This is a genomic window from Streptomyces sp. NBC_01508, from assembly GCF_045040315.1.
Classification (GTDB): Bacteria; Actinomycetota; Actinomycetes; order Streptomycetales; family Streptomycetaceae; genus Streptomyces.
In genome coordinates this window covers 4,232,359-4,290,029 of record NZ_CP109419.1, presented here as the reverse complement: position 1 = coordinate 4,290,029, position 57,671 = coordinate 4,232,359, and the positions used below count along the sequence as shown (strand labels likewise).

The following is a 57,671-nucleotide window of genomic DNA, read 5'->3' as shown; positions in this document are numbered from 1 at the left end:
TTCGGGCGTAGCCGTTGCTTGGACCTGTGCTGGCGTCATTGTCAGAAGCTGCTTGCAATCCGTGGATCTTGTTTGCGGTGCTCGATAGGTTGTCCGCATGGACGAACAGGTTGCCCTCACTGAGAACATCGTTGATGCCCGAGGGTGGTCCCGTACGCGTACGTGGGTGGAGACGCAGGTTGGCGACGGTCCTGTCGAGGCTGTCGAGCGGCTGAGAGGTGGATGGACATCGGAGATGCGCCGTCTGCGCGTTGCCGGAGCAGACGCGCCGCAGTGGTTGGTGTTGCGGTCGTTCGTCAAGCCCTTCTTTGTTCGCCACGCGGAAGGGCTCCTCACGCGGGAGGCGAACATATTGCGTCTCCTCGCGGAGACCGACGTGCCCGTGGCCGGATTCAAGGCTGTTGATGCGACCGCGCAGCACTGCGACCACCCGTCGTTGCTGATGTCGCTGCTGCCCGGCACTGTGCGTCTAGACGACGAGGAAGCGGGGCTGCGGACTGAGCTCCTGGCCCGCCAACTCGTCGACATCCACCACGTGCGTGTCCCGGGCGAAGCCCGGCCACGGAACTACCAGGCGTGGACCGCGCCTGACCGGGTGAACCTGCCCGCAACCACCGAGCGGATGGACCTGTGGCAGCGCGCGGTGGACGTCATCCGCCGTGATCCCCCTGACTTTCAGCCCTGCTTCCTTCACCGCGATTTCCACCCAGGCAACGTGCTCTTCGAGGGCCATGGCGCCGAGACGAGGATCACTGGAGTCGTCGACTGGGTCGAAACGTCCTGGGGGCCGGCCGACCTCGACGTGGCGCACTGCTCCACCGCTCTGGCTCTCCTGCACGGGACCGGGGAAGCGATGCGGCTGGCCGAACAGTACGTAGCTGCCGGGGGCCACTTGGACAGTGATCCTTCAGCTCACCTGTACTGGCGGCTTCTGGACGCCCTCGCCTTCGCGAATGTCGAGAAGGTAGCCCTGCCTTGGCAGGAGCTAGGACGCACCGACCTGACGTCAGTCCTGCTCACGAGCAGGCTGGAGGACTATCTCCATGCACTCTTTCGCCGATTCGGCTGACCCTCCCAAGTCGCCAGCTGTCACAAACTGCTGCGGCGGCTGCATGGGCGGTTCACGGAGCGCTGAGGGCTTTCGTGCGGGGTAGTCAGGCTGTCGACGTCTCGTATATGTACTTCGTGGGTGGCGGCTCGGCGGCCTTCCGGGGTGAGGGAGTAGAAGGTGCGGCGTCTGCCTGGGCCCCGGCCTGGAGTGGCTCTGCTCATCCAGGTGTCGTCGTCTTCGAGTCGGCTGGTGAGCCAGCCTGCTCGTTCGAGCCTCTTGAGCTGGGGATAGACGGTTCCTGGATCGAGCCCGGTGCGGTCGATCACCTCGGCGCCGTAGGACTCTTGCCGCGCTCGGGCGAGCAGGTCGCGCAGTAGGGCGAGCGTTGGCTTGGTGATGCGGACACGCTCGACCGCGATGTCGTTGAACGGGGTGGGCGGGCCGGGGCTGCGGCGAACCCGGAACTTGGCATGGGCTGCTTCCAGGACGCGGTCGTCGGGCGGGCCCGAGGTGTCGTCGTGCGGAAGTGAGGCGGTCATCAGAGCCTGGACGCGGTCGGTTTCGAGATGCCGTAGCAGGCGTCGGCCATGTGGCGTGGGCTGTTGAGGACGGCCGAAGGCTGCCCTTGCGAAGAGGGTTGCTCCGACGTCGCGTTCCAGTCGCTGGAACTGGGTGACCAGCGCATTGGGTTCGGCCTTCAAGTGGTGGGCGGCGCTGTCGAGGGACGGGAAGCGCATGGCGATCTGGAAGCGGTGGAGGCGGAGCCAGCCGTGGAGTGTGCCTTCGGCGGCGGACCGGACGTCGCGGGGGAGGCTGGTGTCGATCTTGGCCGTCATGACGGTGCGGCTGTGCACTCCTGGGGGTCGCAGGGGAACGTTCAGGTGCTTGAGGCGTCGGCGGACGGTCTCGTCTTCGGTGCTGAGTTCTTGGGCGATGTCGAGGGTTGAGCGCTTGTGGGTGAGGTATTGCTCGCGGAGCCATGTCTCGTCGATGGGGAAGGGCTTGCGGGTGCGGCGGATGGCGAACCCGAGGGTGCGGGCGTGGGCGACGGCGATGTGGCGGGGGATGCCGGTTTCCTGAGCGATGTGAGCTAGCGACTTGTCGCCGTCGACGTACTCGCGTTGCAGGAAGGTCCTGGTGAGGACCTTCCTGGCCTGCTGGTTGAGGCGCCAGGAGCCGCGGCTCGATGACCTGCCCCACTCGCGGGGCTCGCGGGGAACCTGTTCGAGTGCGAATCGGATGTGAGTGAGGGTGGTGTCCAGTTCTCGGGCCGTCTCGCGGGGGGCCTTCTGTTCGGTGATGACGATGCGGCGTACTTCTTCGAGGTCGATGTCATCGAGGTGCCGGCCGGGAAGGTCGAGTCCGTCGGCGCACTCTTGCGGTGGCTCTCAGGTCAGGGGCTCGTTGATGTTCAGGTCGTGCAGGGTGCCGATTGCGTGCTGGTGGAGGGCGTCTCGCTGGTCGAGGGTCAGGGAGGGTGGGAAGGCGAAGTACCGGGAGCGGTCGGGTGCCGATCGCAGGACGAGGGGGTGGCGTGGGTCGGTGAGGTCGGCGCCGGTGAGGAGCTGGTTGAGGTAGCGCTGCGCGTTGAGGTAGCGGGGGGCCTGGGTGGTCTTGGCGCTGAGCTGTTCACCGGGCTGGCTGCCGGTGCGGAAACAGAGTTCGCGCCACTGGTCGGGCTGATGGGGATCGCGGGGATGAGGCGCCGTCGGCGTTCGTAGTCGATGGGGCTGCCGTGGTCGTCGAGGTGGTGGGCGAGGTTGCAGAGCGCGGTGAGCACGTCCGGGTGTCCGGACTTGAGGGCTCGCTGCAAGGTGACGGTCATGGCGTTCGGCAGGTGCGGTCCCAGCCGGTTGGTGACTCCGCGTGCTCGCAGGACCGGTTCCCCGGGCAGGAGCAGGAGTGCGGCGGCGATGCCTCGGAAGAGGGTCTCCTTCGTTCCCTCGCGGGGCATGAGCCGCACTGTCCAGCCGGGCCAGAGAGCCGGCGGGACGTGTCGGATGCGTGTGTTCCCGCTGTGCTCGCTGGGTTTGGGGACGCGGGCGCGTGGGGTGGAGGAGGAGAAGCGGATGCGGTCCAGGGCGCCCATGGTCTGATCGCCGGCGTGCAGGAACCGGCGCTGTGTTCCGGGTGAGAGCTGGGACCACTGTTCGGTGGTCATGCCCCGGGATATCACCTTGTTCGGGGTGTCGCGCCGGGCCCGTAGTCCATGGACAACGCGGATGGCGACAGAGTCGTTGGAGGTGTCGAGGAAGGGCAGAGCCGCGTGGGCGATGACGCCGTTGACCGCGGCGCTGAGCGGCTTGACCCGGTCGGCGGGAGTCCGTGTGGCCAGCGGCCTGCGATGCCAGCGGTCTCGGACCGTCTGGCCCATCGACTGGATGTCGTTGTCGTTGATCGTGTGCATCAGCCATGGGGTGCACTGGTTCAGGTCGGTCAGGACCGTGCAGGCCGTGGAGGGGTCGGCAAGCAGGGAGTCGACGCGGTGCTGGGCGGTGAGCAACGGATGGTCGGAGGCCAACGGCAGTAGCTCGGCGCTGTTGAGGTCGGCGCCGCAGACCGACGCGATGCGGGAGCCGAGTGTGCAGGTTCCCGCCGGGAACCGCAGGGTGTGTCCGGGGAACCTGACGCGTGCCCCTTCGCCGCAGCCGGGGCAGGTGTCGTGCAGCAGGGCTTGGTGGGTGGTGCAGGCGAAGGTCCAGGGCAGCCACCACTTCAGCAGCCATCGTCCTTCCCGTTCGGTCAGGCACTGGGGACAGAATCGGCATCGTCGCTGCCGCCGGGGGCTGAAGGGGAAGTCGCTGTCGATCACCGCAGAGTCGAGGCGCCCGGCCGGAAGGCCGGTGCGGATCTCCAGCTCGCGCAGCACCGTGGCGGGCAGGTCGCAGACCAGCGAGCGGGTGAGGTAGTTCCGGGGCAGGCCCAGGACGCGCAGGAACGCGGAAAAGGTCAAGCCGTTGCGGCGGCCCAGTGCCTCCAGCCAGCTGTCCAGACCCTCGCCGGGAAGGACGGTCATCCGCAGGGGCAGCACTCGCGTCTCGGTCACGAGGCATCACCGAGCGCAGAGGTGATCTTTCCGTGTGCCATGGCGACGGCCAGCTGCTGACGTGCCTGTTCGGATGCCTCATCCAGGCGGACCCCGTCGAGCACCTCCCGGGTGACTGCTTCTGTGCCGATGCGGATCGCGCGGTAGCAGGCCCGCATGAGCAGAGTGAAGTACGACCCAATGTGCCCGCTGGTGCGTTCGAAGAAGTAGTCCGCGTTGCGCAGCAGCATCCCGGGACGGTGATCTGTGAGGACGAGCCGGTGTTCGCTGGTCTTGAGCAAGCTCCGCCAGTGCCGGCGGCCTTCGTCGGTGTCGAGACGGAACGGCTCGACACCGAGCCGGGTCCAGCGGCGGGCGGTCTGGGCCAGGGCCACGTTCTTGCCAGTCAGGCCGTCGGCGAAGAACCGCCGCTCAGCCAGGCCGACGTCGACATAGATGAACGTGACCGGCAGCTCGTTGGCGAGCCACTTGAGGTGGTTGGACACTGCCAGGCCATCGCGGCGGTCCAGGTCGATGAAGTGGATGTCGTCGACTTTACCGACCGCAGGAGCTCGGACATCGGCTCTGAACTGCGACGATCCATAGAGTACATGTTCGCGACGATGGCTCAATGCTCTTTGCTGTTCACTTCGTCTTGGCGATGTCCTGGCCCCGCGTTTCCGGCCTTGCTGGTCCATGTGAATGATGGCGCGGTGACGAACATCAGCGACGCCCACGTGAAGGTCCACTTCCGGATGGACGTGGACGAGGACGGCTGGCCGCCTGCGAGCGTCGAGAGTCTGTGGGCCGTGGACCTCGGCGACGGAACGGTGCGGCTTGATAACACTCCCTGGTTCGTGCGTGGAGTCGCCAGCGGCGACGTCATCCGGGTGGAGGTCGATGACGACGGCCTGCGCTGGGCCGGGGAGACCGTTGATGCCTCGGAGAACTGCACCATCCGGTTGATCGTGCTGAAGGACGGAGGCTCAGCTGCGGCTAGGAAGACCGTGCTGGAGACCTTTCATCGGCTCGGCACGACGGGCGAGGGCATCGAGCAGTTCCGGATGGTCGCGCTGGATATCCCACCGGAGGCTGACATCCCGCGGATCCGCAAGCTGTTGGAACATGGTGACGCGAAAGGCTGGTGGCACTGGGAGGAAGGGTGTGTCACTGCCGCCTGGGACGCGAGTGCAGTCACCGAGGACGACTGAGCGCCAGAGACCATGGCTGCCTCATGGGTGGGAACTGGCTGACCGTCGACAGCGCGGGAGCCCGGCCGCCGGGAGGCGGCCGGGCTCCCGGACTGAGTCGGTGCCGGTCAGATGTGCCGGGTCGGAACTGTCGATGTCACTGCTGAGCTCCCGCTGAGGGGTCAGCGATCTGGGCTTCGAGGTCGGCGACGCGGCGGTCCTGGAAGCGGAGGTTGGATCGGGCGGCCTTGAGGCGTTCGTCGAGGGTGCGGTTGTCGGTGGTGAGTTGGCGGACGCGCTGTTTGAGGGTGGTGTTCTCGGTGGTGATCCGCTGGACAGCTTCCTGGGTCCATTCGGCCTCCAAGTCGCGGACCTGGCCGAGGAGTTCACCGATTCGATTGCGCTGGGTGAGGATCTCGGTGTGGGCGGCCTTGAGGGCTTCCTCGGCGTTGAGAGCCCGTTCGCGCCAGGTCGCCTCACGGGCGTCGTCCTGGTCGGCGAGCATCTGGGTCCGGCGTTCGCCGGCATCGGCAATCGCCGCGGCGAACGCGGCTCTGGCCTCGGTGTTGTTGTAGAGGAAGGTGCGCGAGACGTCTGCTCGGCGGGCGACGGCGGCGACGCTGACCTGGGCCTTCTCGCGCCGGAGTCGGGCGATGGCCTGGTGGACGCGTTGGAGGGCGGTCTCGGTCTTGTGGCGGCGGGCGGCCAGGGCCGCTGCGGTGCGGGGCTCGGGAACGGTCGGGGTGTTCATGAGGCGTCCTGTTCGGGATCGTCGCCGTCGGCTGTGCACGTATCGCTGTACTCGTCCGGCTCGTCGCTGCCCGCGTCGGCGAGGTCGGTGGCGCGGAAGGCGGTGGACCAGACGCGGTGGAAGTAGTCCTGGGGTTTGCGCAGGTCCAGGGCGAGTGCGTCGTCGAGGAGGCCGAGGCCGGCCAGGGCCTTCTCCAGGCCGTCGATGGCGCGGGCGGTGGGCTCGAAGTAGCGGTGGAGGTAGTCGGCGGTGGCATCGTCGGGGGCGCCCTCGGCCAGCAGTTGCCACTGCTCGCGTTTGCGGCGCCAGTAGAGGAGGTCGGCGCCGGAGAGTACGAACTTGTCACAGTTGTGGCAGTCGAGGTTCCAGGGGCAGGCGCCGCCGTCGACGACGGGCTGGAAGGTGCAGAACCCGCCCTCGGCCGGGGTGCTGCGGCGTGACAGGTCGATCGCCAGAGCTTGAGCCTGCTGGCGAGTAAGCGGGGTGCTCTCCCCGGCCAGAAGCTCGCCGGGCTGGGCGGCGCCGGGGCCGGCGACCCAGACCTGCTGGAGTACGTTTTCCAGATCGGTGCTGGTCAGATGGACGTAGTGCTCTGCCATCCGGTCGCTGACCTGTCCCAGATACCGGCGGATGTGGGTGAGCGTCGCCCCGTGGCGCAACAGGCTGGTGGCCAGAGTATGGCGGGCCTGGTGGGGGACGTAGTGGCCGAGGTCCATGGCGTCCACCCAGGGCCGGAACCGGCTGTAGAACCACTGGTGGGTAAGCGACACCGTCCCGTCCTGGCTGCGGTAGACCGTGGGAAACAGGGCCAGTCCGGTGCGTTGGGCACCGGTCGGCCGGTAGCCGTAGCGGGCGGTGAAACGGTCCAGGGTCTTGCGCTGGCGTTCGGCGAGCATCTCGTAGAGGCGTTCAGGTATGCGGATCGCGACGTCGTAGTTGCCGACCTTGGTCTGGTCGTGCCAGAACATCGCCAAGCCGCCGTAGCGGCCGATGCAGTCCCACCGAACCTTGATCACCTCGCTGATGCGGCGGCCGGTGGTGACGGCGGTCTCCCAGATGTCGCGGGCACCGTTGTCGTTGACGTCGTAGGTAGCGGCGAGATCAGCCAGGTTCGCCTCGTCGGCCAGAGCCCGGGCAACTTCGTCAGGGAAGGGGCGACGCGCGGTCCGGCCGGTGGTGGCGCCAGCTGCCGGGAACACGGTGATGAACTCCCGTTCCAGACCGAGCACTTCGGCGGCACCGGTGTCCAGCGCGTCGCGCATCAGTTTGCGAACGGCGTTGAACACGACCGACCGTGTGGTGGTGGTGACGATGCCCGCGGTCCCGTCCGGCCGTTTCACGGCCAGCGAGGGGAGCCCTTCACGTTCTCGATGACGCTGGTCGGCGACGAATTGCTGGGCGTGTTCTTCCGGCAGAACCGCAGGGTCGTGGCCACCGCCAGGAGCCTCCACCTCCAGGAAGGCCCCCAGTTCGACGGCCGCTCGGCGCAGACCATCGATCGGGCCGGCCGAGCGAGGACAGCGCGGCGACCGCAGCAGGTCCGCCAAGTAGTCCCAGGTCAGATCCCGCAACCAACGCTGAGGGATGCCGGTCAGGTCGAGGTGGCTCATCCGATGCGGGAACAGCACCCCGAAATGCTCGGTCTCCAGGAAGCCGGCGTCCTTGGCTTCCTGCGGGGTGAAGTAGATCAACCGCAGCTCATGCAGGATCTCCTTGGCGATCGCCCCGGTGAACGCGGCAGTGCCACCGGCCCCGAACTCGAAGTCGACCAGCGAGTTCACTTCCAACATGCGGCACGTGGTCACCAGCGACCGGATCCAGCCCAGATCCCACCGGCTGGGCCGGGCCCGGCGGGTGTGGACGAACAGCCACCACTGGATCTCGGCCCGCACCAGGGGACGCAGACCGCGCAGATTGATCTGCCCCGGCCATGGATGTGCGGGAACGGCAGCGCACCAGCGCCGGAACGCCGCTTGGTCGCCGTACTCGATCGGGACCGTTCTCCCGAACTTCTCGTATCGCTGCCACCAGCTGTGCGGCATCGCGGCGTCACCGGGCCTGCCGTCACGGAGGTAGCGGCTGCCGTGCCACGAGCACAGTCCCAGCGGGGAGTCAGCCAAATCCGCGCAGACGACCGCGTCGCAGGGCCCGTAGCCGGGACACGGCTGTTCGCCGCTCACCCAGGTGGCGAAGGAGCCGCTGTTATCCCTCTCCTTCTTGCGCGCGACCCACCGGCTCAAATGGCGCTGGCACAGCCGTAGATCACTGTGTGCTGCGGGCCGGTCAGGGCAGATCTGGCAGATGGCCGCTTCCGCTCCGACGTGCCTCTCCAACCCCTGGGCGGCTGCCACGAAGGCGGCTCGGCCCACGCCGCGCTCGCTGTCGCAGACCCATTGCCGCTGATGCTCCGAGCACAGGTCCGACCCGCCCGTCCGAGTGCGTTCACAACTGGCGACGACGCACTCCCACCGGTAGATCGCGTGACCACGCGGGATCTCGATGATGTCGGGCCGGTAGACCGGGTCGAAGGATGGTCCGCCAATCAGCGCGGTCAGGATCTCCAGCCGGTCGCGACCGACCCGGTCCGGACGCTCGTCGAACAGCGGCCGAAGATACTCCTGCCGCCTCATCACGCCTCACCCCAGACGGCACGCAGTGCGGCGTCGAACACCGGGTCGTGGACATCGACGTGCCCGTAGACCTCGTCGACCATTGCAGCCGACGCCCAGCCGCCGGCGTCCCGGGCGATCAGCGTGTTGCCGTCGGCGGCGTCGAGAACCGCGGAAGTGAACGAGTGCCGGAAGGCGTGGGGTTTCACGATCCCCAGACCGGCGCGTTTCCCGGCCCGGCCGAGCATCCGCCGGGCCCCGACCGTCGCCCACGGCTGCCCGGTGTCGGTGCCGTGCAGCTGGACCAGGAGCATGCCGTGTCCGGTGCCGCGTGGGTACTCGGTGGTGATGTACTCGAAGTAGCTGTGCACCATCGCCGGGCTGACCCGTTTGATCAGCCCGCCGGTCACGGTGCCGTGCTCGACCCGCCAGGGGTGCTTGGTCTTGGACTCGGCCCGGTTCGGATTACCCGGACGGTGACAGACGTGCAGGTGCGGGGTGCGGCACTCACCGCAGGCCGCGTTCTCGCGCAGGTGCAGGTCGACCAGGTGCAGCCCGCAGAGTTCGCCGATACGCAGGCCGCCATCGGCGAGCCAGTCGACGACCAACCGGTCGCGGGCTGCGTTCACCGTGGCCAGCAGCTTCTCCCTCGCGCCGTCCGGGAGCATCTTGGGATGCCGACGGTGCGGTCCCGAGGGCGCGAGCGGGTTGGTCGGCAGCGTCGACTTCACGTGCCCGAGGAACGAGCGGCGCCGGTCCACCCGTGACGGCAGCCGGGACGTGTCGAGCTTCTTGCCGAGTTCTCCGTTCACGCCGAGGGAGGCTTGGTGCAGGTAGAAGCCCTTGAGGCAGGCTGCCGCCGTCGACAGCGCGGAGCGGCCGTAGGGGCGCTTGCCGACCCGCCATGGCTCGCCGAGCGGCATAAGCACCTCGGCACCCACGATTCCCATGTACCGCTCAAGGTCCCGCAGTTGGACCGCGATGAAGGTCAGGCACTCTCGCTCCAGCCACCGCAGATGGTCCACCAGCAGATACGCGTACGTCCCCTGCGTCCCCGAACCATCATGCAGACGCAGGAACCGGTCCGCCTCCGTGTGGATACTGCCCTCGGGCCACACGATCGTCCACGACCGCCGCCCGTCCTTCCGCTCGATCTGCTGGACCCTCAAGTCCCCGACCACAACGTGCCGTGTCACTTGTCCTCCGTACCGACTCCAGAACATGACAGACGTCCCGGACACGGTCGGTAAACAAGCCCAGGACGTGCTGGTCACAGTCCCAGACGGACATCACGGGCAGGACTACCGGCGGTCGGTAAAGTCGATGATGCCGAGCTGGGTCTCGCAGGAAAGGACGCAGTCCAGGGCGTGACTGGCCAGGGCTGCCGCGTTCGCCCGGTCGGTGGCCGGGTGGCCGAAGTACTCGCAGATCATCCGGTTCAGGGTTCGCAGGGTGGTGTTCGAGGTAAGGCCGACGCGGAAGACGGGGATGCGTTCGTGTCCGGCCTCGGTGACCGTGGACAGGCGGCGCATCTGCTGGCGGTCGAAGTCGCGGCCGAACAGGTTGGCGATGGTGGTCTTGCCCAGGCCCGGCAGGGCGTCGATGACGGCGGCTGAACGGATGCGGTCGCCGTCCTGCCGGTTGCTGGCCACGATCTGTTCGAGTTCGTCGTGGATGCCCGCGAGCTGCGGCGTCTGCACGATGCCGAAGTTCGCGTGCCAGTCGTGGCGCGCGTCGTTGTAGTCCTCGGCTGCCGCCTCACCCAGCGCGGCCAGTTGGGGCCGGGTCAAAGTGTCGGGCCGCTGCCGTGGCGGGGCGTCGGCGAAGCGGCGCCAGCCTTCCTTGCGGGAGAGACTGAACAGGTTGGGCTGCCTCACTCGATCACCTCGAAGGCGTCGGCGTGGAAGTCGTCGCCCACGGGGGCGTCGAACAGCTCGTCTTCCTCGTCGCTGTCTCCGGTCGGCAGCTCGGGCACCAACGTCAGTTCCGGAGGCGTCAGTGGGCCGGACTGCTCGGGCAGCATCGGCAGGGACAGAGCGTCGCGTTCCGCCGACAGCCGCACTGCCATGCGGCGTTCGCGCCGGTCGGTGACCATGCCCTGGTCCCAGCGGGTCAGAAGATCCGCGAGCGCCTGCGAGGCATCGATGTGCCGGCCCTCGCGTGCGGCCAGGCGACGTGCATATCCGGCGGCCTCGCCGCTGAACGCCATTGTCAGTGCAGGAGCGTGTTCCCAGAGCAGCGGATGCCAGGAGTCGTCGGCCGGGTCCTGGAAGTAGACGAACCGCACGTCATCGGGGTTGACGTGGATCGGCCACTGCCGCCCCAAACCCGTGTAGGGGCTGGGTGCGTTGCGGTAGCCGTCCAGCACGGGCCCGTTGTAACGCAGGCCATCGACCTCGACGCCGTAGTGCTGAATCGTGCGCGGCTTGACCGCCAGGAACTGAAAGGCCAGGTCCGGCGAGGCTGGCATGCGAAGGCGCCCGGCGCGGGCCAGACCGATGCGCAGCATCTCCAGCGGGGACAGCGACAGCTTCGGCCACTGCGGAACGACCAGCCCGTCATGCTCACGGCGGTGCTAGACCTCCGTGATCCACTCGCGGACGATCTCCTCCACCTCATGAATGAAGAAGAACGCGGCGTCCTCGACCGCCTGTCCGCGGCTGTGGACGTCGGGCCCCTTGTAGGCAGGAAGGTGCTGGATCAGCCCTTCTCGCAGGGTTCGGAAGAAGCGTTCGACGGTCGGCTTGTCCGTGGGCTTCTTGGGCTGGGCCGGCTGAATGGACATCCCCAGACGGGTGCAGACGCCGATCACGTGTGCGGACGTGAATGCCCGCCCGTGGTCGATGACCAGCGTCTCCGGCGGACACAGCCCGCCGCCCGGCACCAGTCCGTCCTCAGCGAACACCACCTCGTCCCATAGCCCGTGGTAGGGCGCCAGCGGGGGCCGGGCCGTGTCCTCCAGCGGCGGGCAGGGCCTCGAACAGCACGGCGGCGACGTCCACCGCCTTCGTGGAGCAGGCCGTCACTCGCAAGCCGACAATGCAGCGCGAGAACAGATCCTGTGCGACGGTGAGTTGGAGCGGAACCCAGCGGCAGGTCACCGGTTCCATCGCATAGATGTCCAGGTCCTGGGTGTCGAGCACGACGTACTCACCGGGCCGGGTGGCCCGCAGTCGCCCGTAAGTGCCCTGTGGCCTCTCCGCGATCGAGCGGCGGGCCTTGGCGCTGCCGGAGACCGCGTTCGTGCCCTTGGCCAGCCAGGCGAGCCGGGTGTAGGCCGTGCTCCGGGACGGGACAGGGACAGTGCCCTTGCCGTAATCGCAGTTCAGTCGTTCTTCGGCCCGCCGCAGCAGGGCCGACCTCGTGGGGGGCGAGCCGGTCACCGACTCGGCCATCACTCGGCGCACTGCCTCCTCCCACCGGGGATCGACGCTTGATGTCCTTCCCGCGCGGCATCGGCGAGGCCGGCCTCGCCGCTTCCCCGGTAGGCGGTCAGCCACCGCTGAAGCGTGCGAGGCGAAACACCCAGCTCAGCGGCCTTGGCCGCAGTCCGGTCCTTCAGCGGCAGATCGGGATCGTAGGCGGGCCTCGGCTCGGTCGGCAGAGCACTGCCGGGGTGCCCGGACCGGTAACCGCTGAGCACCTCGCGGACGTGCCCCGCCCGTTCCTGAAGACGCTGACGCTGGTCGGCCGACAAGCTCGCCAGCAGCATGCCGACCCCGTCCGCCGCGGCCGGGGCGGGATCCCCGATCGACCGGGCTCCGGCTGCCAGCCGTCCGAGCGGAATGGAACTGTACTCGCCCGTCCGTTCGTTGCGGACGGGCGTCTGCAGACCCTCGATGTCCACGATCTCGACGACGTCACCGCCGAAGAAGAGCCGGGCTCCCGCGAACAGGGGCATGGCGTAGGCGTTCATGCCGCCACCCGGATTCGGCTGGCACGGTTGAGCGGAGCACGCAGGTCTGCGACGAGCTGGCCGGACCAGACCAAGTGCAGGACGACCGGTCGGACGATCTCGCGCGGCTGTCCGGCCAGCGCGGACTCGATTCCGCCGATGGTCGGCTGGTTGGCAGCGGCCTCCAGCACCCGCGCGATGAGCGAGGTCTCCACCAGGTCGCGGCGCCGGTAGCCGGCCAGGAAGCGGACGTTCTCCACGATGGCAGGCTCGGCCCCCGACCAGTCTCATAGACCCAGCCGCGACGCGAACACACCTGGCGTGTCCAGTCGAACTGTGCGATCACCTTGGGATCCTTCATGCGGGAGGGGGCTTTGACGTCCACGACGGTCACCAGACCGTCGGCATGGACGAGGAACAGATCGGGAACATGGCGGCGGGTGCGTGCACCGTCTGGGCCGACCAGCTGGAAGGGCTGGGCCGCGATCTCCGTGACCTCACTGGCGAAGTCAGCGATCAGGATGCGGGCGAGCTCCAACCGGCTCTCGTAGGCCACCATTCGGCCCGTTGTCGAGGCGTGATACCAGCCCGAGTAGTGCTTCCGGCCGCGATACCAGCGGAACTCGCGTACAGGGACTCCGCCGGCGACTTCGTCCACCGGAACACGGTCGAGCTCGGCCTCGACCAGCCGCCCGTTGCTCTGCCGGTACGTGGCCTGGACTGTCCGGCTATCTGTCGCGGCATCGTCGCCTGTACCAGTCCGCATGGTCGCCCCTTCGTGTCCGATGTCTTCGACACCAGGACACTGGCCGCCACCAGCGCTGGCCTGAGCGGAACGGAGGACAAACCAAACGAAAGACTGGACCGCAGACCGCCAGGGTGACGCTGGCGCTGTACCGAGTGGAGACTCAGCGGGACGAGTCGAACGACAAGTTGATGACAAGTCGCTTGGACAACGACATCTCTATTCGGAACCTACAAAGATCTTGGCTCAGGTCTGCGCCATGTCCACGAAGCGCGAGTAATGGCCCTGGAACGCCACTGTGATCGTCGCCGTCGGGCCGTTACGGTGCTTGGCCACGATCAGGTCCGCCTCGCCCGCGCGTGGTGACTCCTTCTCGTACGCGTCCTCCCGATGCAGCAACACCACCATGTCCGCGTCCTGCTCGATGGAGCCCGACTCGCGCAGGTCGGAGACCATCGGCTTCTTGTCCGTGCGCTGCTCGGGGCCACGGTTCAGCTGGGAGAGCGCGATCACCGGCAGTTCCAGCTCCTTCGCCAGCAGCTTGAGGTTTCGCGACATGTCCGAGACCTCCTGCTGGCGGCTCTCCGCGCGCTTCGAGCCGCCGGACTGCATCAGCTGGAGGTAGTCGATGACCACCAGCTTCAGTCCGTTGCGCTGCTTGAGCCGGCGGCACTTCGCGCGGATCTCCATCATCGACAGGTTGGGCGAGTCGTCGATGTACAGCGGTGCCTGCGAGACGTCCGGCATCCGGCGGGCCAGCCGTGTCCAGTCCTCGTCCGTCATCGTGCCTGAGCGCATGTGGTGCAGCGCCACCCGCGCCTCCGCCGAGAGCAGGCGCATCGCGATCTCGTTGCGCCCCATCTCCAGCGAGAAGATGACACTCGGCAGGTTGTTCTTGATGGAGGCCGCACGCGCGAAGTCCAGCGCGAGCGTGCTGTTGTGGGTGGGGATCATCGAACGCGTCGCGAGATACAGGTGCGCGGGATTGTCCACCTGGACGCAGCGGACCGGGACGCTCTCGACCTCCTGGACGTCCGTGATGAAGCGACGCCGCGGCTCGTCGGCGGTCGTGAATTCGACCGTGTAGGACGTCGAAGACGAGGAGGACGAGGAGGCCTCCTCCGGCCGGCCGATGACGCGCCCGGTCGACATCCCGCACCGGTATCCGAGGCTCAGCACCAGCTCACGGAAGCCCTCGGCGAGGACCCGCTCCGTGACGGCGAACCGCACGGAGCCCGTGCTGTGCACGGTGCCGTCGGTGTCGAGAAGGCCTGCGAGGAGCGCCCGACGCTGCGGGACCGAGGCCCGTAGATACTCCTGAGGGATGTGTCTGTTCCCCAGGACTCCCAGGTCGCGCAGGCCGACGAGGAGGCTGTCGTGCCGCCCCGGCGGCTCGGGGTCGCGGAGCCAGGCGCCCAGCGCGTGCGCGGGGACCGGGAGAGCGCGCTCGGGCAGGTCGAGCGGCGCGGTCGTCCGTACGGAGTGGTTCGTGCCTCGATCGGACGTCACACATCGGACCGTTTCGGCGATCTCCTTGGTGGTCCTGACCGAGGCGGACGTCCGCGGATCGGACCGGCGGGACGCGCGGGTTTCCGTGAGCCACTGGTGTTCGGCATCGGCGACGACGCTCGCCCCGTCGTCGAACGAGATCCGGTAGCAGGGGCGGTCGCGCATGATGTCGGTCGCCGCCACCACACGTGTCGGTCGGCCCGTCGCGTCGAGAAGCAGGTCGCCCGGCCGTACCTCTCCCATGGTGGTCCAGCCGGTGGGCGTCGGCAGTGGGGTGTCCAGGGCAAGGGCCTTGCCCATGGCGGGGCGGGCCGCGATGACGATCATCTGGCCGGGGTGCAGCCCGTTCGTGAGCGAGTCGAAGTCCGTGAATCCCGTCGGCACACCCGTCATCTCACCGCTGCGTGAACCGATCGCCTCGATCTCGTCGAGCGCGCCCTCCATGATGTCGCCGAGGGGCAGATAGTCCTCGCTGGTGCGCTGCTCGGTGACCGCGTAGATCTCGGCCTGGGCGGAGTTGACGATCTCGTCGACGTCTCCGTCCGCCGCGTATCCCATCTGCGTGATCTTGGTGCCGGCCTCGACCAGACGGCGCAGCACCGCGCGCTCGTGCACGATCTCCGCGTAGTACGACGCGTTCGCGGCCGTCGGCACCGACTGGACCAGCGTGTGCAGATACGACGCTCCGCCGACCCGGGTGATCTCGCCGCGCTTGGTCAGCTCGGCGGCCACCGTGATGGGGTCGGCCGGCTCGCCCTTCGCGTACAGGTCGAGGACCGCCTGGAAGACCGTCTCGTGGGCGGGGCGGTAGAAGTCGTGGCCCTTGATGATCTCCACGACGTCGGCGATGGCGTCCTTGGAGAGCAGCATGCCGCCGAGCACGGACTGTTCGGCGTCCAGGTCCTGGGGGGGCACCCGCTCGAAGCCGGGTGATCCGCCGTCCCACGAGGCATTGTCCCGGCCGCGCTCGTGCTGTTCGTCGCGGCCTCTTCCCTCACCTCGGCGCTGGCGGGAGACCGGCAGGCGGTCACTCGGGCCGGCTTCGGTCCAGGGGTCGTCCAACGGCTCGGGAATGCTCATCCGGCCACCTCCTCCCGTCCGCCAAGCGGACCTCGCCGTGCCACTCTTTCTACGGCACGACACTGACAAATCGAGTGGCCTGACTCGGGTTCCGGCGCGTCGGACGTCGGTCCACGGTAGGCCCGCGGGGACCGTCCGCCAATCTGGTTATCCACAGGCCATGTGGACGAAGGACCATATGCTGTGGAGAACTCCGGTGAACCTGTGCACGGACCGGGGGACAGCACTGTGGACAACCTCGCGGCCCTCTCACCACACAGGATCTGACCTGGCCTTTCTCCGTCCACCGGCTGTGGGGGAGAAAAACTTTCCAAGCTGGTCCAAGATCCGAGCAAACGGCGCACAGCAGCGCCCGAATCTCCTCGGTCGGTAAGGATCGCAGTGGCATTGCATCTCTTACCTGTGGAAGATTAGATTGAGCGGATGACACAGGTCCCCACGGCATCCAAGGCAGGCCGCCGACGGCACGACCGCGAAATCATCGCGCTCGCCGTACCCGCCTTCGGCGCCCTCGTCGCCGAGCCTCTCTTCCTGATGGTCGACAGCGCGGTCGTCGGCCATCTCGGCACCCCGCAGCTCGCCGGTCTGGCGATCGCGGCGGCCCTGCTGACCACAGCCGTGAGCATCTTCGTCTTCCTCGCCTACGCCACCACGGCGGCCGTCGCACGCCGCGTCGGCGCGGGTGATCTTCAGGCCGCCGTCCGGCAGGGCATGGACGGGATCTGGCTCGCCCTGCTGCTGGGCGCCGTCGTCATCGCCGTCACCCTGCCCCTGGCACCCTGGCTCGTCTCCGTCTTCGGCGCCTCGGACACCGCCGCCCCGTACGCGATCACCTATCTGCGCATATCCAGCCTCGGTATCCCGGCCATGCTGGTCGTCCTGGCGGCGACCGGCGTCCTGCGCGGTCTCCAGGACACCCGGACCCCGCTGTACGTCGCCATCGGCGGCTTCGGCGCGAACGCGGTCCTCAACGTGGTGCTCGTCTACGGCGCCGGCCTCGGCATCGCCGGTTCCGCCTGGGGCACCGTCATCGCCCAGTTCGGCATGGCCGCCGCCTATCTGGTGGTCGTCGTACGAGGCGCCCGCCGCCATGGCGCCTCGCTGCGTCCCGACCTCGCCGGCATACGGGCGAGCGCCCACGCGGGCGTCCCTCTTCTGGTCCGTACGCTCTCCCTGCGCGCGGTCCTGATGATCGCCACCGCCGTCGCCGCCCGGCTCGGCGACGCCGATGTCGCCGCGCACCAGATCATCCTGTCGCTGTGGAGCCTGATGGCCTTCGCGCTCGACGCCATCGCGATCGCCGGACAGGCGATCATCGGCCGGTATCTGGGCGCGAACGACCCCCAGGGCGCCAGGGACGTCTGCCGTCGCATGGTGCAGTGGGGCGTGGTCTCCGGCGTCGGACTCGGGGTGCTCATCGTGCTGGCACGCCCGCTGTTCATCCCGCTCTTCACGGGCGATCAAGTGGTCCAGGACACCTTGCTGCCCGCGCTTCTGGTGGTGGCGGTCACCCAGCCGGTCGCGGGCATCGTCTTCGTCCTGGACGGTGTACTGATGGGCGCGGGCGACGGCCCCTATCTGGCAAAGGCGATGGTGGTGACGCTGGCCGTCTTCGCACCGGTCGCCCTGCTGGTGCCGGTGTTCGGCGGCGGGCTCACCGCCCTGTGGTGGGCCATGACGCTGATGATGGCGGTCCGCATGCTGACGCTCTGGCTGCGCACCCGGTCCGGCCACTGGCTGGTCACCGGCGCCACGCGCTGAGGGTTCCGCGTCGTTTCACGTGAAACGACGCCGACGCACCAAACACCCAGAGCACACAGAGCACAATCGCCGGACGGGCCTGAGCCCGTCCGGCGATTGAGGACAGAACACGCAGCCCGTCCGGCGATTGAGCAGCGAGTCCGGTCGGAGCCCTAGGCGGGCACGACCTCGACGCCGAACTTCGCGGCGACCTCGGGGTGCAGACGCACGGACACCTGGTGCGAGCCCAGGGTCTTGATCGGCGAACCGAGCTCGATACGACGCTTGTCGACCTCCGGACCACCGGCGGACTTGATCGCCGAAGCGAGGTCGGCCGGGGTGACGGAGCCGAAGAGACGGCCGGCGTCGCCGGAGCGAACAGCCAGACGCACCTTCACACCTTCGAGGCGGGCCTTGATCTCGTTGGCCTGCTCGATGGTGGCGATCTCGTGGATCTTGCGAGCACGACGAATCTGCTCGACGTCCTTCTCGCCACCCTTGGTCCAGCGGATCGCGAAACCACGCGGGACCAGGTAGTTGCGGGCGTAACCGTCCTTGACGTCGACGACGTCGCCGGCGGTACCGAGGCCGGAGACCTCGTGAGTGAGGATGATCTTCATGATTAGGTCACCCTCCCCTTATCGCGCGGTGGACGTGTAGGGCAGCAGCGCCATCTCACGGCTGTTCTTGACTGCCGTGGCGACATCACGCTGGTGCTGCGTGCAGTTGCCGGTGACGCGGCGGGCACGGATCTTGCCGCGGTCGGAAATGAACTTCCGCAGCATGTTCGTGTCCTTGTAGTCCACGTACTGGGTCTTGTCCTTGCAGAATGCGCAGACCTTTTTCTTAGGCTTGCGCACAGGCGGCTTCGCCATGGTGTTTCTCCTGTGTGATCAAGAAAGTGGGAGCGAACTGCCCTAGAAGGGCGGCTCGTCCGAGTAGCCGCCGCCGGAACCACCGGAGCCGCCGGAGCTTCCGCCCCAACCGCCTCCGTTGCCCCCGCCGCCCTGCGGCTGCTGCGGGGCACCGCCGGCCGGCGCGCTGGTCGCCCAGGGGTCGTCGGCGGATGCTCCGCCGCCGCCCTGCTGGCCGCCGCCACCGGGACCGCCGCCCCAGTTGCCGCCGCCCTGCTGCTGACCGCCGCCACCGCCGCCGTAACCGCCCTGGGCACCGCGACCGGTGGTCTTGGTGACCTTGGCCGTGGCGGTCTTCAGGCTGGGGCCGACTTCCTCGACGTCCAGCTCGTAGACCGTGCGCTTGACGCCCTCGCGGTCCTCGTAGGACCGCTGCTTCAGCCGGCCCTGCACGACAACGCGCATGCCCCGCTGAAGCGACTCGGCGACATTCTCCGCCGCCTGACGCCAGACCGAGCAGGTGAGGAACAGGCCATCGCCGTCCTTCCACTCATTGGTCTGCTTGTCGAAAATGCGGGGAGTGGACGCGACACGGAACTTCGCGACCGCCGCACCGGACGGGGTGAAGCGCAGCTCGGGGTCGTCGACGAGATTGCCGACGACCGTGATGACGGTCTCGCCTGCCATTGGGTGAACCTCTCGGCGGGGATTGCTTCTGCTGCTGGCTGCTACTCGGACCCGATGACCGCTGAGCTAAGAGCTCAGTGGGTCTCGGGACGGAGGACCTTGGTCCGGAGGACCGACTCGTTCAGGTTCATCTGTCGGTCGAGCTCCTTGACGATCGCGGGCTCAGCCTGCAGATCGATGACCGAGTAGATGCCCTCGGGCTTCTTCTTGATCTCGTAAGAGAGACGACGACGGCCCCAGGTGTCGACCTTCTCCACCTTTCCGTCGCCCTCACGGACGACGGAGAGGAAGTTCTCGATCAGCGGGGAGACTGCTCGCTCCTCGAGATCGGGGTCGAGGATGACCATCACCTCGTAGTGACGCATGTGGAACCCACCTCCTTTGGACTCAGCGGCCACGGTCGTTCCGTGGCAGGAGGGTCGTGATGCGTGAGCAACGGTATCGGCGACCACTGACAATCCCGCCAATCCCGCTCGACGAGCGATGATCGCGTTCTGGCCTGGGCAGACACCGGTGCAGACCGTACAGACTACCTCTTGACCGGCTTCCGGTTGAAATCAGGCCGCGTAGGGCCGCACGCTGTACACATCGGGTGTGGGCGGCGCTACGGTGCGCCGCCTTCCGGCAAGGCGCCAGGAGGTGCCCCATGGCACAGGCAATGCAACCCATGCGACCGAAGACCACCGGTTCGCTCTTCGCCACCGACCACCGGCCCCATCCCCTCCAGGACATCCTGCTCTGGGTGACGGCGGTGCTGGGTGTCACGGCCTTCGTCTCCGGGATGTTCCACAACCTGCATCTGCTCAGCTCCTGGGCAGGGCTCATCGGCATCCTCACCGGTCTGTACAGCCAGTACGTCTCCGTGACGACCCACGAGCGGTTCGCGACGCTCATGGGCCTGGGCTCTGCGGCGGTCGGCTTCTATCTCGGGATGGCACACGGCGGCCTCTTCGGCGGAGTGCTGGGCTGAGAACCGCTCCGCCCCGTGGCCAGCCGGGGCGCTCCATCGGCAAGTAGGCTTCGGCGCGAGAGCCGGAGCCCCCCTACTCCATGGGGACACATCTGCGAGGAGCGCCCCGCATGACCCTGACGCTGAGCACCATCAGTCGCGAGCAGCATCTGGCGTACATCCAGAGCCTGCCCGCGGCCAGCCACTGCCAGGTCCCCGCGTGGGCGGACGTGAAGACGGAGTGGCGCTCGGAGAGCCTGGGCTGGTTCGACAGGGACGGCCAGCTGGTCGGCGCCGGGCTGGTGCTCTACCGCCAACTGCCCAAGATCAAGCGGTATCTGGCGTATCTGCCCGAGGGTCCGGTCATCAACTGGTACGCCCCCAACCTGAGCGACTGGCTCCAGCCGATGCTGGCGCATCTGAAGAACCAGGGCGCGTTCTCCGTGAAGATGGGCCCGCCCGTGGTGATCCGCCGCTGGGACTCGGCGGCCATCAAGTCGGGGATCCAGGACCAGGACGTCAAGCGGCTGCGCGACGTCGAGGCCACCCACATCGAGCCGCGTGCCTTCGAAGTGGCCGACCGGCTGCGGAAGATGGGCTGGCAGCAGGGCGAGGACGGCGGGGCCGGCTTCGGAGACGTACAGCCGCGCTACGTCTTCCAGGTGCCGCTGGCGAACAGGTCGCTGGACGATGTCCTCAAGGGCTTCAACCAGCTGTGGCGGCGCAACATCAAGAAGGCGGAGAAGGCGGGCGTCGAGGTCGTCCAGGCCGGCTACGACGATCTCGCCGAGTGGCAGCGGCTGTACGAGATCACGGCCGAGCGCGACCACTTCCGGCCCCGCCCGCTCTCGTACTTCCAGCGGATGTGGACCGTCCTCAACTCCGAGGACCCCAACCGCATGCGGCTGTACTTCGCCAGGCACGAGGGGGAGAACGTCGCCGCCGCGACGATGCTCATCGTGGGCGGCCATGTCTGGTACTCGTACGGGGCGTCGGCCAACCACAAGCGGGAGGTCCGGCCCTCGAACGCGATGCAGTGGCGGATGCTCCGTGACGCCTACGCGATGGGTGCGACCGTCTATGACCTGCGCGGGATCTCCGACTCGCTGGACGAGACGGATCACCTGTTCGGTCTCATCCAGTTCAAGGTGGGCACGGGCGGCGAAGCCGTCGAGTACGTGGGTGAGTGGGACTTCCCGCTCAACAAGCTGCTCCACAAGGCGCTCGACATGTACATGTCCCGCCGCTGATCCCGATCTCGAATCCGATCCCGATCTCGAATCCGATCCCGACCCCCTGGGCGGCGGAGTGCCGGTGGTCAGCAGGCTGCGGTGCGAGACGCCGGAAATCCCCGCCAGCTCGCCCAATAATTGCGTAAGGCCCCCAAGGCCCTCAAGAACGTTCATATCCTTCATACACCGCAGCCACGAGAAAGGTTCCGGACCGGCATGGCGCTCTCCCTCTACGTCGACACCGCGCGCTGGCGGGCGCACCAGAAGTCGGTCATTGACCAGTTCCCGGGCCTCGTCCCGGTCTGCAAGGGCAATGGCTACGGCTTCGGCCACGAACGGCTCTCCGAGGAGACCTCCCGCTTCGAGTCCGACATCCTCGCCGTCGGCACCATCTACGAAGCCGCCCGCATCAAGGACTGGTTCAGCGGCGACCTCCTGGTCCTGACCCCCTTCCGCCGCGGCGAGGAGCCCGTACCGCTGCCCGACCGCGTCATCCGCTCCGTCTCCTCGGTCGACGGCGTCTTCGCCCTGGTGGGCGCCCGCGTCGTCATCGAGTGCATGAGCTCCATGAAGCGCCACGGCGTCCGCGAGGAGGAGCTCGGCCAGCTGCACGCGGCCATCGAGGACGTACGCCTCGAAGGCTTCGCCCTGCACCTGCCGCTCGACCGTACGGACGGATCCGACGCGGTCGAGGAGGTCATCGGCTGGATGGACCGGCTGCGCGCGGCCCGGCTCCCGCTGCACACCATGTTCGTCAGCCATCTGCGCCACGAGGAACTGGCCCGTCTCCAGCGGCAGTTCCCGCAGACCCGGTTCCGCGCCCGCATCGGTACGCGGCTGTGGCTCGGCGACCACGAGGCGACCGAGTACCGGGGCGCCGTGCTGGACGTGACACGCGTCGTCAAGGGCGACCGGTTCGGCTACCGCCAGCAGAAGACCGCCTCCGAGGGCTGGCTGGTGGTCGTCGCCGGCGGCACGTCGCACGGTGTCGGGCTCGAAGCCCCCAAGGCGCTGCACGGCGTGATGCCGCGCGCCAAGGGCGTGGCACGCGCGGGTCTGGCGACGGTCAACCGCAACCTCTCGCCGTTCGTATGGTCGGGCAAGCAGCGCTGGTTCGCCGAGCCGCCGCACATGCAGGTGTCGATCCTGTTCGTGCCGGCCGACGCGCAGGAGCCCAAGGTGGGCGACGAGCTGGTGGCGCATCTGCGCCACACGACGACGCAGTTCGACCGGCTCGTGGACCGCTAGGGCGTGCTGGCCCAGGCCACATCCGGTACCGACAACGAGAAAGGCCGGTCGGCGCCCACCCGGGCGCCGACCGGCCTTTCCCCGTTCAGGCGCCTCACGCGGCCCCCGGGGGCCGCACCCCCCACGACACACGCTCCGACGCCTCCGCCGTGTGCGCCGTGTGCGCCCGCGGCCGGGCCGCCCGGCCCAGTGCGAACACGTCCCGCGCCCCGTCCAGCACCCCGCCCGACGGATCGTCCGAACCGTCGCGCCGTACGCCGTCCCGTTCCGGCGTCAGGGCGTCCCGTACGACGACGGCGCACAGGTACAGCGTCCCCAGCAGGTGCAGCGCGATGGCCAGTTGGTAGCCCTCGGTCGGCAGTCCCTTGTGGGCGTCCCCGCTCGTCGTGTACGCGAGATACATCCAGATGCCCAGGAAGTACATGACCTCGCAGGTCTGCCAGATCAGGAAGTCGCGCCAGCGCGGCCGGGCCAGCGCGGCGAGCGGGATCAGCCACAGCACGTACTGCGGCGAGTAGACCTTGTTGGTCAGGATGAAGGCGGCGACGACCAGGAAGGCGAGCTGCGCGAACCGGGGCCGTCTCGGCGCCGTCAGGGCGAGCGCCGCGATGCCCGCGCACGCCAGCACCATCAGAACCATCGACCAGTTGTTGACGGTCCCGACCTCCAGGGACCGCCCCGTGCGCTGCGTGATGATCAGCCAGAACGATCCGAAGTCGACCTGCCGCTCCTGGCTGAACGTGTAGAACTTCTTCCACCCCTCCGGCGCGAGCAGCATCACCGGCAGATTCACCAGCAGCCACGAGGCGGCCGTACCGCCCAGCGCCACCCCGAACTCCCGCAGCCGCCCGGCACGCCAGCACAGCAGCAGCAGCGGCCCCAGCAGCAGTACGGGATAGAGCTTGGCCGCCGTCGCGAGGCCGATGAGGATGCCGAAGGCCAGCGGCCGGCCGCGCGACCACATCAGCATCCCGGCCGCCAGGAGCGCGACGGCCAGCAGATCCCAGTTGATGGTGGCGGTGAGGGCGAAGGCGGGCGCGAGGGCGAGGAGCAGGGCGTCCCAGGGACGGCGGCGGTGGGTGCGGGCCACGCAGACGGCGATGACGACCGCGCAGACCATCAGCATCCCCGCGTTGACCATCCAGTAGATCTGTTCGCGGTGCTGGATGGAGCCGCCGCCGGGGGTGAACCAGGAGGCGACCTCCATGAACAGACCCGTCAGGACGGGGTACTCCAGATACCGCATGTCGCCGTTGAGCTGGTCGAAATACGGCACGAGATTGTCGGCGAAGCCGCGCCCGAGGAAGAGATGCGGGATGTCGGAGTAGCAGGCGTGTGTGTACTGGGAGCTGGCGCCCCGGAACCAGGCCCATTCGTAGCAGGGCATCTTCTGCACCATGCCGAGCGCGAACATCCCGATCGCCACCAGCGCGACCACCCGCACCGGCGTGAGCCGGCTGGTGCCGTACCAGGCCCAGCGGCCGATGGGACCGCCGATCAGCTCGCTGCCGGACGCGGCGATCCTGTCCCGCCTGGTGGGCGGCACGACCGGCCGGTCCTTGGGCACCGCGATGTCTTCTGTGCTCGGCATGCCGCCCATCCTGCCGTACGCCGCCTCGGCACGGCGAAGGCCGCCGTACCGGGCCGTACACGGTGTGTGTACGGCCCTGGCACGGCGGCCTTCGCGTCGTTCTCAGGACCTCTCGCCGGTCATGGCTCCCGTGACCGGCGGGAGCTTCCCGTGACCGGCGGGGGCCTCCCACGACCGGCGGGAGTTCGCCTCAGCCTCCCGAGCCGCCGATGAAGCCCCCACCGTCGGAGCCCTCGGGCCCCCCGGTCTCCGGTGGCGGACTCGACGAGGTGCCCGGGCCTCCGATGACTCCGCCGGAGTCCTCACCGCCCGGACCACCCGGATCGCCGCCGGGACCACCGTCCTCACAGCCGTTCCACTGGTCGCAGGAATCGGTCGGGTCCGGCGTCTCGGACGGGGTCTTGGAGGGCGTCTCGGAGGGCGTCTCGGACGGGGTCTCGGAGGGCGTCTCGGACGGACTCGGCTGCGGGCTCGGCACGCCGCCGTAGACGGCCTCGCCGATCGGCTCGGCCTCGGGGAACTTCAGGGCCTTCGTGCCCTTCATCGCCACCGTCATGTACTCCCGCCAGATGTCGGCGGGGAACGACGCACCGTGGATCTTGTCCTGGCCGCCGGTGCCGAACATCTCCAGGAACTCGCGGTCCTTGTTCTCGGCGTTGTCGTCCAGCCGGTACATGTCGATCGCGGTCGAGAGCTGCGGGGTGTAGCCCACGAACCAGGCTGACTTGTTGCCGTCGGTGGTACCGGTCTTGCCGGCCACCTCCCGGCCGTCCGGCAGCTGCGCCGAGGTGCCCGTGCCGCCCTTCTCCATCACCACGGACTTCAGAACGTCCGTCACGTTGTGCGCGACGTCGGCGTCGAACTTGCTCTCCGGCTTCTTGTCGTGCTTGAAGACGACAACGCCTCCCTTCTTGACCTCCTGCACGGAGTAGGGCTCACGCTGGGTGCCGTTGTCGGCGAAGGTGGCGTACGAGCCCGCCATGCGGATGGCACTGGGGTCGGAGATGCCGATGGAGAACGACGGGTTGTTACCGCCCGGAAGGCTGTCCGCAAGCAGTCCCGCGTCGACGGCCGCCTGCCGGACCTGCGGAATGCCGACGTCCATACCGAGCTGCACGAAGGGGGAGTTGGCCGAGACCTTCATGGCCTCGCGCAGGTTGATGTCCTCGTAGTCCTCGTCACCGTCGTTGCGCTGGAGCCACTCCTTTCCTTCCTCGTTGGTCCAGACGCCGCCGTCGTAATCCTTGATCTTGAGCTTGTTCTCGCCGTTGTACTCGCTCTTGTCCGGCGAGACCTTCGTGCGCGAATCGGGGCCCTGATCCGGCCCGAGAGCGGGGTCGCGTACGCCGTCGCGCATCGCCGCCGCCAGGACGTACGGCTTGAAGGTCGACCCGACCTGGGCACCGGTCTGGTCGGCGTTGTTGGTGAAGTGCTTGGTGGCGTCCTGCCCGCCGTAGATGGCGACGATCTTGCCGGTCCCGGGCTCCACCGAGGCGCCGCCGAACTGGACGTGAGTGTCCTTCGTCGGACGCTTGTCGGGATCGATGTTCTTGTCGTAGATCTCGGTGACGGCCTTGTTGAGCGCGTTGACCTTGTCCTTGTTGAAGGTCGTCTTGATCTCGAAGCCGCCCTTGGCCAGGTCGTCGGCCGTGTATTTGTCGTTGTTGTTGATGAAGTAGGCCTTGGAGAGGTCCACCAGGTAGCCGATCTGGCCGCCGAGCTGCGCGTTCTTCTTCGGCGGGTTGGGCATCGGGAATTCCTTGAACTTGGCCCGATCCGCCGCGCTGAGATGGCCGTCCTTCACCATCTCGTCGAGAATCGTGGCCCAACGCCTCTTCGCCCGGTCGGTGTTGGCCTCCGGGCTGGCGTTCTTGTCGATCGACTCGGCGCCGTTCGGGTCGTAGTACGTCGCACCCTTCAGGAGCGCCGCCAGGAAGGCGGACTGACTCGCGTCGAGATCCACGGCGTCCACGTCGTAGTACGTACGGGCCGCCGCCTGGATGCCGTTGGCGCCACGTCCGAAGTAGGCGGTGTTGAGGTACCCGGCCATGATCTCGTTCTTGTCCATGTCCGCGTCGACGCGGATGGTGATGAACAGCTCCTTGACCTTACGCGTGTAGGTCTGCTCCTGGGTGAGCATGGCGTTCTTGACGTACTGCTGGGTGATGGTCGAGCCACCCTGCGTCTCACCGCCCGTGGCCATGTTGAACACGGCCCGGCCGATGCCCATCGGGTCGATTCCCGAGTCTTTCCTGAACGTCTTGTTCTCCGCCGAGATCACGGCGTTCTGCATCTCCATGGGGATCTTGTCGATCCCGATGATCTGGCGGTTGACTTCCCCGCCGGTCGCGACCATCGGCGTTCCGTCGTCCCAGAGGTAGACGTTGTTCTGGGCCTTGGACGCCGCACTCGGCTTGGGCTTCTCGACCATGGCGTACGCGATCGTGGCCGCGGCCATCAGACTGCCGAGGAAGGCGACACACAGGCCGGTCACGAGCTTCCAGGACGGTGTCCAGCGGCGCCAGCCGTACTTGTCGCGGCGCGGATAGTCGATCAGCCGCTTCTTGCCCGGCCGCCCTCCGCGTCCCCGGCCGGGCCCGTCGGCACCGCCGCCACCTCGGCGGCCACCGCCGTGGCCCCCCGCGCCGGCACCACCGCCCTCGGCGGCACGCCGACGGCCGCGCTGGGCGGCCTTACGTGCTTCGGCGCGGCCTCCGTAAGAAGGCTCCGGTTCGTGTGAACCGGAGTGGGAGTCCGTGGGGACCCCGCGGGAGGGGTCCGCGCGCCGGCCGGCCGGCCGCTGCGCGGCACGCCTGGCCGCGGCACGTCCGCCCCCCTGGCCACCCTGCGGCTGTGGCTGTTTGCGACGGTGCTCGCTCATCGAACGACTACTCCTCGGGCAGGCGCGGACGCCTGGAAGCGGCAGTTGAGTTCCGGTCCCCCGAAATGAATACGGATGTGCCCGGCGTCGGGCTCATCCGGCATGCATCCAGAACGACGACGCTCTCACACGTCACGCGGTTCCCGGTGGTCTGCATGCCGCACAGACTACGCAGGGTCAAACCCCGCCCAGATCCGAACTTCATCCCAAATCAGGCAAGTTACACGCTGTGAATCAGTGATGTGACGCCGTTCACCATGACCCCTCTTGTCCCATCAGCATCGATGTTCTATCGTCCCGATGTATCGAGTCGATACATCGGGACGGCATACGGGACGCCACAAGCGGCCGGGACGACGGAGGAGGCGAACAGTGAGCAGACGCTCGGGCATCCTTGAGTTCGCCGTTCTGGGTCTGCTGCGCGAATCTCCGATGCACGGCTACGAACTGCGGAAACGGCTCAACACGTCGCTGGGGATCTTCCGGGCCTTCAGCTACGGAACGCTGTATCCGTGCCTCAAGACGCTGGTCGCCAACGGATGGTTGATCGAGGAGCCGGGCAGCGCGCCCGAGGAGGCGCTCGCCGCGTCACTCGCGGGCCGCCGCGCCAAGATCGTCTACCGGCTGACAGCGGAGGGCAAGGAGCACTTCGAGGAGTTGCTGTCCCACACGGGCCCGGACGCCTGGGAGGACGAACACTTCGCGGCTCGCTTCGCCTTCTTCGGACAGACCGAGCGCGAGGTACGGATGCGCGTGCTGGAGGGCCGTCGCAGCCGGCTGGAGGAGCGCCTGGAGAAGATGAACGCTTCCCTGGCCCGTACCCGAGAACGTCTCGACGACTACACGCTCGAACTTCAGCGGCACGGCATGGAGTCCGTGGAACGCGAAGTGCGCTGGCTCAACGAGCTGATCGAGAGCGAGCGGGCGGGACAGGATCAGCGACGATCCCGTCCGGAAAGCCCCGCTCCACGGCGGAACAGCGCGTCGGACAGCACGACGAGCAGTGCGACGAGCGGCACCACCAACAGCAAGACCCGCAGCACCACCAACAGCACATCGGGAGACGAGGGCGGCCTGCCCCGGCTCCGGGGGACTTCCGGAGGTTCGCCTCCACAAGCCCCCGGCCCGCCGGATCCGTCCGAGGACACCACCACATGACGTTCCGCATCAGCGCGGGACTTCATCGCAACATTGAGATCACACACAGGGAGCAACCAGGATGGGTTCCGTTCGCGTAGCCATTGTCGGCGTGGGCAACTGTGCCGCCTCGCTGGTGCAGGGCGTCGAGTTCTACAAGGACGCCGATCCGGCCGGCAAGGTGCCCGGCCTGATGCACGTTCAGTTCGGCGAGTACCACGTGCGGGACGTGGAGTTCGTCGCCGCCTTCGATGTCGACGCGAAGAAGGTCGGTCTCGACCTCGCGGACGCCATCGGTGCCAGTGAGAACAACACCATCAAGATCTGCGACGTCCCGAACTCGGGCGTGACCGTCCAGCGCGGCCACACCTACGACGGTCTGGGCAAGTACTACCGCGAGACGATCGAGGAGTCGGACGAGGCGCCGGCCGACATCGTCAAGACCCTCAAGGACAAGCAGGTCGACGTCCTGGTCTGCTACCTGCCCGTCGGTTCCGATGCCGCCGCGAAGTTCTACGCGCAGTGCGCCATCGACGCCAAGGTCGCCTTCGTCAACGCTCTCCCGGTCTTCATCGCCGGCACGAAGGAGTGGGCGGACAAGTTCACCGAGGCCGGTGTCCCGATCGTCGGTGACGACATCAAGTCGCAGGTCGGCGCCACCATCACGCACCGTGTGATGGCGAAGCTGTTCGAGGACCGCGGAGTCGTCCTGGACCGCACGATGCAGCTGAACGTCGGCGGCAACATGGACTTCAAGAACATGCTGGAGCGCGAGCGCCTGGAGTCCAAGAAGATCTCCAAGACGCAGGCGGTCACCTCGCAGATCCGCGACCGTGACATGGGCGCCGACAACGTCCACATCGGCCCCTCGGACTACGTGGCGTGGCTGGACGACCGCAAGTGGGCCTACGTCCGCCTTGAGGGCCGCGCCTTCGGTGACGTTCCGCTGAACCTGGAGTACAAGCTGGAGGTCTGGGACTCCCCGAACTCCGCGGGTGTCATCATCGACGCCGTGCGCGCCGCGAAGATCGCCAAGGACCGCGGCATCGGCGGCCCGATCCTCTCCGCCTCCTCGTACTTCATGAAGTCCCCGCCGGTGCAGTACTTCGACGACGAGGCCCGCGAGAACGTGGAGAAGTTCATCCACGGCGAGGTCGAGCGCTGAACCCCTCGGGGAATCGGTAGGGCGAGCGCGGCTCTCCCCCGTACACGCACCGTATGAAGGGTCCCCGGGCACACTGCCCGGGGACCCTTCACGTGTGACGCGCGTGCCGTATGTGACGCTGATCCACATGTCTGTCGTACGCGATCTGCGCGTGCTCCTGCGTCTGCCCGACTTCCGCCGTCTGCTGACCGTGCGTCTGCTGTCGCAGGGAGCCGACGGGGTCTTCCAGGTCGCGCTGGCCGCGCACGTCGTGTTCTCCCCCGAGAAGCAGACCTCCCCCGGCGCCATCGCGTCGGCCATGGCCGTGCTGCTGCTGCCCTACTCGCTCGTCGGCCCGTTCGCCGGGGTGCTGCTCGACCGCTGGCGGCGGCGCCAGATCATCCTGTACGGGAATCTGCTGCGGGCCCTGCTGGCCGTCTGCACCGCCGTGCTGATCCTCACCTCCATGCCGGACTGGCTCTTCTACGCGTCCGCGCTGGCCGTGACGGCCGTCAACCGGTTCGTACTCGCCGGACTCTCGGCCGCGCTGCCCCGCGTCGTCGCCAACGAACACCTGGTCGTCGCCAACTCCCTCTCCCCGACGGCCGGCACGCTCGCCGCGACCGCGGGCGCCGGCGTCGCCTTCCTGGTGCGGCTGCTGCTGTCCAACTCCGACGCCGCCGTGGTGCTGGTGGGCGCCGCACTGTATCTGGCCTCGGCACTGGCCTCCGTCACGATGACGCGCGATCTCCTCGGCCCCGATCCGGGGCTGGTGCAGCCACGGCTGAAGGCCGCCCTCGCCTCCACCGCACGCGGACTCGGCGACGGGCTCCGCCATTTGGCGCAGCGGCGTGACGCGGCGGGCGCGCTGATCGCGATGACACTGATGCGCTTCTGCTACGGGGCGCTGACCGTGATGGTGCTGATGCTCTGCCGCTATGCCTGGTCCAGCACCGAGGAGGACGGACTCGCTCTGCTGGGGGTGGCGCTCGCCGTCTCGGGGGCGGGCTTCTTCACCGCGGCCGTCGTCACACCGTCGGCGGTCGGGCGTCTTGGCGCGTTCGGGTGGATGGTGATGTGTGCCGCGGCGGCGGCTGTACTGGAACCGGCGTTGGGGCTGCCGTTCGCTCCCGTCCCGATGCTCGTCGCCGCGTTCGTCCTCGGCCTGATCACACAGGGCGCGAAGATCGCGACGGACACGGTGGTGCAGACGTCGGTGGACGACGCGTACCGAGGGCGGATCTTCTCCCTCTACGACGTGCTCTTCAACGTCGCCTTCGTCGGCGCGGCCGGGGTCGCCGCACTGATACTGCCGCCGGACGGACGTTCGGCACCGCTCGTGCTGGCGGTCGCGGCGCTGTACGCGGGCGTCGCGGCGGCGCTGTTCCGCTGGAAGAGGCTCGCGAAGAAGTACGCGTAACACGGAGAGCACGTACGAAGGGGGCGATGTTTCACGTGAAACATCGCCCCCTTCGCCAGCATCCCTGGTCGATGTTTCACGTGAAACATCGACCGGCGGCACCGCCCGACCCGGACTCAGTTCTGCCGCGCCCACCATTCCTTCAGCGCGCTCACCGCTTCGTCGCGCGCCATCGGCCCGTTCTCCAGCCGCAGTTCCAGCAGGAACTTGTACGCGGCCCCGATCTGCGGCCCCGGACCGACGCCCAGCGTCTCCATGATCTGGTTGCCGTCCAGGTCGGGCCGGATGGAGTCCAGCTCCTCCTGCTCCTGCAACTGCGCGATCCGTTCCTCAAGGCCGTCATAGGCCCGCGAGAGCGCGGTCGCCTTGCGCTTGTTGCGGGTGGTGCAGTCCGAGCGGGTCAGCTTGTGGAGCCGGTCCAGCAGCGGACCGGCGTCGCGTACGTAGCGCCGCACCGCCGAGTCGGTCCACTCACCCGTCCCGTAGCCGTGGAAACGCAGATGCAGCTCCACCAGCCGCGTGACGTCCTTCACCAACTCGTTCGAGTACTTGAGCTCGGTCATCCGCTTCTTGGTCAGCTTCGCCCCCACCACCTCGTGGTGATGGAAGGAGACCCCGCCGTCCTTCTCGAAGCGCCGCGTCCGGGGCTTGCCGATGTCATGGAGCAGCGCGGCCAGCCGCAGCACCAGGTCCGGCCCGTCCTCCTCCAGGTCGATGGCCTGCTCCAGAACGGTCAGCGAGTGCTCGTACACGTCCTTGTGCCGGTGGTGCTCGTCACTCTCCAGCCGCAGCGCGGGCAGCTCGGGCAGGACGCGCTCCGCGAGCCCGGTGTCGACCAGCAGCGCCAGGCCCTTGCGCGGGTGGCCGGAAAGGATCAGCTTGTTCAGCTCTTCCCGTACGCGCTCCGCGGAGACGATCTCGATGCGCTCGGCCATGGCCTTCATGGCGGCGACGACATCGGGGGCGACCTCGAAGTCGAGCTGCGCGGCGAAGCGCGCGGCCCTGAGCATGCGCAGCGGATCGTCGGAGAAGGACGCCTCGGGGGTGCCCGGCGTACGCAGCACACCCGCCGCGAGATCCTGAAGGCCGCCGTACGGGTCGATGAACTCCTTCTGCGGCAGCGCGACGGCCATGGCGTTCACGGTGAAGTCCCGGCGGACGAGATCGTCCTCGATGGAGTCGCCGTACGACACCTCGGGCTTGCGCGACGTGCGGTCGTAGGCCTCGGAGCGGTAGGTCGTGACCTCGATCTGGAAATCCTGCCGGCCGTCCCCACCGCGGCCCTCCTTCTGGACACCGACCGTGCCGAAGGCGATCCCGACCTCCCACACCGAGTCCGCCCAGGGGCGGACGATCTTCAGTACGTCGTCGGGCCTGGCGTCGGTCGTGAAGTCGAGGTCGTTGCCGAGGCGGCCGAGGAGGGCGTCCCTCACCGAGCCCCCGACCAGGGCGAGGGTGAAACCCGCCTCCTGGAATCGGCGTGCGAGGTCGTCGGCGACCGGGGACACCCGCAGCAGTTCGCTGACCGCGCGGCGCTGCACCTGACTCAGTGCAAGGGGAGTCTCTTCGTTGGCGTTCGGCACAACGCAAAAGGGTACGTGCCCCGGCCGACTCCGGCGCCCGAGTTTCCGGTGCACCGGTTTCCACCGGCCCATGAGATTCTTCCGATCATGAGGGGCCTATCCCCGGCACTTCGCCACAGCGCACATCGTTACCATGCGTGGACGCACAATCGACGACGACCATTGACGACGACGAGGAACGGGCGGGCGCGTGGCCGAGGCGGCAGACTTCCAGGGGATGAAGCACTCTCCTGCCCGCCGATGGCTGGGGCGCAGCGCCGCCGTGGCCGCAGGGGTGCCGCTCCTGGCCGGGCTGCTGGGGGGCGTCGCGGCGCCGCAGGCGACCGCGGCGGGCTCCACCGCCTCGGCGGCCGTCGCAGGGGGCACCACGGTGTCCCCGGCGAGCACCGCCGCCAAGCCGTCCGGGCCGAACACCGTCTCCGTCGCGCTCGACACCCTGGCACCCAGCGCGCCGGCCAAGGGCGACACCCTCACCATCTCGGGCACGGTGACCAACAAGAGCAAGAAGACGGTCACCGACGCCCAGGTCGATCTCCGGGTGGGCCCGCAGCTCACCGGCCGCACGGCCATCGACGACGCCGTCGAGCGCTCGAACGACACCACGTACGACCCGCTGCCGGTGGGCGGCAAGTACAAGGTCGAGTTCGCGAAGCTCGCCTCGGGCATCAGCTACGACTTCGCCCTGTCGGTACCGGTGAGCAAGCTCGGCCTCGGGGCAGACGGGGTCTACCAGCTCGGCGTGACGCTCACGGGCCGGACGGCGGCCGAACCGTACGACCACACCCTCGGTGTCCGGCGGACGTTCCTGCCGTGGCAGCCGGACTCGGTGGACAAGAAGACCAAGTTCACCTACCTATGGCCGCTGATCTCCACCTCCCACGTCTCCGCCGAGACCGGCTCGGACGACCAGCAGACCCCGGTCTTCGAGAACGACGATCTGGCCGAGGAGCTGGCCCCCGGCGGCCGGCTGGAGCAGCTGGTCTCCCTGGGCAGCCAGCTCCCCGTCACCTGGGTCGTCGACCCGGACCTCCTCGCCACCGTCGAGGCGATGACCGACCCCTACCGCGTCAAGGACGGCAGAACCACGGTCGCGGGCAAGAACCAGCTCGTGGCACGGACCTGGCTCAACGCCCTGGAGAAGGCCGTCCAGGAGAACGACAACATCGTCGCGCTGCCCTTCGGCGACCCCGACCTGGCGTCGCTGGCCCACGGCGGCGAGGACGTCTCCGGCACCCTCGGCCATCTCCAGAGTTCCAGCGAACTGGCCGGGATCACCGTGGAGAACATCCTTCATGTGCCACCCGCCACCGACTTCGCGTGGCCGGTGAACGGCGCCGTCGACCCGTCGATCGTCGATGTGGCGACCTCCGCGGGCGCCGACACGGTGATCTCCCGCAGCGACAGCATCCAGGACAACCTGCCGTACACGGCGAGCGCGGCGCGGCCCATCGGCGGCGGCACGACGGCCGTGGTCAGCGACACCCGGCTGTCCACCGCCTTCGAAGGCGATGTGACCAAGGCGGGCAACTCCACGCTCGCGGTCCAGAAGTTCCTCGCCCAGTCGCTGGCCGTGACCCTCCAGGACTCCTCGAAGCAGCGGAACATCGTCGTCGCCCCGCAGCGGACGCCGACGGCCAGCCAGGCACAGTCCATGGCCCGTGCCCTCCAGGGCCTGGACGGGCAGCGCTGGACCCAGCCGTCCGACCTGGTCGCCGCCGCCGCCGCGAAGCCCGACACCAACGCCACCACCAAGGTCCCCGGCGCCTCGCGGTATCCGGACAAGCTCCGTGACCAGGAGCTTCCCGCGGCGGCGTTCGAGGAGTTGAAGGGGATGGGGGAGCGGCTCGGGAAGTTCAAGGCCATCCTCACCCTTCCCGACCGGGTGGCGACGCCCTTCGCCAACGCCGTCAACAGGGCGGTCTCGACGTCCTGGCGGGGCAACGCCACGGGCGCCGAGCAGTACCGCGACTCGGTGAACCGCTATCTGATGAGCCTGGCCAGCGAGGTCCAGCTCATCCAGAAGTCGGAGCTGACCCTGTCCGGACGCAGCGCGACGATCCCGGTGACGGTCCAGAACCAGTTGCTGCAAGGCGTCGACAACCTCGTCCTGCGTCTGAAGTCCACGAACGCGACCCGGCTGAAGCTCGACGACGGCAGCGCTGTCACCGAGCAGCCGATCAGGATCGACGGCGGCCACACCCAGGTGGTGAAGTTCACCGGCGCGGCCAACGCCAACGGCCCGGTGGAGCTCACTGCGCAGCTCTACACGGCCGACAACCGGCCCTACGGCGACCCCATGACGTTCCAGGTCAGGGTCTCCGAGATCACTCCCACCGTGATGCTCGTCATCGCCGGCGGTGTGCTGTTGCTCGTCCTGGCCGGGGTCAAGATGTACAGCCAGCGCAAGCGGGCGGTGGCGGCGAAGGCGGCCGAGGACAAGGCCGCGGCGGACGCCGGTACGGACACCGGGGCGGACGGCGCCGAGACCGATGCCACTGCCGGCGGTGACGACTCCCCCGGCAGCGGCCCTGATACCGGCGGCTCGGACGACGGCGGATCCGACGACGACGGCACGAACGACCGCAGCACGGACGACGACGCCACGGACGACGGCGATACCGACGACACGGATCCCGCCCCGGAGCCCGCCACGCCACCCTCCGCACAGCAGACTCCGGACGCCGTCGACGGCACCGGACCCGGGCAGCCGGGTGACCCGACCCCGGACACCCGTCCGGAAAGCGGGGACCCGTCGGGCAAGGGTGAGAAAGTGGACCGTTGAGCGATGCGGTGGCCGGCCGGCCGGGGACGATGAGGTGGGGTAACCATGAACGCGCCGTACGACGGTGACCGCGGGCAGGGTGCTGGCGGCGATCCGGCAGGGCATGTTCCGCCGCAACCGCCCGACGCCGCCCCCAACGCCCCCGCGCCCGACCCCGCCCGGGATCCGTACGCCCAGGCCCCGTACAGCCCGGACCAGTACGCCCAGGACGCCTACGCCCAGGATCCGTACGTCCAGGACGCCTACCGGCACGACCCCTACCGCGCCCAGGATCTCTCGGCGCAGGACCCGGTCTCCGAGGCGATGTACGACCGCGCCGCGCATCCGCCGCCGCCTCCCGGCACGTACCCGGAGACGATGCCGCTCTACCAGCAGCCGCCCGTGCAGCAGTACGCCCCCGATCCGCGTGTCTGGGCCCAGCCCCCGCCGCCGGAGCCCGACGGACCGTCACGCCATCTTCCGTACGGCGACGACCCGAGGACCACGCAGTTCATGGGCGTCGACGAACTCGTCACCCGGGCACACACCGACGAGCGGGAGCCCGACGCCTTCGCGCATCTCTTCCGCGACCAGGAGGGGACGGGCCGTCCCCCGGCCGCCGCGGCCGAGGCGGCGCCCGCGCCGCCCGCGAAGAAGGCCGGCGGACGGGCCTCGGGACTGCTGAAATCCAGCGCGGTGATGGCGGCGGGCACACTCGTCTCCCGGCTCACCGGCTTCGTACGCTCCGCCCTGATCGTGGCCGCGCTCGGCGCCGCCACCCTCGGCGACACCTTCCAGCTCGCCATCACCCTGCCGACGATGATCTACATCCTGACCATCGGCGGCGGTCTCAACTCCGTCTTCGTCCCGCAGCTCATCCGCGCGATGAAGGACGACGAGGACGGCGGCGAGGCGTACGCGAACCGCCTGCTCACCCTGGTCATCGTCATCCTCGGCACGCTGACCGCGCTCTCGGTGTTCGCCGCCCCGGTGCTGGTCCGCCTGATGTCGGTGAGCATCGCCGACAACCCGGCGGCCAACGACGTCGCCGTCACCTTCGTGCGCTACTGCCTGATCACCATCTTCTTCATGGGCGTGCATGTGGTGATGGGGCAGATCCTCAACGCCCGCGGCAGGTTCGGCGCGATGATGTGGACCCCGGTCCTCAACAACATCATCATCATCGCCACCCTCGTCATGTTCATCTGGGTGTACGGCACGGCCGAGGACTCCGGGATGACGGTCGGGTCCATCCCGCCCCAGGCGGAGCGCCTGCTCGGTGTCGGCGTGGTGCTCGGCCTCACCGTCCAGGCCCTCGCGATGATCCCCTACCTCCGGGAGACCGGCTTCCGGATCCGGCTGCGTTTCGACTGGCGGGGGCACGGACTCGGCAAGGCCGCGAAGCTCGCCAAGTGGACCGTGCTGTTCGTCCTCGCCAACCAGGCCGGCGTGCTGGTCGTCTCGCAGCTCTCCACGGCGGCGGGCGTCGACTCGGGCACCCAGGGCGCGGGTTACATCGCCTACTCCAACGCCCAGCTGATCTGGGGCATGCCGCAGGCCATCATCACCGTCTCGGTCATGGCCGCCCTGCTGCCCCGCCTCTCCCGCTCGGCGCACGACGGAGACACCGGAGCCGTACGCGACGACATCTCGCAGGGCCTGCGCAACTCGGCTGTGGCGATCGTCCCCGTCGCCTTCAGCTTCGTCGCCCTCGGCATCCCGATGTGCACGCTGATCTTCGGCTCGTCCGGCATCGAATCGGCGCGCTCCATGGGCTACATGCTGATGGCCTTCGGCCTCGGCCTGATCCCGTTCTCCGTGCAGTACGTGGTGCTGCGTGCCTTCTACGCGTACGAGGACACCCGAACCCCCTTCTACAACACGGTCATCGTGGCCGTCGTGAACGCCGCCGCCTCCGCCGTCTGCTTCCTCGTCCTGCCCTCGCGCTGGGCCGTCGTGGGCATGGCCGCCTCGTACGGCCTGGCCTACGCCGTCGGGGTGGGCATCGCCTGGCGCAGGCTCAGGAAGCGGCTGGGCGGCGATCTGGACGGCTCGCACGTCATGCGTACGTACGCCCGGCTCTGCCTCGCGTCCGTCCCCGGAACGATCGCCGCCGGCGCGGTCGCCTACTTCGTGCTGGAGAGGCTCGGCAGTGAGGCGCTGGGCTCGTTCACCGCACTGGCGGTCGGCGGCCTCGTCCTGCTGGGCGGCTTCTTCGTCGTCGCGCGGAAACTTCGTATCGAAGAGATGAACGCCTTGGTCGGCATGGTCCGAGGCCGCCTCGGGCGCTAGCGCGCGAGGCCGAGCACAACCATCGTCGGCCGCCGTGTGTCGTGCATAGCGTCCAACTGTGGGCACAATTGGCGTGGCTGTTGGACAGCGCAACGGATGGGGAGGCAGGAGCGACGGTGGCGGAACGGAGCACGGCTGCCGTCGAGGTGGCCGACAACAGCGGTGACGAACCGCCGGCCGCCCAGGCGGACAAGGCCACCACCGACGAGGTGGCGACAGACCGGAACACAGCGGATTCCACGCCGGAGTCCGAGGAGCCCGGGTCCGAGAAACCGACGAAACCGAAGAAGCCGGAGACGGAGAAGCCGGGGTCCGGCGCCAAGGACGCGGCGAAGGCGAACGGCGGCAGGCGGCAGAAGGCCGAACCGTCCGTGGCGCCACCCGAACTCCACAGCGGCCACAAGCTCGCCAAGCGCTACCGGCTCGAAGAGTGCGTCACCCGACTGGACGGGTTCAGTAGCTGGCGCGCGGTCGACGAGAAACTGCGCCGCGCCGTCGGCGTGCACCTCCTGCCCGCCGACCACCCGCGAGCCCGCTCCGTGCTGGCGGCGGCCCGCTCCTCCGCCCTCCTCGGCGACCCGCGCTTCGTCCAGGTACTCGACGCCGTCGAGGAGAACGACCTCGTCTACGTCGTCCACGAGTGGCTCCCCGACGCGACGGAACTCACCGCGATCCTCGCCGCCGGCCCCATGGAGGCCCACGACGCCTACCAGCTCGTGAGCCAGGTCTCCCAGGCGATGGCCGCCGCACACCGCGAGGGGCTGGCCCATCTGAAGCTGACCCCCGGAGCCGTACTGCGCAGCTCCACCGGCCAGTACCGGATCCGCGGCCTCGCGGTGAACGCCGCGCTGCGCGGCATCAGCGCGGAACGCCCCCAGCGCACCGACACCGAGGCGATCGGCGCGCTCCTGTACGCGGCGCTGACGCACCGCTGGCCGTACGAGACGGACGCGTACGGCCTGGCGGGGCTGCCCAAGGGCGTCGGCCTGATCGCCCCCGACCAGGTACGGGCCGGGATCCACCGCGGCCTGTCCGAACTCGCCATGCGCGCGCTGGTCAACGAGGGCGCCACCGCCTCGCGCCAGGACCCGCCCTGCACCACCCCGGACGAGCTGGCGAAGGCCGTCGCCGAGATGCCGCGTGTCCGGCCGCCCGAGCCCACGTTCGCCGCGCCGCCCGAGTACCAGCGCACCACCTACCAGCAGGGCTCGTACGCGCGCCCCGCGACCCGGCCGGTCGGGCAGCCCGCCACCCGGCCCGTGCCCGTCCCGCCGCCGCCCCTCCAGAGCCGTACCGGCAAGGCACTGAAGTGGACGGTCTCCGCGCTCCTCATCGCCGCGCTGGGGCTCGCCAGCTGGCAGGTCGCCGACCACATGCTCAACCGCGAGAGCAACACCGACCGGACGACCAAGTCCCAGTTGGCGGAGGGCGATCAGGGCAAGCCCCCGCCCCGGGTCCCGAAGAATCTGAAGATCGCCGATACCGGGGTGTTCGCGCCCGACGGTTCCGGTGTCAAGGCACAGGACGTCCACCTGGCCACGGACGGCGACACCGGCACGGCCTGGATCACCCCGCAGTACACCGGCTACGCGAACTTCGGCAACCTGCCCAACCGCCGGCAGGGCAGCGGGATAGTCGTCGATCTCGGCAGCGTGCAGGATGTGTACGGCGTCGATGTCGCCATGTACCGCGGCGGCCAGAAGGCCGAAGTCCTCGCCGCCGGCAAGGACGCCTCGTCCCCGGCTGGCCTGTCGGACTTCTCCCAGCGCATCACCGAACTGGGGCAGACCGGCAGCAATCTGAAGGCGGCCCTGGACAAGCCCGTGAGAACCAGGTACGTACTGATCCACATCACGGAACTCGCCGCGGACGGGTCCGCCAACGAGTTCCGGGGCGGAATCTCGGAGATCAAGGTCATAGGCTGACCCCACGGACCGGGGGAGGGGGCTCACCGTTGGAAGACGCCACACTCGGCGGCGTGAACGACCAGGATCTCCTGGCACGTCATGTCGCGGGGAATCCCGACGCCTTCGGTGAGCTCGTACGGCGTCACCGCGACCGCCTCTGGGCCGTGGCGCTGCGCACGCTGGGAGACCGCGAGGAAGCCGCCGACGCCGTGCAGGACGCGCTCGTGTCCGCCTTCCGCGCCGCCCACACCTTCCGCGGCCAGTCCGCCGTCACCACCTGGCTGCACCGCATCACCGTCAACGCCTGTCTCGACCGTGCGAGGAAGACCGCCTCCCGCAGGACATCTCCCGTGGACGACACTGAGCGCCTGGAGCAGCTCCTCGAACCGCACGAGTCGGCCGAGGCACCCGCCGAACGACAGGATCTCCACCGCCAGCTTCTCGCCGCTCTCGCCAAGCTGCCCGCCGACCAGCGGGCCGCCCTGGTGCTGGTGGACATGCAGGGGTATCCCGTGGCGGAGGCCGCTCAGGTTCTCGACGTACCCGTCGGGACCATAAAGAGCCGCTGCGCGCGGGGCCGGGCCAGACTCCTGCCGATGCTCACCCATCTACGGGAGAGCACCGGCGGGACCGGCGGGACCGGCGGGAGAGCCGGCCTCGGAGCCCAAAGGAACCGGACGCCGGGGACATCCGTCCCATCGGAGCCGGGACCGCAGGGCAGCGGACCGGACACAGAGCCGGACAGCGGACCAGACGCGGGACCACAGGGTCCTGCCGCCGTGAAGGGAGGAGGTGGGCGCGCGTGACGACCACGACCGGCACGACCGAGCACCCCGACGTCTCGGAGATCTCCGACCTCACGGAGGGCCTGCTCTCCCCCGCGAGGAGCGTCGAGGTACGCGTACACCTCGACGGCTGCTCGCTGTGCGCCGAGGTGTACGCGTCGCTGGAGGAGATCCGCGGACTCCTGGGCTCACTGCCCGGCCCGCCCCGGATGCCCGCCGACGTGGCCGCGCGGGTCGATGCCGCCCTGGCGGCCGAGGCACTGCTGAACGCGACCGCGCCGGATCCCCTCGTGGCGGACGCGACCGCCGATGTTTCACGTGAAACATCACGCGCCGACGAAGCCGCCCCCGACACCGCCGACACCGCAGAGCCAGAGCCCGTCGCCACAGCCGTCACACCGGGTGCCACGGCGGCCGCCGCGACCGCCGCCGACGCTCCCCGGACGGACCGCCCCGCCGGGCACTCGCGGGCGGCCACCGGCCCCGGTCGCACCCGGCGGCTGCGCCGCCGGCGCGGCGCGATCCTCGGCGCCGTGTTCGGCACGGCGGCGATCGGCGTGAGCGTCCTGCTGTTCCAGACGGCGTCCTCCAACGACGTCGCCTCCATGAAGGCGGACTCCGGGGCCAGCCAGGCCGACGGCAGCGGTGACGTGTTCTCCGGCACCGGGATCCAGGAGAAGGTCCACACCCTCCTCACGACCAGCCCTGCCAGTGGCAAAACCCGCCAGTCGGAGGGCGGGAACTCCACCTTGGAAGGGCCCAGCACATCCCCCTCGCCGAAGCTGGCCCTCCAGGTGCCGCCCTGCGTTCTCCAGGGAACGGGCCGTGTGGAGACACCGCTCGCCACCGAGAGGGGCACGTACCAGGGCATCGACGCCTTCCTCCTCGTCCTGTCGGACCCCGTCGACGGCAGCATGGTGCGGGCGTACGTCATCGATGCCGCCTGCGTCGACACCACCCCTCCCGCCAAGGGTGAACTCCTGCTGTCGCAGACCTATCCCCGCCGCTGACACGCTGCCCGGCGTCGCCGGGACCTCGCGGGAATGCGAGGCCCGTAGGATCCGTTGGGTGGGGTGAGAGTGCGAACCGCCCCGTTGGCAGTAGCAGGCAGTCTGCAGAGACGAGGAAGAAACCCGTGAGCGACGTCCGTAATGTGATCATCATCGGCTCTGGGCCGGCCGGCTACACGGCCGCGCTCTACACCGCACGCGCGTCGCTGCGTCCCCTGGTGTTCGAGGGCGCCGTCACCGCGGGTGGCGCGCTGATGAACACGACCGATGTGGAGAACTTCCCTGGTTTTCGCGACGGCATCATGGGCCCCGACCTGATGGACAACATGCGGTCACAGGCGGAGCGGTTCGGTGCCGAGCTCGTCCCGGACGACATCATCTCCGTCGACCTCACCGGGGAGATCAAGACGGTCACCGACACGGCGGGCACCGTGCACCGGGCCAAGGCCGTGATCGTCACGACCGGCTCGCAGCACCGCAAGCTCGGGCTGCCCCGCGAGGACGCCCTCTCCGGACGCGGCGTCTCCTGGTGTGCCACGTGTGACGGCTTCTTCTTCAAGGACCAGGACATCGCCGTCGTCGGCGGCGGCGACACGGCGATGGAGGAGGCGACCTTCCTCTCCCGGTTCGCCAAGTCGGTCACGATCGTCCACCGCCGTGACACCCTGCGGGCCTCCAAGGCCATGCAGGACCGGGCCTTCGACGACCCGAAGATCCGGTTCGCCTGGGACAGCGCGGTCGAGGAGATCCACGGTGAGCAGAAGCTCTCCGGTCTGACCCTGCGCAACACCAAGACCGGTGAGACGTCCGAGCTGCCCGTGACCGGGCTGTTCATCGCCGTGGGCCACGACCCGCGCACCGAGCTCTTCAAGGGCCAGCTCGACCTCGACGGCGAGGGCTACCTCACGGTGGACGCGCCCTCGACGCGCACCAACCTCACCGGCGTCTTCGCCGCGGGAGACGTCGTCGACCACACCTACCGTCAGGCGATCACCGCCGCGGGCACCGGATGTTCCGCGGCCCTCGACGCCGAGCGCTTCCTCTCCGCGCTCGCCGACGGCGAGAAGGCCGCCGAGCCTGAGAAGACCGCCTCCGTCTGACCGCCAGTACTGACCCACACCCCACGAAGTTAAGGAGGCCGCCGTGGCCGGCGCCCTGAAGCATGTGACCGACGACTCGTTCGACGAGGACGTCCTCAAGAGCGACAAGCCCGTACTGGTGGACTTCTGGGCCGCCTGGTGCGGACCGTGCCGCCAGATCGCCCCGTCGCTCGAAGCCATCGCGGCGGAGCACGGCGACAAGATCGAGGTCGTCAAGCTCAACATCGACGAGAACCCGGCCACCGCAGCCAAGTACGGCGTCATGTCCATCCCGACGCTGAACGTCTACCAGAACGGCGAGGTCGCCAAGACCATCGTCGGCGCCAAGCCCAAGGCCGCCATCGTGCGCGACCTGGAGAGCTTCATCGGCGAAGGCACGTCGGTGCGCAAGTAGGCACCACCCGGCGCCAAACGCACGACGCACAATGTTTCACGTGAAACGGGCCTGGCCCGTCCCCCGGAGAGAGGGGGAACGGGCCAGGCCCGTTTCACGTCTGTCTGATCACAGTGGTCTGAGCGCCGGGTCCTTCTGGACCGCGCCCAGCAGCCTGTCCAGCGCGTGCTCGACATCTTCCTTCCAGGAGAGCGTCGTCCGCAGATCGAGCCTGAGCCGTGGGTACGCGGGATGCGTCCGTACGGTCTTGAAGCCCACCGCCAGCAGATGGTCAGCCGGCAGCACACACGCCGACTCCCTCCAGCGCGCGTCACCGAACGCCTCGATCGCCTTGAACTCCCGTCGCAGCAGATCCTTCGCGACGGTCTGCACCAGCACGCGGCCGAGTCCCTGCCCCCGATAGCCCGGCATGATCCAGCCGGTCATCAGCTGTGCGGCGTCAGGAGAGACCGGGCTCGTCGGGAACGCCGTAGCGCGAGGCACATACGCCGGAGGCGCGTACAGAACGAAGCCGACGGGCACGTCGTCCACATAGACCACCCGGCCGCACGACCCCCACTCCAGCAGGACCGCCGAGATCCAGGCTTCCTTCTCCTGCCGGGCGCTGCCGGCTCCTACCGCCGCTTGTCCCCTGACCGGATCAAGCTCCCAGAAGACGCACTCCCTGCATCGCTGGGGGAGGTCGGGAAGGTTGTCCAGCGTGAGCGGTACGAGCCGTCGCCCCATCGAGGCAGTTCCTCACTTCCTACGCCTGCCGCGCCACGAGCCGTAGTCAGGGCGCTGCGCTCCCGAAGCAGGCTGCCGACGAAGCCGCCGACGACCCCCAGGCCGAGTCCAGCTGACATCAGTTGGCTGCGGCTCACCAATTGCATGGCCCCGCCCTTCCTCTGAGATGGATCAAGGTGGATGCGCCATACCAGAACGCATCGTATCCACCCAGAGGTGCCCCGCACACCGGGAGACGGCAAAGGGCGGGCCGTGTTCCGGTACGCACCGGACAAGGCCCGCCCTGATGGCGGTGGAGCGGAGCCTCAGTGCTCGTCCGGCTCCAGGCCGTTCGACCGGTCCGGGCCGGCCACACCGTCCATGCCCTCAGGGTCGTCGCCGTCGATGTCGGCGAGTCCCCTCTCCAGCACCCGTCCCTCACCGGGGGCGAGCGTGCCGAGAATGCGCTCCAGATCGACCATCGAGGCGAACTCGACGGTGATCTTCCCCTTCTTCTGACCGAGGTCGACCTTCACCCGGGTCTCGAAGCGGTCCGACAGCCGGGAGGCCAGATCGGTCAGCGCGGGCGACGGCAGGGCGCCGGCCCGCGGGCCCTTCGACCGGGCCGCGCTCTTCGGCCGTGAGCCCATCAGGGTCACGATCTCCTCGACAGCACGTACGGAAAGCCCCTCGGCCACGATGCGATGGGCCAGCCGGTCCTGCTCGTCGGAGTCGTCCACCGAGAGCAGCGCCCTCGCGTGGCCGGCCGACAGCACACCGGCGGCGACCCTGCGCTGCACGGGAAGGGAGAGCCGCAGCAGCCGCAGCGTGTTGGAGACCTGCGGGCGCGAGCGCCCGATCCGGTCGGCGAGCTGATCGTGCGTGCAGTGGAAGTCCTTGAGCAACTGGTCGTAGGCCATGGCCTCTTCCAGCGGATTCAGCTGCGCGCGGTGCAGGTTCTCCAGGAGGGCGTCCAGCAGCAGCTTCTCGTCCTCGGTGGCACGGACGATCGCCGGAATGCTCTCCAGACCGGCTTCCCGGCAGGCCCGCCAGCGCCGCTCACCCATGATGAGCTCGAAGCGCTCGGGCCCCAACTGCCGTACGACGATGGGCTGAAGCAGTCCCACCTCCTTGATGGAGGTGACCAGTTCGGCGAGAGCGTCCTCGTCGAACACCTCACGGGGCTGCCGGGGGTTCGGCGTGATGTAGTCCATCGGCACTTCGGCGAAGTACACACCCTCCGGCGCGGTCACCTCGGCCGGGGCCGGTGTGTCCTGGGCGGGAATCTCCGCCGCCGGTGCGGCCGTCTGCGGCAGCGTCGTCACCTTGGCCGCGGCGACACCCCGCTCCGCCGTCAGTACCGATGCGGCCCCCAAGGAGGCGGCCTCCCCGGAGGGGGACACCTGCTTCTCCTGTGGAGCAGGGGGGATCAGCGCATTGAGCCCACGCCCCAAACCTCTACGTCGGTCGCTCACTGGGTCCCCTCCGAAATGCTCTGCTGGCTGTTGCCGATCGCGTGGGCATGTTTGACGTCGTAGCTCATGCCGACCCCACGCAGGGCGATTTCACGAGCGGCTTCGAGGTACGACAGGGAGCCGCTGGAACCCGGATCATAGGTCAGTACCGTCTGCCCGTAGCTCGGCGCCTCGGAGATGCGCACCGACCGAGGGATGCTCGTCCGCAGCACCTCCCCGCCGAAGTGGCTGCGGACCTCGTCGGCCACCTGCGAGGCGAGCCGGGTCCGGCCGTCGTACATGGTGAGCAGAATCGTCGACACATGCAGTGTAGGGTTCAGATGCGCCCGCACCAGGTCCACGTTCCGGATCAACTGCCCCAGCCCTTCAAGCGCGTAGTACTCGCACTGGATGGGGATCAGCACCTCGGCGCCGGCGACCAGCGCGTTCACGGTCAGCAGGCCGAGCGACGGCGGGCAGTCGATCAGGATGTAGTCCAGCGGCTGCTCGTACGCCTCGATCGCCCGCTGAAGCCGGCTCTCCCGCGCGACCAGCGACACCAGCTCGATCTCCGCACCGGCGAGATCGATGGTGGCGGGCGCGCAGAAGAGACCTTCGACGTCCACGACAGGCTGGACCACCTCGGAGAGCGGCTTGCTCTCCACCAGGACGTCATAGATCGAGGGAACTTCGGCGTGGTGGTCGATCCCGAGCGCCGTGGAGGCGTTGCCCTGTGGATCGAGGTCGACCACGAGAACTCGCGCACCGTGGAGCGCGAGCGAGGCGGCGAGGTTGACCGTGGTCGTGGTCTTGCCGACGCCACCCTTCTGGTTGGCGACGACCATGATCCGCGTCTGGTCTGGGCGTGGCAGGCCCTCACCGGCACGGCCCAGGGCCTCCACGGCCAGCTGGGCAGCACGGCCGATGGGGGTGTCGTCGATCGGGGGCGGCGATGTTTCACGTGAAACATCGCCGCCCGACGACTCGGAACGGGGGCCGGGGACCGGATCGGTCATCGGTCCCGCGATGTTGGCGTCGGACCGCAAGGATTCACTCTCCTCGACTTCAGGCTCGCAATGGGAAGAGCCTGCCATGCTTTCGGGGTCATGAACCAGCGAGGCCCGTGGTTCTGTGGATGAATCCATATCTGTGGCCAACCCTGTCCCCCTTACGAGGGGTTTCTTGCCCCGCGGTGTGGAAGCGGCGCGACCTCGGCCGATAATGCCCTGCAGCAGTGAGCGACGTTTCACGTGAAACACGATGCACTCGCCGCAGGGCTGGACCGTCACGACACTCCGCAGTGGATCGTCATGGCTGCTTCCATGGAGCATCACCGGCAGGCATCACCGGCGTACCTGGACAGGTACGGGCGAACACCGGCGGGCCTCACCGGCGGCGGCGCACTCGGTCCGCCCGGGCGGCCTTGGCGCGCTTCGTGGCGAACCGCACCCCGCCGGGAGACTCCCCGACCTCCGCCCGCACCACCGTGGCCGGCGGATCCACCAGACCCTCGCCGACCCGCAGCACCGAGGAATCGATCACACCGAGCTTGCTCAGTGCCGACCGGGCGCCCTTCAGCTCCTCCTCGGCCGTGTCCCCCTTGAGCGCCAGCATCTCTCCGTACGGGCGCAGCAGCGGTACGCCCCAGCCGGCCAGCCGATCCAGCGGCGCCACGGCGCGGGCCGTCACCACATGGACGGGCTGGAGCGTACCGAGCACTTCCTCGGCGCGCCCCCGTACCACCGTCACATGGTCCAGACCCAGCAGCTCGACCACTTCCTGGAGGAAGTTCGTCCGCCGCAGCAGCGGCTCCAGCAGGGTGATCCGCAGATCCGGCCGCACCAGCGCCAGCGGGATGCCCGGCAGCCCGGCACCCGAGCCGACGTCACAGACGCTCACGCCCTCGGGCACGACCTCGGAGAGCACCGCGCAGTTCATCAGGTGCCGCTCCCAGAGCCGCGGCACCTCGCGCGGCCCGATGAGACCGCGGGTGACTCCCGCGTCAGCGAGGAGCTCCGCGTACCGGACGGCCGCCGGGAAGGAGTCGCCGAACACCGTCCTCGCCTCTTCGGGCGCAGGGGGAAGCTCTTCTGCCTCCGTCACGGGAACCGTCCTTCCGTTCCGAACCACCAGACGGTGGCTCACAGTCACTGTCAGGCTGACAAAGCGGCCCCGCCTGTGGACAGACGGGGCCGAGAACCGAGAGAACGCTCAGGCAGGGAGCACGACGACGAAGCGCTGCGGCTCCTCGCCCTCGGACTCGCTGCGCAGTCCGGCCGCCGCGACGGCGTCGTGCACGACCTTGCGCTCGAAGGGCGTCATGGGGTTCAGCTTCACCGGCTCACCGGTGCTCTTCACCTCGTCGGCCGTCTTGGCACCCAGCTCGGCGAGCTCCGTGCGCTTCTTGGCCCGGAAGCCCCCGATGTCCAGCATCAGCCGGCTGCGGTCGCCGGTCTCCCGGTGCACCGCCAGCCGCGTCAGCTCCTGAAGGGCTTCGAGGACTTCGCCGTCCCGTCCGACGAGCTTCTGCAGATCACGGCCGCTCACATCGCTGATGATCGAGACCGCGGCCCGGTCGGCCTCGACGTCCATGTCGATGTCGCCGTCGAGGTCGGCGATGTCGAGCAGACCTTCGAGATAGTCGGCCGCGATCTCCCCTTCCTGCTCAAGACGGGTGAGAGTGTCACTACCCTCGGCGGCGGCGGAGATGGTGCCTTCCGACACGGATGGACTCCTTCTTACTACGGGCTGGCTGCGGGCCGGCTACGGGCTTCGGGGCGCTGCGCTTACTTCTTGGTCGGGTGCTTGGGCCGCTGCTGGCCCTTGCGCGGCCCGGACTTCGCCCGTGCGGCCCCGTTGCCGGTCTTGCGCGGCTTGGGCTGGGCGTCCTGCGGCTCGTCCTTCTTCTGCAACGACGTCTTGGGCGCTTCGTCCGTGGCGTCGGAAGGCTTCGCTCCCGAGGTCTTGGACGCGGGCTGGTGAGCGCCGCCGGCCTGCCGCTTCGACTTGGGCTGTCGCTTGGGCTGCTGCCGCTTGGCCGCGTGCGACTCGCCCTCGGGCAGAGCCTCACCCTTGATCACGGTGCCGTCGGCCTGCGCGACAAGACCGCTCTTCGACAGGCTGTTGATGAACTTACGCTCATTGTCGTTGCGGTCGGGCCCCTTGGCCACGATCGCCGAGACGACGTTGCGCCTGCGCTTCGAGCGGACCTCGTTGTGCGTGGTGATGCCCTTGAGCAGCCGCTGGAGGTACTGGTCCTGGGCCTTGCTGCCCGGCGTCGGGTTCTGGTTGATCACGTACATCTGCTGGCCCATGGTCCACACGTTGGTGGTCAGCCAGTAGACGAGGACACCGACGGGGAAGTTGATGCCCATCACCATGAAGATCACCGGGAAGATGTACATCAGCATCTTCTGCTGCTGCATGTACGGCGTCTTGACCGTCAGGTCGACGTTCTTCGTCATCAGCTGGCGCTGTGTGTAGAACTGCGACGCCGACATCATCACGATCATGATCGCGGTGACGATACGTACGGAGGTGAGCGTCGCGTCCAGGGAACCGACCTTTTCGGCGCTGTCCGTGAACTTGGCCGCCAGCGGGGCGCCGAAGATGTGCGCCTCGCGGGCGCTGTCGAGCAGCGTCTGGTTGATGACACCGACCGTCTTGCCCGAGGCGATGCTGGAGAGCACGTGGTAGAGGGCGAAGAAGAACGGTGACTGCGCCAGGATGGGAAGGCACGAGGAGAGCGGGTTGGTGCCCGTCTCCTTGTACAGCTTCATCATCTCTTCGGACTGACGCTGCTTGTCGTTCTTGTAGCGCTCCTGGATCGCCTTCATCTTGGGCTGAAGGACCTGCATGTTCCGGGTCGACTTGATCTGCTTGACGAACAGCGGGATCAGACAGATCCGGATCAGGACCACCAGGGACACGATGGACAGTCCCCAGGCCCAGCCCGTGTCGGGGCCGAAGATCGCCCCGTACACAGAGTGGAACTGGACGATGACCCACGAGACGGGTGTGGTGATGAAGCTGAAGAAACTGGCAATCGTGTCCACTAATCAAGCTCCTTGAGCATTGGACGAGGTCTCTGCGGCCGGACTAGGGGTTTCGGACGCTGAGGCCGAACCCCCGGAAGGCACGCCGGCGGCGGATTGCCCGCCCTTTGTGCCGCGCCACGCGTTGCGCAGCAGTTCATGCCACCGCGGGCGCTTGCGCGGGGGGACATGGTCCACACCGCCCGGCGACCACGGATTGCACCGCAGAATGCGCCAGGCCGTGAGACCGGTGCCCTTGACCGCGCCATGCCGGTCGATGGCCGTGTAGCCGTAGTGGGAACACGACGGGTAGTACCGGCAGACGGGCCCGAGCAACGGGCTGATCGTCCACTGGTACAGCTTGATCAGAGCCAGCAGCGGGTACTTCATCGCGCGCCCCCTCCCAGCAGCCGCTCAAGCGCGGCGTCCAGGTCTCGGGCCAGCTGTGCATGGTCGGCGTCGCCCGCACCGGGCAGCGCTCGTACGACAACCAGGCTACCGGGGGCCAGCCGGGGCAGCCGATCGCGTATGAGGTGGCGGAGCTTCCGCTTCACTCGCGTGCGAACGACGGCTCCGCCCACGGCTTTGCTTACGACGAAACCCGCCCGCGTCGGGGGAACGCTCTCCCCAGGCGCGTGCGGGCCCGTAGTACCGCTACGTAGATGTACGACAAGAAGCGGGCGTCCGGCCCGGCGTCCCCGGCGTACCGCGGTCGCGAAATCCTCGCGCCGCCTCAGCCGATTCTCGGTAGGCAGCACGTCATAACCTGTAGACGATCAGGCGGACAGGTTGGCGCGACCCTTGCCACGGCGGTTCGCGAGAATCGCGCGGCCGGCACGGGTGCGCATGCGGAGCCGGAAGCCGTGGGTCTTGGCACGACGACGGTTGTTCGGCTGGAAGGTGCGCTTGCTCACTCGGGGGCTCCAGAAATGATGTGTCGGAAGGCGGGAAATCGCCTGGCTGTCACCGTGCGCCCACGAGTAGCTCGCGATTACGCCCGAGTGCACCGCTCCACGACCACAGATCGTGATCTTTGCCCATCGGAGGCAGGCGGCAGCAGCCATCGACAACTCGACCTGGTCACGGTACGCGCGGCTACGCCATACGGTCAAACCAGCAAGCTGCCACGTTCCATTATGCACAGCCTGTGGACAACAACTTGAACCGCGTGGGTCGCCCTGACTACCGTGGCTGAACTCCGGATTCTTTTCCGCCGGTCTTCCCACCCCGTCCCGAGAACCACACATTCGTGGGACCAGCGAGAGAGCGTGCCCTGTGGCTGACGTACCTGCCGATCTTGCCGCAGTGTGGCCACGAGTGCTGGAGCAGCTCCTCAGGGAGGGCCAGCAGGGAGTCGAGCCCAAGGACAAACAGTGGATCGAGCGCTGCCAGCCACTCGCACTGGTGGCCGACACCGCTCTGCTCGCCGTGCCCAACGAGTGGGGCAAGCGCGTCTTCGAAGGCCGCCTCGCCCCCCTCATCAGCGAGACCCTGAGCCGCGAGTGCGGCCGGCCGATCCGTATCGCCATCACCGTCGACGACTCGGCCGGCGAGCCCGCCCCGCTGCCGCAGCAGAACCGCTACCAGAACCCGCAGCACGACGACGGCCGCGATCACCGCGATCCCCGGCACGACGACCCGCGGTCGGACGACTCCCGGCACGACGACATGCGCCCGGACGGCGGCTACCACCCCTACGGCCGCCGCCCCTCCGACGACGACGGCATGCCGACGGCCCGGCCCGCGTACCCCGACTACCAGCAGCAGCGGCCCGACCCCGGGGCCTGGCCCCGGACGCAGGAGGACCTGTCGTGGCAGCAGCAGCGGCTCGGCGGCTTCCACGACCGTGACCCGTACGCGACCACCCGCCCGCAGCAGCCCCAGCACGACTACCGGCCGCCGCAGTCGCCGCTGCCGGAGAGCCGGCAGTACGAGCAGCAGCGCCCCGAGCGCCACGACCTGGACCCGCAGCAGTCACGGCACGGGGGCCGGGGCGGGGCGACCGGGCCGCTCGGCGCGCAGGCGTCGCCGCCGCCGGGGCCCGGTGAGCACCAGGCGCGGCTCAACCCCAGGTACCTCTTCGACACCTTCGTCATCGGGGCGTCCAACCGGTTCGCGCACGCGGCGGCCGTCGCCGTCGCGGAGGCGCCGGCCAAGGCGTACAACCCGCTCTTCATCTACGGCGAGTCCGGGCTCGGCAAGACGCACCTGCTGCACGCCATCGGGCACTACGCGCGCAGCCTCTATCCCGGCACGCGGGTGCGGTACGTGAGCTCCGAGGAGTTCACCAACGAGTTCATCAACTCCATCCGCGACGGCAAGGGCGACACCTTCCGCAAGCGCTACCGGGACGTCGACATCCTGCTCGTCGACGACATCCAGTTCCTGGCGAGCAAGGAGTCGACGCAGGAGGAGTTCTTCCACACCTTCAACACGCTCCACAACGCGAACAAGCAGATCGTGCTGTCCTCGGACCGGCCACCCAGGCAGTTGGTCACCCTGGAGGACCGGTTGCGCAACCGCTTCGAGTGGGGTCTGACCACCGATGTGCAGCCGCCGGAGCTGGAGACGCGTATCGCGATCCTCCGTAAGAAGGCCGTGCAGGAGCAGCTGAACGCGCCGCCCGAGGTGCTGGAGTTCATCGCGTCGCGGATTTCGCGCAACATCCGCGAACTGGAGGGCGCGCTGATCCGGGTGACGGCGTTCGCCTCGCTCAACCGGCAGCCGGTGGACCTCGGGCTGACCGAGATCGTGCTCAAGGACCTCATCCCGGGCGGTGAGGACTCGGCTCCCGAGATCACCGCGGGCGCCATCATGGCGGCGACGGCGGACTACTTCGGGCTGACCGTGGAAGACCTCTGCGGATCGTCCCGCAGCCGGGTGCTGGTGACGGCGCGCCAGATCGCGATGTACCTGTGCCGTGAGCTGACCGACCTCTCGCTGCCCAAGATCGGCGCGCAGTTCGGCAACCGCGACCACACGACCGTGATGCACGCGGACCGGAAGATCCGCGCGCTGATGGCCGAGCGGCGCTCCATCTACAACCAGGTCACCGAACTCACCAACCGCATCAAGAACGGCTGACCGGACCGGCGAACACGTCGGCGGCGGGCCTTCAGGGCGCTTCGGGACACCGTCCCGGGGCGTCCTTCGTCATGTCCGGCGGGTGATCGGGGCGCGACACGCACGCAACCGCTGTTCGAATACAGGGCGCCGCAGGTGGCTTCTCCACAGAAACGGGCCCGATCTCCCGTCCACACCCTGGGGATCGATAAGTTGTCCAGACTGCGTCCACAGGCGGGTCGGCCTGAATTGGATCATGCCAGGTCAGACCCCTGGGGATTTGTGGCCAACTTTCTTCCACAGCCTGTGGACAAGTTTTCTGCCCACGGACCCGTGCTCCGGTTGTCCACCGGCGGCCCACAGGTAGCGGCCCGTTGCCCACAGGTTCGACCCGTTTCTCCACACCGCTGTCCACTGTTCGACAACAGAACACGGCTGTTCACCGTGTCGAGTGAAAGGCGTCACATCAAGGTTGCCCGGGACCCTGTGGGGAACCCCGGAAAAGCTGGGGACGACCCTGGGGAGAAGTCGGGGTGTCCTGTGCACCGCCTGTGCAGAACTTTCGGCCGTCCACAGAGCGACGGGGTTGTCCACCGTCGCCGCCCACAGGACCGGTGGACAAAAAAGCGGGCCTGACCTGCGAAAACGACGTTATCCACGGAATCCACAGGCCCTACTACTACTAACACCTGGAGTTACCTGGGAATCTGCTTCGAAGTGGGTGCTGTGCACAACTCGGCGCCGGACCGCACCCGGCCGGTTGTCGCGACTTGACCCCGAGCAGCACCGAGTGTCGGTGCCGTACGTCAGACTGGTCCCCGGCAACCTCACCCTGCCCATGGCGGAGTGAGCTCATGCCGACGACGAAGAAGGCCGGCAGGACGAGTCAGCAACAGCAGGAGGCGGTTCCGGTGAAGATCCGGGTGGAGCGCGATGTACTGGCGGAGGCGGTGGCCTGGGTGGCCCGCAGCCTCCCGGCCCGTCCGCCGGCCCCCGTTCTTGCGGGCCTTCTGCTGAAGGCCGAGGAAGGCGCGCTCAGCTTCTCCAGCTTCGACTACGAGGTCTCGGCCAAGGTCTCGGTGGACGCCGAGGTCGAGGAGGACGGCACCGTCCTCGTCTCCGGCCGGCTCCTCGCCGACATCTGCCGCGCCCTCCCCAACCGGCCGGTGGAGATTTCCACCGACGGTGTACGGGCGACGGTGGTCTGCGGCTCCTCGCGGTTCACGCTGCACACACTTCCGGTGGACGAGTACCCGGCGCTGCCGCAGATGCCGACCGCCACCGGCACCGTGCCCGGTGAGGTCTTCGCCTCCGCCGCCGCCCAGGTGGCCATCGCGGCGGGCCGTGACGACACGCTCCCGGTGCTCACCGGCGTACGGATCGAGATCGAGGGCGACACGGTCACCCTCGCCTCGACCGACCGCTACCGCTTCGCGGTCCGCGACTTCCTGTGGAAGCCGGAGGTCTCCGACATCTCCGCGGTCGCCCTGGTGCCCGCCAAGACGCTGCTGGACACCGCCAAGGCCCTCACGAGCGGCGACACGGTCACCCTGGCGCTGTCGGGCTCCGGTGCGGGCGAGGGGCTGATCGGATTCGAGGGCGCGGGCCGGCGGACGACCACGCGGCTTCTCGAAGGCGACCTCCCGAAGTACCGGACGCTGTTCCCGACGGAGTTCAACTCGATCGCGGTGATCGAGACGGCGCCGTTCGTCGAGGCCGTCAAGCGTGTGGCGCTGGTCGCCGAGCGCAACACCCCGGTGCGGCTCAGCTTCGAGCAGGGCGTGCTCATCCTCGAAGCCGGTTCCAGCGACGACGCACAGGCTGTGGAGCGGGTCGACGCGAAGCTGGACGGCGACGACATCTCGATCGCCTTCAACCCGACGTTCCTGCTCGACGGCCTCAGCGCCATCGACTCGCCGGTCGCGCAGCTCTCCTTCACGACCTCCACCAAGCCGGCGCTCCTCAGCGGCAAGCCGGCGCTGGACGCCGAGGCCGACGACGCGTACAAGTACCTGATCATGCCGGTGCGGCTGTCGGGCTGACCGCGCCCCTCCCGCCGGGCCGTCCCACCAGGCCCGGCGTAGGCTCGGGCCGGGGCGCCCGGCACCGTCGCCGTCCGCCCCGCGCCTGAACGATTGTTGGCTCAACGCTTAAGGAACCACTGATGGAGCTCGGTCTCGTCGGCCTCGGCAAGATGGGCGGCAACATGCGCGAGCGCATCCGCCGCGCAGGCCACACCGTCATCGGATACGACCGGAACGCGGACGTCGCGGACGTCCACAGCCTCGAAGAGCTGGTGGGCAAGCTCAAGGGCCCCCGGGTCGTGTGGGTGATGGTCCCCTCCGGTGCGGCGACGCAGTCCACGATCGACGAGCTGGCGGGGCTGCTGTCCCCCGGCGACGTGGTCGTGGACGGCGGCAACTCCCGCTGGACGGACGACGAGAAGCACGCGGTGGAGCTCGGCATCAAGGGCATCGGCTTCGTCGACTGCGGTGTCTCCGGCGGCGTCTGGGGCCTGAAGAACGGCTACGCGCTGATGTACGGCGGCGACGCGGAGCACGTCGCGAGGGTCAAGCCGATCTTCGACGCCCTCAAGCCGGAGGGCAAGGCGGGCTCGGTCCACGCGGGCAAGGTCGGCGCCGGCCACTTCGCCAAGATGGTCCACAACGGCATCGAGTACGCCATGATGCAGGCCTACGCCGAGGGCTGGGAGCTGCTGGAGAAGGTCGACTCGGTCACCGACGTCCGCGAGGTGTTCCGCTCCTGGCAGGACGGCACGGTCATCCGTTCCTGGTTGCTGGACCTGGCGGTCAACGCGCTGGACGGCGACGAGCACCTGGACGCCCTGCGGGGCTACGCCGACGACTCCGGCGAGGGCCGGTGGACGGTCGAGGCGGCCATCGACCACGCGGTGCCGCTGCCCGCGATCACCGCGTCGCTGTTCGCCCGCTTCGCGTCCCGGCAGGACGACTCGCCGCAGATGAAGATGGTCGCCGCGCTGCGCAACCAGTTCGGTGGCCACGCGGTCGAGCAGGCGGACGAGAGCACACCGGGCAAGCCCGGAAAGCCCGTCAAGCCGGCCGGTCCCAAGAACAAGTAGCAGCCCTTCGCACACGCGGGCGGCGCAGGAACGGTGAGGGCGGCCCAGGTCATGCATGTCACGCATCTCTCGCTGGCCGACTTCCGTTCGTACGCCCGGATCGAGGTGCCTCTCGATCCGGGCGTCACCGCCTTCGTGGGGGCGAACGGGCAAGGGAAGACCAATCTGGTCGAGGCGGTCGGCTATCTCGCCTCGCTCGGCAGCCACCGGGTCTCCTCGGACACCCCGCTGGTGCGCATGGGCGCCGAGCGCGCGGTGATCCGGGCCGCCGTCACCCAGGGCGAGCGCTCGCAGCTGATCGAGCTCGAACTCAATCCGGGCCGCGCGAACAGGGCCAGGATCAACCGGTCTTCGCAGGTCAGACCGCGCGACGTGCTGGGGATAGTGCGGACGGTGCTGTTCGCGCCGGAGGATCTGGCGCTGGTGAAGGGCGATCCCGGTGAACGCCGGCGTTTCCTCGACGAGCTGATCACGGCGCGCTCCCCGCGGATGGCGGGCGTGCGCTCGGACTACGACCGGGTGCTCAAGCAGCGCAACACCCTGCTGAAGTCGGCGGCGATGGCGCGGCGGCACGGCGGGCGCGGGATGGATCTGTCCACGCTCGACGTGTGGGACCAGCATCTGGCCCAGGTGGGCGCGGAGTTGCTGGCCCAGCGGATGGATCTGGTCGAGACGTTGCAGCCGCTGACGGACAAGGCGTACGAGCAACTGGCGCCCGGTGGTGGTCCGGTGGCGCTGGAGTACCGTTCCTCCTCCGCCGACGCGGAAGGGCCGGGCGGTGAGGCGCCGCGTTCGCGCGAGGAGCTGTACGCCCGGCTGATGGCGGCGCTGGCGGGTTCACGTAAGCAGGAGGTCGAGCGGGGGGTCACGCTGGTGGGTCCGCACCGGGACGAACTGCTGCTGAAGCTGGGGCAGTTGCCGGCCAAGGGGTACGCGAGCCACGGCGAGTCCTGGTCGTACGCGCTGGCGCTGCGCCTCGCCTCGTACGACCTGCTGCGCGCCGAGGGCAACGAGCCGGTGCTGGTCCTCGACGACGTCTTCGCGGAACTGGACACGCGGCGCCGGGAGCGGCTGGCGGAGCTGGTCGCGCCGGGCGAGCAGGTGCTGGTCACGGCGGCGGTGGACGACGACGTGCCGGGCATTCTGGCCGGGGTGCGGTTCACGGTGACCGACGGCACGGTGGAGCGGGTATGAGCGTCCCCGAGTGGCCGGAGCGGCCGGCCGGGACCGGCGGCGCGCCCGCCGCGCTGCCCGATCCGGCCGCCGGTCCCGCCGCGCCGTCGCCGGCGCCCGCCGAGTCGTCGGGTGTCGACCTGGCGCGGGTCGCGCTGCGGGCGGCGAAGGAGCAGGCGCGGGCCCGTGGCGCGGCGGCCCAGCAGAAGAAGCAGGCCCGGCGGGGCGGTGGCCTGCGGTCGGGCTCGGGGGCGGACGGCCGTGATCCGCTGTCGCTGGGGGCCGCGATCAACCGGCTGATCACCGAGCGCGGCTGGGAGACGCCCGCCGCGGTGGGCGGAGTGATGGGGCGCTGGCCGCAGATCGTGGGCGACGACCTGGCCAAGCACTGTGTGCCCGAGCGGTACGAGGAGGCCGAGCGGATCCTGACGGTGATCTGCGACTCGACGGCCTGGGCGACGCAGTTGCGGCTGCTGGCACCGCGTCTGGTGGCCCGGCTGAACGAGGATCTGGGGCACGGCACGGTGAAGGTGATCAAGGTGCGTGGCCCGGCCGGTCCGCCCCGGCGCTTCGGCGGCCTGCGGGCGCCCGGCAGTAAGGGCCCGGGGGACACGTACGGCTGAGGGCGGTGCCGGCCACGTACGGCTCCCCGGGGCGTACGCCGGTACGAGCCCCCTGGAGCCGCCCCCGGGTCGGCACATCTCCGTACATTCCCGTACGTCTGCGTACGCCCCCCCGCGAAGACCTGCGGCAGGCCCCTCCCACGTCGCCCCGTACGGCTGACCGGGGTGCCTCACGGTTGACCTTCTCGCCGTCAGGAGCCGCGTCGGCGGGCTCCCCGAGGCGCCTCTGGGGGCATCAACGGCCGCTCTGCGGGCCTCACTTCACACGAGTGCCACGGTGCCCCTCCGGCCCTGTCCGGAGAGCGCTGTGACCTCGTCGTGGAGCGACGGAGTGTGAGGTGTCCCGCACGGTAGCCGGAGGTTGACAGCCCGAAGCGCTCAAAGCCCGTGTGAGCCTCTTGGAGCCCCTGCCCGAATATGGGGAGTCGGCAGCCGTCGGTTCAGGGCGGCACATGCGGACTCAGGTACCGGCAAACCCCCATTCGGGTCGCCGCTACCGGTAGACTGATGAAGAATCCCGCTTCGCTGGCGGGACTCGTCTACCAAGACTGTCAAACACTGTCGCAAGCCGAACGACGCAGCCGCTCCCGCCTTGTCCGGAGAACGGCCTGTGCTGTGCCAGAAAGGGCGCTTCGTGGCCGATTCCGGCAACCCCAACGAGAAGACTCCGTCCGTAGCCATCGGTGAGAACGGAGAGGTAACGGCCTCGTACAACGCCAGTGCCATCACGGTGCTGGAAGGCCTGGACGCGGTCCGCAAGCGTCCCGGTATGTACATCGGCTCGACCGGTGAACGTGGTCTTCATCACCTGGTGACCGAGGTCGTCGACAACTCCGTCGACGAGGCCCTGGCCGGGCACGCGGACACCATCGACGTCACGATCCTCGCCGACGGCGGCGTACGCGTGGTCGACAACGGCCGTGGCATCCCCGTGGGCATCGTCCCGTCC

General features: G+C 68.6%; 51 protein-coding genes and 1 pseudogene (1 of these 52 running past the window's edge). 22 read left to right on the top strand and 30 right to left on the bottom strand.

Annotated elements, in window-relative coordinates:
- Positions 1-97: 97 nt before the first annotated feature.
- Entirely contained in the window at positions 98-1,069 is a 972-nt protein-coding gene (locus tag OG700_RS19830) for a phosphotransferase family protein (RefSeq protein ID WP_405615399.1), read from the top strand.
- A 20-nt stretch (positions 1,070-1,089) separates the two neighbouring features.
- Here OG700_RS19830 and OG700_RS19825 read toward each other — a convergent pair whose 3' ends face one another.
- The 3 genes from OG700_RS19825 to OG700_RS19815 form a co-directional block, all read right to left on the bottom strand.
- Positions 1,090-1,887, bottom strand: coding sequence for a helix-turn-helix transcriptional regulator (locus OG700_RS19825; protein WP_405615397.1), 798 nt, complete (start codon positions 1,885-1,887; stop codon positions 1,090-1,092).
- Positions 1,888-2,519: 632 nt separating this feature from the next.
- Complete coding sequence (locus OG700_RS19820; protein ID WP_405615395.1) at positions 2,520-4,097, bottom strand: TniQ family protein; 1,578 nt, start codon at positions 4,095-4,097, stop codon at positions 2,520-2,522.
- A complete protein-coding gene (locus OG700_RS19815) occupies positions 4,094-4,708 on the bottom strand; it encodes a hypothetical protein (protein ID WP_405615393.1) in 615 nt (204 codons plus the stop codon). Before OG700_RS19815 ends, OG700_RS19820 begins: the two co-directional genes overlap by 4 nt.
- A gap of 81 nt (positions 4,709-4,789) precedes the next feature.
- Between OG700_RS19815 and OG700_RS19810 the strand changes: the two genes are divergently transcribed.
- Positions 4,790-5,287, top strand: a complete 498-nt coding sequence (locus OG700_RS19810; RefSeq protein ID WP_405615391.1) for a DUF4265 domain-containing protein — start codon at positions 4,790-4,792, stop codon at positions 5,285-5,287.
- A gap of 136 nt (positions 5,288-5,423) precedes the next feature.
- On the opposite strand, the gene OG700_RS19805 is transcribed toward OG700_RS19810, so the two are convergent.
- The 11 genes and pseudogenes from OG700_RS19805 to dnaB form a co-directional block, all read right to left on the bottom strand.
- Entirely contained in the window at positions 5,424-6,017 is a 594-nt protein-coding gene (locus OG700_RS19805; RefSeq protein WP_405615389.1) for a DUF6262 family protein, read from the bottom strand.
- Positions 6,014-8,647, bottom strand: coding sequence for a tyrosine-type recombinase/integrase (locus OG700_RS19800; protein ID WP_405615387.1), 2,634 nt, complete (start codon positions 8,645-8,647; stop codon positions 6,014-6,016). The genes OG700_RS19805 and OG700_RS19800 overlap by 4 nt, the downstream gene beginning before the upstream one ends.
- Positions 8,647-9,822: a tyrosine-type recombinase/integrase gene (locus OG700_RS19795; protein WP_405615385.1), complete on the bottom strand. Its 1,176-nt coding sequence runs from the start codon at positions 9,820-9,822 to the stop codon at positions 8,647-8,649. Before OG700_RS19795 ends, OG700_RS19800 begins: the two co-directional genes overlap by 1 nt.
- Positions 9,823-9,927: 105 nt before the next feature.
- Entirely contained in the window at positions 9,928-10,503 is a 576-nt protein-coding gene (locus tag OG700_RS19790) for an AAA family ATPase (RefSeq protein WP_405615383.1), read from the bottom strand.
- The gene (locus OG700_RS19785; protein WP_405615381.1) at positions 10,500-11,135 is read right to left on the bottom strand and encodes a Mu transposase C-terminal domain-containing protein; all 636 of its coding nucleotides are present in this window, start codon (positions 11,133-11,135) and stop codon (positions 10,500-10,502) included. Before OG700_RS19785 ends, OG700_RS19790 begins: the two co-directional genes overlap by 4 nt.
- Before the next feature lie 66 nt (positions 11,136-11,201).
- Entirely contained in the window at positions 11,202-11,531 is a 330-nt protein-coding gene (locus OG700_RS19780) for a hypothetical protein (RefSeq protein WP_405615379.1), read from the bottom strand.
- Positions 11,521-12,033, bottom strand: a complete 513-nt coding sequence (locus tag OG700_RS19775) for a hypothetical protein (protein ID WP_405615377.1) — start codon at positions 12,031-12,033, stop codon at positions 11,521-11,523. Before OG700_RS19775 ends, OG700_RS19780 begins: the two co-directional genes overlap by 11 nt.
- The gene (locus OG700_RS19770) at positions 12,021-12,542 is read right to left on the bottom strand and encodes a helix-turn-helix domain-containing protein (RefSeq protein WP_405615375.1); all 522 of its coding nucleotides are present in this window, start codon (positions 12,540-12,542) and stop codon (positions 12,021-12,023) included. The genes OG700_RS19775 and OG700_RS19770 overlap by 13 nt, the downstream gene beginning before the upstream one ends.
- Positions 12,539-12,781 (bottom strand): hypothetical protein, encoded by a 243-nt coding sequence (locus tag OG700_RS19765; protein ID WP_405622274.1) that lies wholly within the window; start codon positions 12,779-12,781, stop codon positions 12,539-12,541. The genes OG700_RS19770 and OG700_RS19765 overlap by 4 nt, the downstream gene beginning before the upstream one ends.
- A gap of 77 nt (positions 12,782-12,858) precedes the next feature.
- A pseudogene (locus OG700_RS19760) lies at positions 12,859-13,287 on the bottom strand (TnsA-like heteromeric transposase endonuclease subunit); the annotation flags it as partial.
- 225 nt (positions 13,288-13,512) lie between these two features.
- On the bottom strand, positions 13,513-15,645 hold the full coding sequence (dnaB, locus tag OG700_RS19755; RefSeq protein WP_405621817.1) for a replicative DNA helicase: 2,133 nt from the start codon (positions 15,643-15,645) through the stop codon (positions 13,513-13,515).
- A 633-nt stretch (positions 15,646-16,278) separates the two neighbouring features.
- Here dnaB and OG700_RS19750 point away from each other — a divergent pair.
- Entirely contained in the window at positions 16,279-17,616 is a 1,338-nt protein-coding gene (locus tag OG700_RS19750) for an MATE family efflux transporter (protein WP_405615373.1), read from the top strand.
- A gap of 152 nt (positions 17,617-17,768) precedes the next feature.
- Here OG700_RS19750 and rplI read toward each other — a convergent pair whose 3' ends face one another.
- The 4 genes from rplI to rpsF all read right to left on the bottom strand — a co-directional run bounded on the left by rplI (position 17,769) and on the right by rpsF (position 19,501).
- Positions 17,769-18,215 (bottom strand): 50S ribosomal protein L9, encoded by a 447-nt coding sequence (rplI, locus tag OG700_RS19745; protein ID WP_078076236.1) that lies wholly within the window; start codon positions 18,213-18,215, stop codon positions 17,769-17,771.
- Between the two features lie 18 nt (positions 18,216-18,233).
- Positions 18,234-18,470, bottom strand: a complete 237-nt coding sequence (rpsR, locus tag OG700_RS19740) for a 30S ribosomal protein S18 (RefSeq protein ID WP_003967857.1) — start codon at positions 18,468-18,470, stop codon at positions 18,234-18,236.
- A 42-nt stretch (positions 18,471-18,512) separates the two neighbouring features.
- Positions 18,513-19,136 (bottom strand): single-stranded DNA-binding protein, encoded by a 624-nt coding sequence (locus tag OG700_RS19735; protein ID WP_405615371.1) that lies wholly within the window; start codon positions 19,134-19,136, stop codon positions 18,513-18,515.
- Between the two features lie 74 nt (positions 19,137-19,210).
- Entirely contained in the window at positions 19,211-19,501 is a 291-nt protein-coding gene (rpsF, locus tag OG700_RS19730) for a 30S ribosomal protein S6 (RefSeq protein ID WP_023540278.1), read from the bottom strand.
- Positions 19,502-19,782: 281 nt separating this feature from the next.
- Here rpsF and OG700_RS19725 point away from each other — a divergent pair, with 281 nt between their 5' ends.
- The 3 genes from OG700_RS19725 (at position 19,783) to OG700_RS19715 (ending at position 22,565) form a co-directional block, all read left to right on the top strand.
- On the top strand, positions 19,783-20,106 hold the full coding sequence (locus OG700_RS19725; RefSeq protein ID WP_405615368.1) for a hypothetical protein: 324 nt from the start codon (positions 19,783-19,785) through the stop codon (positions 20,104-20,106).
- 110 nt (positions 20,107-20,216) lie between these two features.
- Positions 20,217-21,335: a lipid II:glycine glycyltransferase FemX gene (locus OG700_RS19720; protein WP_405615366.1), complete on the top strand. Its 1,119-nt coding sequence runs from the start codon at positions 20,217-20,219 to the stop codon at positions 21,333-21,335.
- A gap of 198 nt (positions 21,336-21,533) precedes the next feature.
- Positions 21,534-22,565: an alanine racemase gene (locus tag OG700_RS19715; RefSeq protein WP_405615364.1), complete on the top strand. Its 1,032-nt coding sequence runs from the start codon at positions 21,534-21,536 to the stop codon at positions 22,563-22,565.
- Between the two features lie 94 nt (positions 22,566-22,659).
- Here the strand turns inward: OG700_RS19715 and OG700_RS19710 are convergent, their stop codons facing one another.
- Positions 22,660-24,156 (bottom strand): glycosyltransferase family 87 protein, encoded by a 1,497-nt coding sequence (locus OG700_RS19710; protein ID WP_405615362.1) that lies wholly within the window; start codon positions 24,154-24,156, stop codon positions 22,660-22,662.
- Positions 24,157-24,346: 190 nt separating this feature from the next.
- The gene (locus tag OG700_RS19705; protein WP_405615360.1) at positions 24,347-27,037 is read right to left on the bottom strand and encodes a transglycosylase domain-containing protein; all 2,691 of its coding nucleotides are present in this window, start codon (positions 27,035-27,037) and stop codon (positions 24,347-24,349) included.
- 372 nt (positions 27,038-27,409) lie between these two features.
- On the opposite strand from OG700_RS19705, the gene OG700_RS19700 reads away from it, so the two are divergent.
- The 3 genes from OG700_RS19700 to OG700_RS19690 all read left to right on the top strand — a co-directional run bounded on the left by OG700_RS19700 (position 27,410) and on the right by OG700_RS19690 (position 30,738).
- Entirely contained in the window at positions 27,410-28,195 is a 786-nt protein-coding gene (locus tag OG700_RS19700; RefSeq protein WP_405615358.1) for a helix-turn-helix transcriptional regulator, read from the top strand.
- 61 nt (positions 28,196-28,256) lie between these two features.
- Positions 28,257-29,339, top strand: coding sequence for an inositol-3-phosphate synthase (locus tag OG700_RS19695; RefSeq protein ID WP_405615356.1), 1,083 nt, complete (start codon positions 28,257-28,259; stop codon positions 29,337-29,339).
- Positions 29,340-29,466: 127 nt separating this feature from the next.
- Positions 29,467-30,738 (top strand): MFS transporter, encoded by a 1,272-nt coding sequence (locus OG700_RS19690; RefSeq protein ID WP_405621815.1) that lies wholly within the window; start codon positions 29,467-29,469, stop codon positions 30,736-30,738.
- Between the two features lie 116 nt (positions 30,739-30,854).
- Here the strand turns inward: OG700_RS19690 and OG700_RS19685 are convergent, their stop codons facing one another.
- Entirely contained in the window at positions 30,855-32,321 is a 1,467-nt protein-coding gene (locus OG700_RS19685; RefSeq protein ID WP_405615354.1) for a CCA tRNA nucleotidyltransferase, read from the bottom strand.
- Between the two features lie 190 nt (positions 32,322-32,511).
- Between OG700_RS19685 and OG700_RS19680 the strand changes: the two genes are divergently transcribed.
- From OG700_RS19680 to trxA, 7 genes are all read left to right on the top strand, one after another.
- Entirely contained in the window at positions 32,512-35,103 is a 2,592-nt protein-coding gene (locus OG700_RS19680) for a DUF6049 family protein (RefSeq protein ID WP_405615351.1), read from the top strand.
- A gap of 45 nt (positions 35,104-35,148) precedes the next feature.
- Positions 35,149-37,374 (top strand): murein biosynthesis integral membrane protein MurJ, encoded by a 2,226-nt coding sequence (gene murJ / locus OG700_RS19675; protein WP_405615349.1) that lies wholly within the window; start codon positions 35,149-35,151, stop codon positions 37,372-37,374.
- A gap of 116 nt (positions 37,375-37,490) precedes the next feature.
- The gene (locus tag OG700_RS19670) at positions 37,491-39,299 is read left to right on the top strand and encodes a serine/threonine protein kinase (RefSeq protein WP_405615347.1); all 1,809 of its coding nucleotides are present in this window, start codon (positions 37,491-37,493) and stop codon (positions 39,297-39,299) included.
- Between the two features lie 29 nt (positions 39,300-39,328).
- Complete coding sequence (gene sigM, locus OG700_RS19665; protein WP_405615345.1) at positions 39,329-40,087, top strand: RNA polymerase sigma factor SigM; 759 nt, start codon at positions 39,329-39,331, stop codon at positions 40,085-40,087.
- On the top strand, positions 40,084-41,076 hold the full coding sequence (locus tag OG700_RS19660; RefSeq protein ID WP_405615343.1) for an anti-sigma factor family protein: 993 nt from the start codon (positions 40,084-40,086) through the stop codon (positions 41,074-41,076). The genes sigM and OG700_RS19660 overlap by 4 nt, the downstream gene beginning before the upstream one ends.
- A 125-nt stretch (positions 41,077-41,201) precedes the next feature.
- Positions 41,202-42,176, top strand: coding sequence for a thioredoxin-disulfide reductase (trxB, locus tag OG700_RS19655; RefSeq protein WP_405615341.1), 975 nt, complete (start codon positions 41,202-41,204; stop codon positions 42,174-42,176).
- Between the two features lie 43 nt (positions 42,177-42,219).
- Complete coding sequence (gene trxA, locus OG700_RS19650) at positions 42,220-42,570, top strand: thioredoxin (protein WP_405615339.1); 351 nt, start codon at positions 42,220-42,222, stop codon at positions 42,568-42,570.
- 108 nt (positions 42,571-42,678) lie between these two features.
- Here trxA and OG700_RS19645 read toward each other — a convergent pair whose 3' ends face one another.
- The 9 genes from OG700_RS19645 to rpmH all read right to left on the bottom strand — a co-directional run bounded on the left by OG700_RS19645 (position 42,679) and on the right by rpmH (position 49,677).
- Positions 42,679-43,296, bottom strand: a complete 618-nt coding sequence (locus OG700_RS19645; protein ID WP_405615336.1) for a GNAT family N-acetyltransferase — start codon at positions 43,294-43,296, stop codon at positions 42,679-42,681.
- Between the two features lie 305 nt (positions 43,297-43,601).
- Entirely contained in the window at positions 43,602-44,750 is a 1,149-nt protein-coding gene (locus OG700_RS19640; RefSeq protein WP_405615334.1) for a ParB/RepB/Spo0J family partition protein, read from the bottom strand.
- Entirely contained in the window at positions 44,747-45,823 is a 1,077-nt protein-coding gene (locus OG700_RS19635; protein ID WP_405621813.1) for a ParA family protein, read from the bottom strand. The genes OG700_RS19640 and OG700_RS19635 overlap by 4 nt, the downstream gene beginning before the upstream one ends.
- A 292-nt stretch (positions 45,824-46,115) precedes the next feature.
- Positions 46,116-46,832, bottom strand: coding sequence for a 16S rRNA (guanine(527)-N(7))-methyltransferase RsmG (rsmG, locus tag OG700_RS19630; protein WP_405615332.1), 717 nt, complete (start codon positions 46,830-46,832; stop codon positions 46,116-46,118).
- A gap of 108 nt (positions 46,833-46,940) precedes the next feature.
- Entirely contained in the window at positions 46,941-47,453 is a 513-nt protein-coding gene (locus OG700_RS19625; RefSeq protein WP_023540257.1) for a R3H domain-containing nucleic acid-binding protein, read from the bottom strand.
- A gap of 62 nt (positions 47,454-47,515) precedes the next feature.
- The gene (yidC, locus tag OG700_RS19620) at positions 47,516-48,784 is read right to left on the bottom strand and encodes a membrane protein insertase YidC (RefSeq protein WP_405615330.1); all 1,269 of its coding nucleotides are present in this window, start codon (positions 48,782-48,784) and stop codon (positions 47,516-47,518) included.
- 3 nt (positions 48,785-48,787) lie between these two features.
- Positions 48,788-49,153: a membrane protein insertion efficiency factor YidD gene (gene yidD / locus OG700_RS19615; RefSeq protein ID WP_405615328.1), complete on the bottom strand. Its 366-nt coding sequence runs from the start codon at positions 49,151-49,153 to the stop codon at positions 48,788-48,790.
- Complete coding sequence (gene rnpA, locus OG700_RS19610; RefSeq protein ID WP_405615326.1) at positions 49,150-49,521, bottom strand: ribonuclease P protein component; 372 nt, start codon at positions 49,519-49,521, stop codon at positions 49,150-49,152. The genes yidD and rnpA overlap by 4 nt, the downstream gene beginning before the upstream one ends.
- Positions 49,522-49,539: 18 nt before the next feature.
- Positions 49,540-49,677 (bottom strand): 50S ribosomal protein L34, encoded by a 138-nt coding sequence (gene rpmH, locus OG700_RS19605; RefSeq protein WP_014047156.1) that lies wholly within the window; start codon positions 49,675-49,677, stop codon positions 49,540-49,542.
- 361 nt (positions 49,678-50,038) lie between these two features.
- Here rpmH and dnaA point away from each other — a divergent pair, with 361 nt between their 5' ends.
- The 6 genes from dnaA to gyrB form a co-directional block, all read left to right on the top strand.
- Complete coding sequence (dnaA, locus tag OG700_RS19600; protein ID WP_405615323.1) at positions 50,039-51,847, top strand: chromosomal replication initiator protein DnaA; 1,809 nt, start codon at positions 50,039-50,041, stop codon at positions 51,845-51,847.
- A gap of 890 nt (positions 51,848-52,737) precedes the next feature.
- Complete coding sequence (gene dnaN / locus OG700_RS19595) at positions 52,738-53,868, top strand: DNA polymerase III subunit beta (protein WP_382674028.1); 1,131 nt, start codon at positions 52,738-52,740, stop codon at positions 53,866-53,868.
- A gap of 122 nt (positions 53,869-53,990) precedes the next feature.
- Positions 53,991-54,926 (top strand): phosphogluconate dehydrogenase (NAD(+)-dependent, decarboxylating), encoded by a 936-nt coding sequence (gene gnd, locus OG700_RS19590; protein ID WP_405615321.1) that lies wholly within the window; start codon positions 53,991-53,993, stop codon positions 54,924-54,926.
- Between the two features lie 51 nt (positions 54,927-54,977).
- Positions 54,978-56,120 (top strand): DNA replication/repair protein RecF, encoded by a 1,143-nt coding sequence (gene recF / locus OG700_RS19585; RefSeq protein WP_405615319.1) that lies wholly within the window; start codon positions 54,978-54,980, stop codon positions 56,118-56,120.
- Entirely contained in the window at positions 56,117-56,722 is a 606-nt protein-coding gene (locus tag OG700_RS19580) for a DUF721 domain-containing protein (protein WP_405615317.1), read from the top strand. Before recF ends, OG700_RS19580 begins: the two co-directional genes overlap by 4 nt.
- A gap of 610 nt (positions 56,723-57,332) precedes the next feature.
- Positions 57,333-57,671: the start of a DNA topoisomerase (ATP-hydrolyzing) subunit B gene (gyrB, locus tag OG700_RS19575; protein WP_405615315.1), read on the top strand. 1,740 nt of this gene lie beyond the right edge of the window; only the first 339 of its 2,079 coding nucleotides appear in the window; it begins with the start codon at positions 57,333-57,335; its stop codon lies beyond the right edge, outside the window.

Coding starts and splice junctions, on each gene's coding strand:
- rpsF (WP_023540278.1), bottom strand. CDS start 19,501: ATGCGTCACTACGAGGTGATGGTCATCCTCGACCCCGATCTCGAGGAG.
- OG700_RS19800 (WP_405615387.1), bottom strand. CDS start 8,647: ATGAGGCGGCAGGAGTATCTTCGGCCGCTGTTCGACGAGCGTCCGGAC.
- OG700_RS19720 (WP_405615366.1), top strand. CDS start 20,217: ATGACCCTGACGCTGAGCACCATCAGTCGCGAGCAGCATCTGGCGTAC.
- OG700_RS19705 (WP_405615360.1), bottom strand. CDS start 27,037: ATGAGCGAGCACCGTCGCAAACAGCCACAGCCGCAGGGTGGCCAGGGG.
- dnaB (WP_405621817.1), bottom strand. CDS start 15,645: ATGCTGCTCTCCAAGGACGCCATCGCCGACGTCGTGGAGATCATCAAG.
- OG700_RS19830 (WP_405615399.1), top strand. CDS start 98: ATGGACGAACAGGTTGCCCTCACTGAGAACATCGTTGATGCCCGAGGG.
- rplI (WP_078076236.1), bottom strand. CDS start 18,215: ATGAAGATCATCCTCACTCACGAGGTCTCCGGCCTCGGTACCGCCGGC.
- OG700_RS19770 (WP_405615375.1), bottom strand. CDS start 12,542: ATGAACGCCTACGCCATGCCCCTGTTCGCGGGAGCCCGGCTCTTCTTC.
- OG700_RS19825 (WP_405615397.1), bottom strand. CDS start 1,887: ATGACGGCCAAGATCGACACCAGCCTCCCCCGCGACGTCCGGTCCGCC.
- OG700_RS19635 (WP_405621813.1), bottom strand. CDS start 45,823: ATGGCAGGCTCTTCCCATTGCGAGCCTGAAGTCGAGGAGAGTGAATCC.
- rpsR (WP_003967857.1), bottom strand. CDS start 18,470: ATGGCGAAGCCGCCTGTGCGCAAGCCTAAGAAAAAGGTCTGCGCATTC.
- OG700_RS19710 (WP_405615362.1), bottom strand. CDS start 24,156: ATGCCGAGCACAGAAGACATCGCGGTGCCCAAGGACCGGCCGGTCGTG.
- OG700_RS19750 (WP_405615373.1), top strand. CDS start 16,279: ATGACACAGGTCCCCACGGCATCCAAGGCAGGCCGCCGACGGCACGAC.
- OG700_RS19735 (WP_405615371.1), bottom strand. CDS start 19,136: ATGGCAGGCGAGACCGTCATCACGGTCGTCGGCAATCTCGTCGACGAC.
- yidD (WP_405615328.1), bottom strand. CDS start 49,153: ATGAAGTACCCGCTGCTGGCTCTGATCAAGCTGTACCAGTGGACGATC.
- OG700_RS19690 (WP_405621815.1), top strand. CDS start 29,467: ATGTCTGTCGTACGCGATCTGCGCGTGCTCCTGCGTCTGCCCGACTTC.
- recF (WP_405615319.1), top strand. CDS start 54,978: ATGCATGTCACGCATCTCTCGCTGGCCGACTTCCGTTCGTACGCCCGG.
- OG700_RS19785 (WP_405615381.1), bottom strand. CDS start 11,135: ATGCTGCGCATCGGTCTGGCCCGCGCCGGGCGCCTTCGCATGCCAGCC.
- gnd (WP_405615321.1), top strand. CDS start 53,991: ATGGAGCTCGGTCTCGTCGGCCTCGGCAAGATGGGCGGCAACATGCGC.
- OG700_RS19715 (WP_405615364.1), top strand. CDS start 21,534: ATGGCGCTCTCCCTCTACGTCGACACCGCGCGCTGGCGGGCGCACCAG.
- murJ (WP_405615349.1), top strand. CDS start 35,149: ATGAACGCGCCGTACGACGGTGACCGCGGGCAGGGTGCTGGCGGCGAT.
- OG700_RS19805 (WP_405615389.1), bottom strand. CDS start 6,017: ATGAACACCCCGACCGTTCCCGAGCCCCGCACCGCAGCGGCCCTGGCC.
- OG700_RS19725 (WP_405615368.1), top strand. CDS start 19,783: ATGGCACAGGCAATGCAACCCATGCGACCGAAGACCACCGGTTCGCTC.
- OG700_RS19580 (WP_405615317.1), top strand. CDS start 56,117: ATGAGCGTCCCCGAGTGGCCGGAGCGGCCGGCCGGGACCGGCGGCGCG.
- OG700_RS19695 (WP_405615356.1), top strand. CDS start 28,257: ATGGGTTCCGTTCGCGTAGCCATTGTCGGCGTGGGCAACTGTGCCGCC.
- OG700_RS19645 (WP_405615336.1), bottom strand. CDS start 43,296: ATGGGGCGACGGCTCGTACCGCTCACGCTGGACAACCTTCCCGACCTC.